Below are 55,559 nucleotides of genomic sequence, written 5' to 3' on the forward strand. Positions count from 1 at the left end.
CACCCTGGGCGGCCGACTGATCGGCCGGACCGGACGCAGCCGCGATGACGACGGCGAGTAAACGATGAGCTTCCCCGCGTCGGCCCCCGGCAGCCCGGAGGCCTACGTCCTCGGAGTCGGGATGACCCCCTTCGGGCGACATCTGGACCGCTCGCTGGCCGACCTGGCCACGGGTGCGGTCCGCGAAGCCCTCAGCGACGCCTGCGTCGGCTACGAAGCCGTCCAGGCGGTCATCGTCGGCAACGCCGTGCAGGGCGCCATGGACGGCCAGCACGGGATCCGGGGCCAGCTGATGCTCCGTGACCTGCCCCTCGGGACGGTCCCGGTCGTCAACGTCGAGAACGCGTGCGCCAGCGCCTCGTCCGCGCTCCACCTGGCGGTGGCCTACGTCGGCAGCGGCATGGCCGACGTCGTCCTGGCCGTGGGCGCGGAGAAGATGGTCTCCCTCGACCGGCAGCGGTCCCTGGATGCCTTCTCCGGCTCCTGGGACGAGTCGGGCCGGGAGGAGACGCTCGCAGGCCTCGCCGCATTCGGCCGTGCCACGCCGGTACCTGCCGGAGTCGAGGAGCTGGCCGCGCGCAGCGTCTTCATGGACATCTACGCCGCCTTCGCCCGCCAGCACATGGCGCTCTGGGGCAGCACGGTCGAGCAGTTCGCCGCGGTGAGCGCCAAGAACCACGATCACTCGGTGCACAACCCCCGGGCCCAGTACCGGCGTCCGTTCACCGTCGAGGAAGTGCTGGCCGGCAGGACCATCGCCTGGCCGCTGACCCTGCCGATGTGCTCTCCGGTCAGCGACGGTGCGGCCGCCGCGCTGATCTGCTCACCCGCCGCCGCGGACCGGCTGGGCCGCGGGCGTGCGGTTCGCATCCGTGCCAGCGTCCTGGGGCACGGCGGCGGCTGGACGGGCGCGGAGCCCGACGAGCACGTCAGCGCGCGGACCGCCCAGCGGCTGTGGGCGACCGCCGGTGTGGGGCCGGAGGACGTCGACGTCGCCGAGGTGCACGACGCCACCGCCGTCGGCGAGGTCCAGCAGATCGAGCACCTGGGACTGGTGCCGCGGGGGGACGGCGGCCCGGCGGCGGAGCGCGGTGAGACCCGGATCGGGGGTCGGATCCCGGTCAATCCCTCCGGTGGGCTCGAGTCCCGCGGGCATCCGATCGGCGCCACCGGCCTGGCCCAGGTCCACGAACTGGTGACCCAGTTGCGGGGGGAGGCCGGGCCCCGCCAGGTGGAGGGCGCGCGGCTGGCGGTCGCGGAGAACGGCGGCGGGCTGATCGGCCTGGAGGAGGCGGCGGTGGCGATGACCGTCCTCGAGGCCCCGGCCCGGCGGTGAGCGCGAACCTCGCCGGGTTGATCGACGGCCCTGCCCGGCGCCTGCGCGACCGGACGGCGGTGTTCGACGGCGACCGTCCGGTGACCACGTGGGCAGGCCTGGCCGAGGACGTCGCCCGGCGCGCGGGAGGGCTGTGGTCCGTGCACGGGATCCAGCCCGGAGCCCGGGTGGCCCTCTGGGCGCACAACAGCCCCGCCTACCTCGCCTCACTGCTCGCGGTGTGGCACGCCGGTGCGGTGGCGGTGCCGATCGCCGCCCGACTGCACCCCCGCGAAGCCGCCTCGCTGATCGCCGACTGCGCCGCCTCGCTCTGTCTCACCGACGACTCCCTGGCCGGAGGGCTGGCCCCGCACACCTCGACACCGCTGCATCCGCTCGGCGGCACGGACGACGACCTGGGCCGGGCCGAACCGCTTCCCCTCGTCCCCCGGGCGGCGACCGACGACGCCTGGCTGTTCTACACGTCGGGCACCACCGGCCGGGCCAAGGGGGCCCGGCTCAGCCACGCCAACCTGCTGGCCACGGCCTCGGCGTACTTCGCCGACGTCGCTCCCGTCGGCCCGCAGGACTGCCTGCTGCACGCCGCGGCGCTCTCGCACGCCTCCGGGCTGTTCGCGCTGTCGTTCCTCGGCCGGGGAGCCACGCAGGTGTTGCCCGCCTCCGGCGGCTTCGACGTCGACGAGGTGGTGGACCTCGTCGACGCCCACGACCGGACGACGCTGTTCGTGCCCCCCGTCCTGCTCCGCCGGCTGGTTTCCGGGGCCGGGAGTCTCGACAGCGCTCGCCTGGGCACGGTCCTGGTCGGCGCGGCACCGGTCCGCGCCGAGGACCTGCGAGCCGGGGTCGGGGCCTTCGGACCCCGGGTCTGGAACGGCTACGGCCAGGGCGAGTCACCCAACACGATCACCGCCATGTCCGCCGCCGACGTCGCCGCGAGCCTCGACCGGCCCGACCGGCTGACGTCGGTGGGGACGGCCCGCTTCGCCACCCGCGTACGCGTGGTGGACGGGGCCGGCCGACCCCTGCCGCCCGGTGAGGTCGGGGAGGTCGTGGTGTCCGGGCCGACGGTGATGGCCGGCTACCTGAACCGTCCCGACGCCACCGAGGAGACGCTGCGCGACGGCTGGCTGCACACCGGCGACCTGGGCCGCTTCGACGGCGGCGGGTACCTGACCCTGGTGGACCGGGCCAAGGACGTCGTCATCACCGGGGGCTACAACGTCTACCCCCGCGAGGTCGAGGACGTGCTGGCCGCCGACCCCGCGGTGGCCGACGTGGCCGTGATCGGGGTCCCCGACGAGGAGTGGGGGGAACGGATCGTCGCCGTGGTCGTGCCGCACGAGGGCGCGGATCTCGATCCGGCCGCACTCGACGCCCGCTGCCTGGCCGCGATCGCCCGGCACAAGCGTCCCCGCGCGTACGTCGTCCGCGCCGAGCTGCCCCGCAACCCCGCCGGCAAGGTGCTCAAGACCGTGCTGCGCGAAGCCGTCGACCCCGACCGGGAGGTCACCCCGTGACACACGTTGCGCTGCTGGACACGACCCTGCGCGACGGGCAGCAGTCGCTGTGGGGCATGCGGATGCAGGCAGGCATGGCGCTGCCCGTCGCCCACCTTCTGGACCGGACCGGCTTCCGCACGATCGACTACGCGGGCAGCTCGATGTTCGAGGTGCTGGTGAAGTACTGCCGCGAGGACCCGTGGGCCGGCCTGGACCTCCTGCGGGCCGCCATCCAGCGCACTCCGATGCGTGGCGGGATGCGCGCCAACGCCGCGGTCTCCTTCGGCGTCACCCCGGACGCCCTGATGGACACCTGGATGCGCCGGCTCAACGAGCACGGCGTGCGCTCGTTCTGGATCTACGACTGCGCCTTCGGGTGGCAGAACATGGCGCGGCTGGCCCGCGTGGCCAAGGAGTACGGCTCCGAGGTGGCCGGGACCGTGTTCTTCAGCCTCTCACCGGTGCACACCGATGAGTACTTCGCCGCCCGCACGGCGGAGATGGCCGGCGTCGCGGAGATCGACACGATCCTCTTCTACGACACCGCAGGCGTCCTCGACGTCGAGCGGATGCGCACGCTCGTCCCGACGCTGCAGGCCGCCGCACTCGGCAAGCCGCTGGAGTTCCACTCCAACAACCTGATGGGCACCTCCGGGCTCGCCTACGCCGAGGCGGTGGAGCTGGGCATCACGATCCTGCACACGGCCAGCCGTCCGATGGCCAACGGCCCGTCGGTCCCCTCCACCGAGAGCGTGCTGCGCAACCTGGAGCTGCGTGGGCACACCCACGGCCTCGACACGTCACTGCTGGCCCCCGTGGCCGACCACTTCCGGGCCGTGGGACGAGCCGCCGGCTACCCCGTGGACCAGGTCTCGGAGTACGACTTGTTCAGCGCGACGCACCAGATCCCCGGGGGGATGACCGGGACCCTGCGCAACCAGCTCGCGCAGCACAGCATGGCCGACCGGCTCGACGACGTCCTGGCCGAGACCGCGGCAGTGCGCCGGGAGCTGGGTTACCCGATCATGGCGACACCGTTCAGCCAACTGGTCGGAACCCAGGCGGTCCTCAACGTGGTCAGCGGTCGGCGATGGTCCGTCGTCCCCGACGAAGTGGTGGCCTACGCCGCGGGCCACTACGGCGCCCCGCCGGCCCCGATCGATCCCGACGTCCTGGACCGGATCATGTCCTCGAGCAGAGCGACGCTGGTGGCGGCCACCCCGCCGGAGCAGCCGTCGCTGGAGGAGCTGCGGGCGCGGCACGGCACCGGGACCGACGACGACGAACTCATCCTCCGCGCGCTCATCCCGGGGCCGGCGGTGGATGCGATGCGCGCGGCCGGTCCGGTGCGCCGGGACTACCCGCTGTCGTCACCGGAGGTGCGCCAGGTGCAGGAACTGCTGGGCCTCACCCGGACCCCTTACGTGCGGGTGGCCTCCGAGGTGATGGACGTGGAGTTGCGCAAGAACTGAGGGCGGAGTGCCGAGGGACGCGTCCGGCACTCCGCCCGGACGGTCAGCCGGACTTGGCGATCATCCCGCCGTCGATGACCAGTTCGGCACCGTTGCAGTAGGACCCCATCGACGAGCCCAGGTACAGCGCCCCGTCCGCGATCTCCCGAGGCTCGCCGGTGCGGCCCATCGGGTTCCAGACGAAGCGCTGCTCCTCGCTGTTCAGGAACGGCACGTACTCGGCGACCATCGGGGTGTCGATGTATCCGGGGCAGATCGTGTTGGTCCGGATCCCGAAGCGGGCATACGTCGTCGCCAGCGACCGGGTCAGATTGACGATCGCGCCCTTGGCGGTCGTGTACGCGTGCGCGTCGGGGTGCCCCCGGAGCCCCAGCACGCTCGCGACGTTAACGATCGAGCCGCCGCCCTGCTCTTTCATGATCGGGATGGCGCGCCTGCAGGCGTACACCACGCTGCCGAGGTTGATCCCCATGACGTGGTTCCAGTCGTCCAGCGAGGACTCGTCCAGCGGCAGCATGCTGCCCGGGCGCACCGCCCGGTAGGCGTAGCCGACACCGGCGTTGTTCACCAGGACGTCCAGCGCGCCGAACTCGGCGACGGCCGCATCGATGACCCGCCCGACCTCGTCGTCCTCGGACAGGTCGGCTGCGACCGTGTGCACGGTTCCGCCGTCGGCCCGGACCTTCTCCGCGGCCTCCTCGAGGCGCGAAGCCGTGCGCGACGCAGCGACGACGCGCGCACCCTCGCGGCAGAACGTGGACATGATCGCCCGCCCGATCCCGGTGCTGGCACCGGTGACGACGGCGACCTTCCCTTCCAGCAGGCCCACGGGTCCTCCTCCTGACCCGCGCACGGGTCTCTCCTGGGCGCCTACAGCAGGTCGCCAGACATCGGATGTCTGAGCGTGGCCCCCGTCACATCAGGCGTCAAGAGGCACGAACAAAGTCTGCTGACCGGCTTGCTCTTACAGGATTGTGTGAGCTGCGCTACTTTCGCGACATGCCTGGTGAGGCCAGGCATCCGATGTATGCCGGTCGCTCGACCTCTGTCGGGTCGCCGGCCCCGACGACCGCACAACGATGAGGAGGCCTGGTGACCGACACGTCCGCGCCACCGACGACCGAACAGGGCGTCGTCCCCGACAAGTGGGGCGGCAAGGCGATGACACCCACCGTGGAGTTCTTCCACTCCGCCGTCCGCAAGCTCGTCGCCGAGCGCTTCGCGGCCAGCGGGAAGAGCTGGGAGGAGGCCGTGGAGGACCCCGCGATGGAATTGACGCGGGAGGACTTCGAGCGCATCGAGGCCGACATGCTCGCCACCGGCTACCTGTTCGAGTACTCGGCGCAGGTTTCCTTCACCGAGGCTCCCGAGAAGCACAAGCCCGAGGCCGGCATCGGCGACTCCGGCAACCAGCCCACCGACGAGGAGGGCCGGCCGATCGTCGGCACGGGCGACAACGTGTTCAAGGCCAGGTCGGACCTGACGGGGACCGCCCGGTTCATCACCACCGTCGAGGTGGTCATGGAGATGCTGACCGAGGGAGTTCCGGAGGGGACGATCGCGGTCATCGACGACTCGGGCGGCACCCTGACCGCACCGATCCTCGAGGACTTCGCCGGTGTGGTCTGCATGGGCGGGACGATCCGCTCGCACCTCGGGATCCTGACCCGCGAGTACAACATCCCCTGCCTCATGGCCGCCGAGCTCGACGGGCTCGCCGACGGTGACACGGTGCTCGTCGAGTACTCCAAGCCCGCCGCGGACGCCTACGCCGCGCGCGACGACGCCGCCCGCGCCCGCATCATCAAGACTTCCTGAGAGGCCGCCCCGATGCCCGCGTCCCACAGCTACCGCGACCTGCTCGAGACCAACCACTGGATCCGCAAGAACAGCGACAAGTTCTACTGGCAGTGCACGACGCGCACCGTCCAGGAGTCCAAGCTCTTCCCGGTCAACCCCTACATCGCGATGAGCTACCTCAACGCCTGGTACCGGTGGCCGGAGCTCCTCCGCAAGATCGACGCCGCCATGCCCGCCGAGGAGATCGGCGACCGCGCACGCGAGGTCAGCTCGTACGTGAACGTGCTGACCGCCGGCATCATCCCGGACTTCTACCTCGGCGGCCGTCAGATCCTGATGGACATGGGGATGCTGAAGGCGACCGACGCGATCGACGACGTCATGTTCGTCCTCGACTTCGCCAAGCGGCTCAATCTCTCCTACAAGCGCGCGGACCACCACGTGCTGGCCCAGGACAACGGGGAACGGCAGCAGTTGCACCCCGAGCGGGTGACGCAGGTCTTCGAGGCCGATGCGCTGGGCACCAAGCCCGGTGACAAGCTGCACACCGCGGTGCACCGGTTCCTGGCCACGGTGTCGCAGTACGCCTTCCTCAAGGACTGCGAGTGCCGGCTGGGAATCGGCAACTCCGGCCCCTACAAGGTCGGCGACGCCGAGATGCTGGTGCGCGACTTCCACAACCTCGGCGAGGGCGACCTGCCCTGGCTGGACGGCGTGGCCGACGAGATCCCGTTCAACAACCTCACGCTGCCCGTGATCATGAAGGACACGCACTTCAACATCCTCGACGACTGGGGCAGCTTCGAGGCGACCCCTGCCTACAGCCACGACAACATGGTCGCCGTCGGCCTCTACACCTCCGACTACTTGTCCGAGGGCTATCTGCCGGTGCACATGGACAACCACGGGGAGCTGGCCGACTACCTCGACCACCTGCGGGACAAGATGTCCCACGCGACCTCCGAGCTGTGGAAGCGGATGGCGGGGTGGACCCGGGACCAGATGATCGACGCCGGCCTGCTCGTCTACTACGGCGTCGTCCGCGACATGGCGCACTTCGCCGGCGTGTACGACCAGGAGGAGTGGTTCACCGTCGAGGACCGCGCGCAGCGCTTCAAGCCGCTGTTCAACGACGAGTACGGCGGCCACCTCATCGGTGAGCTGGTCGGCTACATCTCGCTGCGCAGCCAGCAGGGCAGCGAGTACCACATGTCCCGCTTCTCCGGCGCTCCCGGCGACATGTGGAGCACGATCCCCTACTCGGTCCTGTCCGACGACGAGTGGACGTCGGGGGTGGGCCCGATCCGCGGCGGGTCGACGTCGCTGCCCCCCAAGACGGGCAAGTACACGACGACCCGGGGCAAGCTGACCCAGGACGAGGTGAACGCGGCGGTGCGTGGCTTCACGCCGGCCACCGTGGCGCCGCACCTCCGCGGACTCGACGACACGTGGGTCAAGCACCATCCCGAGGACCCGCGGGCCGACGAGCTGTACAAGGCGACCCAGCAGAACTCGATCACGCTGAAGGACGCCGGTGCAGGGCTGGTGCGCGCCGACATCGCAGCCCTGCGCGAGAAGGCCGGCCGCAACGCCTGAGCCCTCGCGCTAGCGGCGGGTGGGGAGGGCGGCCTCCCCACCCGCCGCTCAGTCGTCGGTGCGCGGAGCGGCGAGGAAGCGCATCAGCAGGACCAGCTCGGGCTGCGACGGCAGCGCGACGACCGTGGTGACCCCGGCGCGAAGGGCGGCGGCTGCACCGGTTGCGGTGTTCAGCACCGCACCTCGGGCAGCGACAGCCCCCGCGAGGGCGGCGTCCAACTCGTCGTCGGCCGGAGGACGCTCGGGGTCCAGCCCGACCCCCGCGGCGTCGAGATCGACGACGTCGGCAGCGGTGTCCCCGGTCGTCACGGTGACCGGTGCCGTGTCACGCGCCCAGGCCAGCAGCTGCACGAGGTGCGGGTCGGAGTCGACGGCCACCTCCTCGGTGCGCAGGCGGCCGGCGTAGACCCGGCCCGACGAAGCGTCGACGGTGACCTCCCGCCCCAGCCAGGCCGCCACCGTGTCCGGCCCCACGCCGACGACGCTCGGCCGCCCCAGCGCACGGGTGACGACCGCAGCGTGCGACGTCGCACCACCCAGCTCGGTGACCACCGCCCGGGCGGCGATCATCCCGGCCACGTCCTCGGGACTGGTCGTGGGGCGCACCAGCACCACGTCCTGCCCCTCCGCGGCCAGCGCGTCGGCCTCGTCCGGGTCGCTGACCGCGATGCCGCCGGCCACCCCCGGGCAGGCGGGTTCGCCGGAGGCCAGCAGCTCGGCGTCGTCCGTCGCGCCGGGCGCGAGGCACGGACGCAGCACGCTCGCGACCTGCTCGGGGGTCACCCGGCCCAGGGCCATCGTGGGGGTGATCACCCCTTCCTCCACCAGCTCCACCGCCGTGCGGACCGCTGCGGCCGGGGAGCGCTTGGCTGCCCGGGTCTGCAGCAGGTACAGCCGGCCCTGCTCCACCGTGAATTCGACGTCCTGCAGATCGCCGTGCTCGGCCTCCAGCCGCCGGCCGACGTCCACCAGCTGCTGGTGCACGTCGGGCAGGTCGCGGGCGAGGTCGGCGAGGCTAAGCACGGCGTGCGTGCCGCTCACGACGTCCTCGCCCTGACCGCCGGGCAGCCACTCGCCGTAGGGCTCGGGCGCGCCGGTCAGCGGATCCCGGGTGAACAGCACCCCTGTTCCCGAGTTCTCCCCCAGGTTGCCGAAGACCATCGCCTGCACCGTGACGGCCGTGCCCCCGAGGTCGCTGATCCCCCAGTGCTTGCGGTACGCGACGGCGCGGCGAGAGCCCCACGACTCGAACACGGCGCAGATGGCCCGCCTCAGCTGCTCCCATGGGTCGCCGGGCACGGTGTCACCACAGTCCTCCTCGACGGCGGCACGCACCTGCGCGGCTGAGGCGGCCGGAGCCGCCGGGTCGATGTCGGCGCCGAGCACGATGCGCCCGAACTGCGCGCAGAACCGGGCGTGCGTGTCGCGGGCGAAGTCCGGATCGCCGGTGGCCGCGGCGAGGGCGCGCTCGACCTCGTCGGTGATGCCGAGGTCGAGGACGGTGTCCATCATGCCGGGCATGCTCACGGCAGCCCCCGAGCGCACCGAGACCAACAGCGGGGCGGACGGGTCGCCGAACCGCTTGCCCGTGGCGCGCTCGAGCTCGGCCATCCCCTCGCGGACCGCCGCCCAGGCGCCGTCGTCGAGACATCGGCCGGCCTGGTGGTAGTGCGCGCACTCGGGCACCGGCAGGGCGAAGGCAGGGGGAACGGGCAGCCCGGCCCGGCGCATGCGGACGATGCCCCAGGCCTTGCCGCCGAGGAGATCCTTGCCCAGCTCCACCGAGCCGTCGAGGACGACCGACCGCGGAACGGACACCGCCGTGGCCGTCACTGCTCCTCCCGCGTACGGCCCAGCATGCGCAACAGGTCCTCGTGGAGCTCGAACCAGACCGTGTGGTAGCTGTCGACCCGCACGCCGCTGACGTAGTCCGTCTCACCGGCGAGCGCCTTGTCGTAGGCGTCGTCGAGGCGCTCGGTGTACCGCGACAGCCTCCCCTCGAGCGCAGCCAGCCGGGACAGCACCTTGTCCGCCCGTTCGTGCAGATCCCCCAGCCGGTCGATGACCGAGCGGTCGTAGTCGGCGTCGGTGTGGTCGTTCGGCACCCGCTCGCCCCCGGCGGGCATCGTCTGCCAGTCGGTGAAGAGCGCGAGCAGTTCGCGGTTGACCCGCTCGAACCGGTCGTAGGCGGCCGTGGCGGCCTCGTCGGACCGGAGCTGCGCGAAGACCTCCGGATACCGGTCGTCGAGCCAGGAACGGCCAGCCGCTGCCACCATGAACTTGCCCTTGGCCCCCACTGCCCGCCCGGCGGCGACATGGGCCTCCAGGGCCGAAGCGACGGCGGCCGGCTCGGCACCGAGCACGTCGGCCACGGACTCAGGGGTCCCCGCCTTCTTCACCGCCAGCCCGTGCAGCGCGAGCAGGTCGAGGTCGGTCATGCGCACCACCCATGTGAACGGGACCCCGTGGGCCCAGACATCCGATGTCTGCCCAACGCTGGAGCACCTGAAGGCGCCCGAACGTGGCGTCTCTCACACTACTTCCTCGGGCACACCGACTGGGAGCCGATCAGTGATCCGATGTCAGCCGGGTCGCCCGAGACACTCGGCGAGCAGTTCGTCACAGGTGCGGACGGTCAGCGACGCGCCCGCGTCCAGCAGTTCTGCGGGCGACGAGAACCCCCATCCCACCCCGATCGCTCGGGTCCCGGCGGCGACGGCGGCCGCCATGTCAGCCGGACTGTCCCCGACGAGGACGGCCTCGGCCGGCTGGACACCCAGCCGCCGCAGTGCGGTCACCACCGGCTCGGGATGTGGCTTGCCCTGCACGACGTCCTCCGCGCAGACGACCGTTTCCCATCCGGCGTCCAGCGCGGTCCTGGCCGCATCGAGGGCGAACCGGTCGGACGTCTTCGACGTGATCACGCCGATGCGGCACCGCGCAGCGCGCAGCCGTGCCAGCAGGTCGGCAACACCGGGAAAGGGCGTCACCATCGAGGCGTACCGCTGGTAGGCCGGCGTGAAGCCGGCGATGAGCGCGGCGACCACCGCCGGGTCGTCGGAGAGTTCGGGGAACGTCTCGGCCCCCCGGCGGCCGAAGGCCCACCGCTGCTCGTCGGCGGTGACCGGGAACCGGCGACCCAGCACCGCCTCGGTGACGTCGTGCCACGCACCCAGCAGCGCGGCCCGGGTGTCGACCAACGTCCCGTCCCAGTCGAACAGCACCACGGTAGGGCGCACGTCCATCGGCACGAGGGACATCCTTCCTCGGCGCGCCCCGTTTAGGGCAGCGAGGTGCGGACCCCGTCCGCCACTGAGCTGCAGCGAGGTCGCAGGCGAGGACCTCCTCGTCGATAGCCCGGCGGTCGATCCAGTCATCCGCGATGCACCTCTCGGGCGCCCGGACCGCCGCGGGCAACCAGGACAACGAGGTGTGGCATAGTTGTGGCATGGGTAGAACACGACTCAGCACAACGGTGGACCAGGACCTTCTGCACGCCGCTCGACGGGTCCGATCCGGCGACACCGACGCCGCCATGATCGATGAGGCGCTGCACGCCCTGGTAGCGCGCCACCGTTCAGCCGAGATCGAGGCCAGCTACACGGCCTACGACGAACACCCGCTCGACGAACCGGACGAGTGGGGTGATTTGGCGTCGTTTCGCGAAGCCGCCGGACGGTCGTGACCACGCTGCCGGCGCGCGGTGAGGTCTGGTGGTGCGAGATGGCCGAGATCGGGCGCCGCCCGGTCGTCGTCCTCTCCCGCGACGCGGTGATCCCCCGACACCGGCGTGCACTCGTAGCGCCATGCACGACCACGATCCGCGGCCTCGTCAGCGAGATCGGCCTCGAGCCCGGCGAGGACCCGGTCCCCCGGCGCTGCGTGGTCAACCTGGACTCGGTGGAGAGCATCCCCGTCGCGGTCCTCGTCGAGCGGCTCGGACGGTTGGCCGACACGCGCATGCGCCAGATCTGCGCAGCCCTCGCCGTCGCGGTCGACTGCGCAGACTGACAAGTGTCGGTGGGGGGAGCCCACCTGAAGATCGCGGGACCGTGGGCTGAGGTTGGCCCCCGCCCCGCATGACCGGCCGGTCAGCCCTGCCGGACGGGGAGGTCAACAGGGACTTGCTCCTCCGGGCCGGCGTGGGCAGCGAGGACGCCGCGAACCGCTGCACTCGACTGGGCTGCCGCTCGCCGGTCGGACGAGCGAGGGGCCGCTCGTCCGACCGACCACGTGGCGCTGAGGCACGCGGAAGGCACGGCAGGCGCACGACTCGGCGGTGACCAGCCAAGATGGCGCTCGGGGTCCCAAGCCTTCCAAGCTGACTGTGCGGGTTCGATTCCCGTCACCCGCTCCACCGCGGCGTCGTGGGAACCGTTCACAGGCTTCCCCGACCCGTTTACGTTCGGGCGCTTGCGGTGCCGCCATGACTCTCATCCTTCCGGCGAATGAAGAGCCTCCATCAGACCAGGCGCGGGACATTTCGGTTCGCCTGCTCCCGGCGACACCGCTGGGTCATTGCCTGCTGAGGGTCATTTCCCCCTCAAGTTCGAGGGCCGCTATGTGATGATCGAGATCAAGGCCGGCAAGTTCACGCCTGATCATGTTGGCCTAGGCTTCTCCATGACCGCTGTCGATGCCCAGGCCAAGGACGACATGGACGGCCCAACGATCGGCCTGCCGCTGTGCAAGACGAAAGTGGGGTCGTCGCCGAGTCCGGCCTCCGCGACAACACCCGACCATTCGGCATCGCCGAACAGCAACTCCTGGAGAGCCTGCCAGATCCCCTTCAGTCCAACCTACCGACCATCGAGCAGATCGAACGCGAGCTCGCGGGCGGTGAGCCGTGAGCCGGCCCGGCGACGTTGCCGCCCGCGGACTGCCAGCCATTCCGCCCGGGTCGACGGTTGTACCCCCCGCGGTGGATCATGAGCAATGCTCGTTTGTCGCGGCTCCTCCGGGCATCGGGACACGCTCGTGGCAGGGATGTCCGGAAGGAGGTGCTGCGGTGGGTCAGGATGAGCATCCGGCGTTGGCCGGCCGACCGGTGTATCTGGACTACAACGCCACGACTCCGATGGATCCGCGCGTCGTCGATGTCATCCAGGCAGCCCTGACGACGGACTTCGGTAACCCCTCCAGCGCCCACGCCTACGCCGAGGGGCCCCGCCGGCGGCTCACGCGGGCGCGCGAGCAGGTCGCCGCGCTGCTCCACGCGGCTCCAGCCACCGTCGTGTTCACGGCCAGCGGATCTGAAGCTGACGCGTTGGCCGTCCGCGGCGCGGTACTGGCCCGCGCCGCCACCGTCACCGGCCGACCGCACGTCATCACGCAGGTCACCGAGCATCCCGCGGTCCTGGCAGCGTGCCGACATGTGCAACGGTGGCACGACGTTGACGTCACCTATCTGCCTGTCGATCGTTATGGCCGCATCAACCCCGGCGACGTCCGGGCCGCTATCACCCCCGAGACGGTGCTGGTGACCGTCATGCACGCCAACAACGAGACCGGCACCCTGCAGCCCATTGCCGACATCGCCGAGATCACGCGGCCGCGCGGCATCCTGCTTCACACCGATGCCGCCCAAGGCGCCGGCAAGGTGGACCTCGACGTCGACAAGCTGGGGGTCGATCTACTCACGATCGTGGGTCACAAGGTGTACGCCCCGAAGGGGATCGCCGCGCTCTATGTCCGCGAGGGTGTCACGCTCGAACCGATCATCGGCGGCGGAGGGCAGGAGCGCGGCCTGCGCGCCGGCACCGAGAACGTCGCTCTCGCCGCTGCCCTCGGGGCGGCCGCCGACCTGGCTGCCCGTGGCCTCGCCGCCGGTGAGACCGGCCGCCTCGCCAGGCTGCGGGATCAACTCCAGGCCGAACTCACCGAGCGGCTACCCGGTCGCGTCCACCTCCACGGTCATCCCACCCTTCGCCTGCCAAACACCCTCAACATCGGCATCGATGACGTGATTGGCCGAGAACTGCTAGCGGCCGCGCCGGACGTCGCCGGCTCCACCGGCTCGGCCTGCCATTCCGGCGACGACCAGCCATCAGCGAGCCTGCTCGCCCTGGGCCTGACTCCCGGGCAAGCGGCATCGGCACTGCGGCTGTCGCTCGGCAGGTGGACGACTGCGCAGCAGGTAACCGCAGCCGCTGACTCCCTGACTGCCGCACTTCTGACCAGCGGTGGCTGACCGGCTACCAATCCTCAGCTCGCGACTGGCGCTTGGCTACCGCTCCACGCCCTGGCGACATCTTCATTCCGGGTGGCATCGACGCGTCCCTGCAGCCGTGGGCCGTGCCGGCTCCGACGTCATTCGAGGCGCCGTAGTGCGGGGTTGTCGACTTCTGCCGCCAAGACCCGCGCCGCTGCGCCTGCCGCGTGGTCTCCGAGGTTGCCCCGGTGGGCGTAGGCGCGCGCGACGAGTTCCCGCATCCCGGTGCGGGTCGCCAGTGCCTCCAGGTCGTCGATCCAGCGCGCGGCGTCGGCGTAGCGCTGCTCGACGGCGAGCGTGCACAGGGCGTCCAGGCAGTAGGCCTCCACCCACAGGTAGGCGTCGGGCAGGCGCACACACCGGTGGCGGGCCTCGGTGATCCAGCGAAGTGCGGTTGCGGGGTCGCCGCGGTAGGCGGCGACCAGGCCGAGGCCGCGACCGGCGCAACCCTCCCAGCATGGATCGCCCAGCTGGAGCGCCAAGGCATGCGCGTGCTCGTAAGCGATCGCGGCCGCCTCGACCCGGCCTTCGGCCAGATCGACATCCGCGAGCAATGCCTCGGGTAACGGCACGAAGGCGGTCCAGCGAACGGTGTGCGCCCACGCCAGTCCCTCGGTGAGGCACGTGCGTGCCTCCTCGAGATCCTGGCGCAGCAGATGCACCCGGCCGGTGAACGTCCACACCCAGGTCTCCACCTGGCTCAGCCCTCTCGCCTGCGCCAGAGCCAGGGCTTCGTCGAAGGCGTTCAAGGCATCGTCATAGCGGCCGACATCTGTGGAGACCACGCCCTGGACGGCCAGCGCCCAGGCTCGCTCGGTTGACTCTTCACCGGCCAGCCTCGCGGCGTTCCCGAGCCACCGTTGGGCTCGGTCATAGCGTCCTCTGAGCAGTTCGACGTAACCCAGCTCGCGATGCGCCTGGGCGGCCGACCCCGGAGCGCCGATCCGGTCAGCGACGCCGATTGCCTCGTGCAGGACACCGGCACCTTCGCCATCGCGTCCTCGGACGCCGTGGACCAGCGCCGATCCGAGCGCGACAAGGGATTGCACCCGAAGCGGACCGTCGTCCAAGTCGTGCGCGTCTGCGACCGCCTGTCGCAGGAAGCTGACCGCCGCATCGACGGCTCCTGCATCAAGTGCTCCCATGCCGGCCTCGAGCTGGGCAACCGTCGCGGCCCTGGCCGGTCGCCGGTGCGGCAACGCGTGCTCATGCTTTGGCTCCGCGGCCTGGAGAACGCCGACACCGGGGTCAGTCCCGAGCTCGCGACGGAAGAGCGCGATGCACGCATCTCGTTGGATCTCGGCTGCAGATCGGTCACCGCTCGCGACATACGCCCGGATCAGAAGTTCTTGGGCATCCTCGTCGAGCGGATTGGCGGTGACGAGCCGGCTTGCGAGCTCCGCTGCGCGAGCAGCGTCACCCGCTGACACCTTTGCTCGCGCTGCCTCCCGGAGCACGCTCTCGGCGGCTCCGGCCAGCCTCCGTCTGTTGGCCAGCAGCCACACGTCAAAGCCGGGGCAGGCCGAGAAGGTCTTGCCCTCCAACAGGTCACGACCGAGGTCCGGAACGTCGATGGCCTGCATCCAGGTGCCTGCCGTCAGAGCGTGAACGTCGACGAATGTCCCATGTGGCAGCCGGAGAACGACCGGGTCGCCGGCAATGCTCGATCCGTGGCCCAGGAGCCGACGAAGCTGGGTCAGGTTCCAGCTCAGAGTGTTGAATGGATCGTTCGCGTCGCTGAACAACAGCTGTGCCAGCCACTCGCGGCTGGGCGCCGACTCGGTGATCAGCAGGTACGCGAGCAGGGCCCAGACCTTGTGACCACGAGGGGCTGGCTGCCGACGCTCAGCCCTGACAACGCGCGGCCGCGGACCCAGCAGATGGATAGCCAGCGGTTCCGCCATGGACGAATTGTCCCCCCGCGTCCCCGGTCACAGGCCACGTCACAGAGCTCCGGCTCATGCTGCGGCACAGCACGCCCGGCCCATACATCAGGGAGGCACACCAGATGACCACGTCCGAGATCCAGGTAGACAACGGCGTCAACGTCGAAGCGTTGCTCGGCGTCCGCTCCGCCCTGGCCGAGACTCCGGAGATCGCTCAGTTCCAGTGGCGGTCGACGGTGTCGTGGGTCAAGGGCACGCACAGCCGCTCAGCCGTCGAGAGCTTCTACGGCTTCGGAGACGACCAGCAGCACCACACGACGTTCAGCTACGACGTCGACCACCCGCTGCAGTTCGCCGCACAGGACAACGGCATCACGCCGGTGGAGTACGTCCTGGTCGCCCTCGGCGGCTGCCTCACCGCAGGCGTCGCGGCCGTCGCCCAGCAGAGGTCGATCCAGCTCCGATCTGTGCGGGCCACCCTCACCGCCGAGATGGACCTGCACGGAATCCTCGGCGCCGACCCGGACGTCCGCAACGGTTTCAGTGGCGTCAACGTCAGCTACCAGATCGACGCCGACGCCACCGCCGAGGAGATCCGGGCGCTGATCGCGCAGTCGCAGAAGCGCTCCGCGGTCTACGACATGCTCACCAACCCGACACGCGTCACCGTTGACGTCTCTTGATCGACTCCAGCGAGCAGGGGGCGCAGCCGTGCCCAACACGACCACCGTGATCATCGGTGCTGGCCACTGTGGGCTGGCCATGAGTCACTGCCTCGCCACTCGCTCGATCGACCACGTGGTCCTCGAGCGCGGCGAGATCGCGAACTCATGGCGCACGCAGCGGTGGGAGTCGCTGCGCTTGCTCACCCCGAACTGGATGACCCGGCTGCCCGGCTATGTCTACCGTGGTTCCGATCCGGACGGTTACCTCGGCGCGCAGCTGGTCGCCGCACTGCTCGAGGAGTACGCGGATGTGTCCGCGGCGCCGATCTTGACCGGCACGACGGTCACGTCGGTGCGGGCAGCCGGAAGCGGCTACGTGGTAGGGACGGACCAGGGCGCCTGGCGCGCCCCGACGGTGGTGCTGGCCTGCGGGGCGGCGACGATGCCCTCGGTGCCAGCGGTGGCCTGCCGGGTGCCGCCCGGAATCACCTCTGTGACTCCGGCGGGTTACCGCAGTCCCAGCCAACTGCCACCGGGCGGCGTGCTGATCGTCGGCGCTTCGGCCAGCGGGGTCCAACTCGCCGACGAGTTACACCGCTCGGGGCGTCCGGTCACGCTCGCCGTGGGAGAGCACGTGCGCATGCCACGCACCTACCGCGGTCGGGACATCCTGTGGTGGCTGGACGCCGCAGGCGTGCTGGACGAGCGGTACGACGAGGTCGACGATCTGGTCCGGGCGCGGAATCTGCCGTCCATGCAGCTGGTCGGCTCGCCGGGCCGGACGGTCGACCTGAATGCACTGAGCTCGGCCGGGGTTCGGCTGGTTGGCCGGTTGGCCGGGATCGAGAGCGGAGTCGCTCAGTTCTCCGGCTCGCTGCCCAACGTGTGCACGCTGGCCGACCTGAAGCTCGGGCGGCTGCTGGACACGATCGACACCTGGGCGGGGGCGCGCGGTGAGCGGTTCGCACCGACGGAGCTGCCCACCGCACCGCTGACCCTGGACCTCCGGTCCGGGGAGATCGCCACGATCGTGTGGGCGACCGGATACCGGCCCGATCTGTCCTGGCTCGACGTCCCGGCGTTCGACCGCCGGCGCCGCGTCATGCACGACGGCGGCGTGACGGCCTTCGCGGGCCTGTACCTGATCGGCATGCCGTTCCTGCGCCGCCGCAAGTCGAGCCTGATCGACGGTGCGGCGACGGACGCCACGGAGTTGACCATGCACCTCGCCGCCCATCTCGACGGGCTGGCAGGCCATCAGGGAAGGAATGCGTCATGAACGAGCATCCCCAAGCGACGGCGACGGCGGTGGCGATGGCGGTGGCGGTGGCGGTGGCGGTGGCCGAGCGGGACCCCGTCCGGCTGGCCGCTGCAGTCACAGACACTGTTCGGCTGCGGGCGCTACTGCCTGGCGGACCGATCGAGGAGCACGGCCGGGAGGCTGTCGTCGCCCGTGTCGATGGCTGGTTCGCCGACATGGACACCGTCGATCTGGTGGAATCTGCGGGCGAGCCGGTGGCCGATCGACTGCTGGTCCACTACCGGCTGGACCTGGCCCAGCGTGGCACCCGCTGGGCCTGCACCCAAACCGCGATCTGCAGGATCGACGACGGCCGGCTGGCCACCATCGATCTGCTCTGCTCGGGCTTCCGCGAGATCTAGGGGTGGTCCAGATGCGCAACCCGGCCCTCGAGACGTGGGGGGACTACGACCGAGACGACCCGTACCCATTGTTCGCGCTGGTCCGCGCGGGCGGTCCGGTGCACGAGGTCACGCTGGCCGACGGCCATCGGGCGTGGCTGATCGTTCGCCACGAGGAGGCGAAGGCCGCGCTCACCCACGCCGGCCTGTCGAAAGACATGCACGCGGCGCTCGCACGCGACGGAGCAGTGGTCGCCGAAGGCCTGCCCGGTCCCGCCTTCGCCCGGCACATGCTCGGCGTCGACCCGCCTGACCACACCCGGCTGCGCCGACTCGCCTCGGCTGCGTTCAGCCGGCCGCGGATGGCGGCTCTCCGGCCACGTGTCCAGGGGATTGTCGACCGGCTGCTGGACGACCTCGAGGCGCACGGCGACGTAGTGGTCGACCTCGTCAAGGGCTTCGCCTTTCCGCTGCCGTTCACGGTCATCAGCGAGCTGCTCGGGATCCCGGAATCGGACCGAGACCACCTCGGGAGCTGGTTCACTACGCTGCTCGCGCCGTCGTCTGCGCCCGAGCCGCCGGCCGCGGCCGTCTCCGCCTCCGAGAGCATCGTGCGATACCTGGTCGAACTGCTCGCCAGCAAGCGCGACACCCCGGGCGAGGACCTAATCACCGACCTCGTGAACTCCGCCGATCGCGACGACGCGCTGTCCGAGCAGGAGGTGCTCTCCACCATTTTTCAGCTCATCGTCGCCGGGCACGACACCACAACGAGCCTGATCGGCAACGGGACGGTCGCCCTGCTGCTGCACCCCGAACAGCGCGACGCGCTCGTCGCCGACCCAGGGCTGGTGCCGCGCGCGATCGAGGAAATCCTGCGATGGGACGCGCCGGTCCAGCACTCGACGTTCAGGTACACGCAGCAGGACGTCGCCATCGGCGGGACCATCATCCCCGCGTTCGCTCAGGTGATCATCTCCCTGGCCGCCGCCAACCGAGATCCGGGCCGGTACGCCGACCCGGAGACCCTGAACATCAGCCGGGCGGATACCAGCCACCTGGCCTTCGGCCACGGAATCCACCACTGCCTGGGCGCCCGACTGGCCCGACTCGAAGCAGAGATCGCCTTTACCACCCTCCATGGCCGCTTCCCGACCATGCGGATGGCCGTCCCACGGTCGCAACTGCGCTGGAGCCACGGCGACGGACTGGTACTGCGCGGCCTGCACGAGCTGCCGGTCATCCTCGCCCCACAAGGCGGACCTCTCGCGAGTGACCACCCTGCATGAGCCGTTCTCCAGGGGACTCACCTCGCCGTGGCGCTCCACGGCGAGGCTGGCGACCCGCTGTCGTGGCATGATTGTGGCATGAGTAGAACACGACTCAGCACTACCGTCGACGACGATCTCCTGCAGGCCGCTCGACGTGTGCGATCCGGTGACACCGACGCCGCCATGATCGATGAGGCGCTCGCGCGCTGGTGGCGCGCCACCGTTCAGCCGAGATCGAGGCGAGCTACACCGCCTACGATGACCACCCCCTCGACGAACCGGACGAGTGGGATGACTTAAGGCACGTGGAAGGCACGACATGCGCCTGACTCGGCGCTGACCAGCCAAGATGGCCCTTGGAGTCGCAAGCCTTCCAAGCTGATTACGCGGGTTCGATTCCCGTCACCCGCTCCACTGCGGTGTCGCGGGACACCGTTCACAGGTGTCCCGCGACACCGTCCGGCGAGTCCGCCGCGGATCAGCAACGGCGTGGGTAGGCCGGCCGCTCGCTCCCGCTACCGTCCACACGGTGACCGCAACCGGGGACGAGACGGCGCCCCATGCGGGGCTGGTCGAGCAGCGCGCCACCAGGCGGCCACCGTGGCTCGCCTTCGTGGCCGGTGCCGCGGTCGGTCTGCTCGGCGGGCTGGTCGGCCTCGGCGGCGCGGAGTTCCGTCTGCCGCTGCTGATCGGGCTCTTCGGGTTCATCGCGCTGCAGGCGGTCATCGTCAACAAGGCGATGAGCCTGGTCGTCGTCCTCGTCGCCCTGCCCTCGCGGCTCCTGGCGGTGCCTGCCGACGTGGTGGCCGCGCATTGGTTCATCGCCGTGAGCCTGCTGCTGGGCAGTCTGCCCGGTGCGTGGGTCGGCGCGTCCTGGGCGACCCGGATGCGGGCTGCGACCCTCTACCGGGTTCTCGGCGTCCTGCTCCTCGGCATCGCCGCGGTGTTCGCCGCGTATCACCTCGGGGGGCTGCCGCAGCTGACGTTGCCGACCGCCGCACAGGCTGCCCTTGGTGTCGTCGCCGGGTTCGGCATCGGTGTGGTCGCGGCGGTGATGGGAGTGGCCGGCGGCGAGCTGCTCATCCCGACCATCACGGTGCTGTACGCGGTGGACGTCAAGCTCGCCGGCAGCCTGTCGCTGCTGGTCTCCCTGCCGACGATGCTGGTCGCCTTCTTCCGCTACAGCCGCGACCAGGCCTTCGGGGTGCTGCGGCAGCACGCCGGCTTCGTCGTCACGATGGTGGCCGGGTCGGTGGCCGGCTCCATCGCCGGGGGACTGATGCTGGGCGTCGTATCCGAGGCGGTGCTCGTTCCCCTGGTCGTCGCGCTCCTGCTCATCTCCGCCGTCAAGGTGTGGCGGCATGCGTAGTACAGCCCTCACGGTGCGGCTGCCTGGCCGCGCCGGCTCGCCGGGGGCAGCTGGGGCCGTCCCAGACTGCCCGTCCTGACGTCGGGATGGACCTGCTGCTGACCCTGCTGGCCGCCTCGGGCGCAGCGTTCGCCCTGGCACTGCTGTCGGCGGTCGCCGGTTTCGGCGGGGGTGTGCTGCTGCTACCGGTGTTCACCGCGCTGTTCGGTCTGCGGGTGGCGGTGCCGGTGCTCACGCTGACCCAGATCGTCAGCAACGGCAGCCGGGTATGGCTCAACCGCGCCGAGCTGAACCGCCGGCTGATCGGGCGCTTCGCCGCCGGAGCGGTGCCGTTCGCCGTGCTGGGTGCCCTACTGTTCGTCAGCGCCCCGCTGGAGCCGCTCAAGCGGCTGCTGGGGGTGTTCCTGCTGGCCGTGGTGGTGTGGCGGCGGGTCAATCCACATCCACGGCGACCGTCGGAGGCGGCGTTCGTCGGCGTCGGTGCGGTCTCGGGGATCGGGTCGGCGCTCCTGGGCTCGGTCGGCCCGATGACGGCCCCGTTCTTCCTGGCCTACGGGCTGACCCGGGGCGCCTACATCGGCACCGAGGCCGCCTGTGCCCTGCTCCTGCACGTGACCAAGACCGCCGCCTACGGCATCGGGGATCTGCTGACCGTGCGAGTGCTGCTGCTCGGCCTGACGCTGGTGCCGGCGACCATGCTCGGGGCGTGGGTCGGCAAGCGGCTGGTCGGACGGATCAGTGACCGGCTGTTCGTCGCATTCGTCGAGGCGTCGTTGGTCGTGGCGGGGGTGCTGTTCCTGGCCGGAATCTGACCTCGCCTCCGCCGGGGCCGGAGCGGCATGGTCGCCGCCCACATCTGACCTTGCACTCCGTACCTAGGTACGGGATTACCGTGGGCGGCATGGAGTCCCCCGTGACCACCGCCCGCCTTGGCCCTGCCGCCGCCGAGTGGGTGCCAGTGGAGACATGCACGCTGCCCACCATCGAACAGCCGCTGCGCGTGGCCGAGTTCGACTCACTGTTCGCGACAGCACTGCGCGCCGTCGAGGTTCCGGCGGGCGCCGGAACCCGGGCCCGCCTGGTGCTGGCCGGCGACCACGACTTGCCTGCGCGGGTGCAGCGGCTCGCCGACGCCGAGACCGCTTGCTGCTCGTTCTTCAGCTTCACCCTCACCCCACTGGTCACCGGCCCGCGCGGCGAAGATGCCGACACGGCGGTGGTCGCCCTCGACATCGAGGTCCCCGACGTGCGCGCCGATGTGCTCGCCGCCCTCGTGGACCGGGCCGAGCAGGCCCGCCGGGCGGCCGCGTGAGCGCCGCCCACCCGCCTGTCCTCGGAGACGGGATCGGGCTGCGCAGCGGTCAGGTCGCTGCGGCTGCCGGCGTGAATGTGGAGACGCTGCGCTACTACGAGCGCCGCGGCCTGCTCGCCGAACCGCACCGCAGCTCCGGCGGGCATCGCCTCTACGACGCAAGCAGCGTGACCACGCTGCGGGTGATCAAGGCCGCGCAGCGACTCGGGTTCACCCTCGAGGAGGTGGCCGAGCTGCTCGAGGTCGGCCGGCACCGCCACCGGCCTCGCGGCGTCCGGCCCGGCGACGCGGGCCTACAGGCGCGGGCGCGGGCGAAGCTGGCCGAGGTCGAGGAGCGCATCACCGACCTGGTCGCCATCCGCGACAACCTGCAGGCCGCGCTGGACGCGGGCTGCGATGACCTGATCGCGTGCGCCGACACCGACTGCTGCCCCATTCCGTTCGCCACGATCACCCGGCGCCCCGCCCCGGCGGCCCAGGACAGGAGCGACAGGTGAGCACCTCGCGCCCCGCGAATGCGAGCAGCGGCGGGCGACCCCGGCTTCGTGGCGGCCTGGTCGGCGCCGGCGCGGCAGCGTGCGCGATCTGCTGCGCCGCCCCGCTGATGGCGCTGATCGGCATCGGCGCCACCGGTGCCGCCGCGGCGGCGCTGACCGCCGCGTTCGCCGGCGGCGTCTTCGCTCTCGTGGTCGCGGGAGCCACCGTCGGGGCAGTCGTCGTCCGGCGGCGGCGAGGCCGGGCGGCCGCCTGCGCTACCGACGCGTCCGGCCCGGTCGCGGTCGAGCTGGGCTGGCGCCCCGATGCGGCGGACTACGCCGCACCGTGACCATGCGGCGCACCGGACCACGGCGGTGAGCGTGGAGGACAACAAGCGGGTGGTCGCCCGCGCCATCGTCGAGGTCATCAACGGCGGCGACCTGGACGCGGTCGACCAGCTGTACGCACCGGAGATCGCCGCCGCGGCGCGGGAATGGGTGGCGCCGTTCCGGGCGGCGTTTCCCGATGTGCGGATGGACACCGTCGCCCTCGTCGCGGAAGGCGACACCGTCGTCGGCCACTTCCGCTGCTCGGGCACCCACACCGGGCCGTGGATGGGCCGCCCGCCCACCGGCCGGGCCTTCCGCGACGTCCGGGAGGTGTACTGGTTCACCGTCCGCGACGGCCGCATCGCCGAATGGTGGGGGCTGGAGGACAACGACGACCGGCGCCGGCAGCTCCGCCATCCGGCGACGCCGCCCTGACTCCATGCGCGGGCTGCTGGGCAACACCGAGGCTGCTGGTGCCGAGTTATGAGGCGCGCGGGGCGTACATGATCACGGCGACGCCCGCCAGGCAGATGAGCGCGCCGACAACGTCGTAGCGGTCCGGGCGGAAGCCGTCGGCCACCATGCCCCACGCCAGGCTCCCGGCCACGAACACCCCGCCGTAGGCAGCGAGGATCCGCCCGAAGTTCGCATCGGGCTGCAGCGTGGCCACGAACCCATAGGCCCCGAGCGCGAGCACGCCAAAACCGATCCACACCCAGCCACGGTGCTCCCGCACGCCCTGCCAGATCAGCCACGCCCCGCCGATCTCGGCGACCGCGGCCAGAGCGAACAGCAGGATGGAGCGAGCAACCGTCATGCTGGGCAGCCTGCCAGTAGCTGCGACGCCTCCCCCGCCGCAGCGATGCAGCACCAACGCCGCGCAAAGGTGAGATTGCCGCTCTCGCCGCCGCCATGATTGAGGCGCTGAGGCAACCGGAAGGCACACCCTCAACCTGAAAGAGCGTTGACCAGGGGAAACACTGCCTGGGGGACGGCGAGCAGGACGGCGGTGTAAGTGCCGGTGACGGTCCGGGCCAAGCCTGCGGTCACCGGGCCGACGGTCTTGGCCGCGGTGAGCGCGATGCCGACCAGCGCGGCGAGGGTGGCGTAGTCCCGGACGCCGTAGGCGTCGGCGAGCATCGCCGGGCGCGCGATGGTGCACCCACGCGCCGACGACGCCACGCCGAACAGTGACGAACGGCTCACCACTCAACCCTGACGTCAGGGACGAGTTCCCGGCAGACTGTCGGTGACCCCAGCGAAGCCGCGCGCACCGATGAGCCCGAGTCGGCGATCCCGACCGACATCACAGCGCGACCGCGCTTTGCCCACGTCGGCGCACCGACGCGCCACCCATGACTCGGCACCGCCTCCGGTGCTGCCCGCCTGCGCCGACGACGGCGCACCGAACGAGACGGATCCATGCCCTCAGCTCTCGCTGCCCTGCCCAAGCCGCGCCTGTCCCGGCCCGCCTGGCTGTCCCCCACGGTCGCCCGCACCGAGGTGCTGGCCGGCCTCGTCGTCGCGCTCGCGCTGATCCCCGAGGCGATCAGCTTCTCCATCCTGGCCGGGGTCGATCCCCGCGTCGGCCTGTTCTCCTCCTTCGTGATGGCCGTGGTCATCGCGTTCACTGGCGGCCGCCCGGCGATGATCACCGCAGCCACCGGCGCGATCGCCCTGGTCGTGGCGCCGCTCGCGCTGGAGCACGGCGTGGAGTACCTGTTGGCCGCGGTCGTCCTCGGCGGGGTGTTCCAGGTGCTGCTGGGCCTGTCCGGCTTCGCCCGGCTGATGCGGTTCATCCCGCGCAGCGTCATGGTCGGCTTCGTCAACGCACTGGCCATCCTGATCTTCACCGCGCAACTGCCGCAGCTGATCGACGTCCCCTGGCTGGTCTACCCGATGGTCGCCGCCGGCCTGGCCATGATCTTCCTGCTGCCGAGGCTGACGAAGGCGGTCCCCGCACCACTGGTGTCCATCGTCGTGCTCACCGTGCTGACCGTGTCCGCGGGCTTCACCATCCCGAACGTGGGCGGCGAGGGCGAGCTGCCCGACGCCCTGCCGTTCTTCGGCCTGCCCGACATCCCGCTCACCTTCGAGACGCTCGGCATCATCGCCCCCTACGCCCTCGGCGTCGCCCTCGTCGGCCTGATGGAGTCGCTGATGACCGCAAAGCTCGTCGACGACATCACCGACACCCACTCGGACAAGACGCGCGAGTCCTGGGGCCAGGGCGTGGCCAACATCGCCTCCGGCTTCTTCGGTGGCATGGGCGGCTGCGCCATGATCGGCCAGACCATGATCAACGTGAAGTCCGGTGCCCGCACGCGGCTGTCGACGTTCCTGTCCGGGGCGTTCCTGCTGGTTCTCGTCGTGGCGCTGGGCGACATCGTCGCCGTGATCCCGATGGCCGCCCTGGTCGCCGTGATGATCTTCGTGTCCATCGCGACCTTCGACTGGCACAGCCTCAAGACCATCCACACGATGCCGCGCAGCGAGACGATCGTGATGCTCACGACCGTCGCCGGCACCCTGCTCACCCACAACCTGGCCATCGGGGTCGGGGCCGGCGTGCTCGCCGCCTGCGTGCTGTTCGCCCGCCGGGTCGCCCACCTGGTCGAAGTCACCAGCGTCACCGACCCCGACGGCGGCACCCGCTTCTACGCGGTGCACGGCGCGCTGTTCTTCGCCTCCAGCAACGACCTCTACACCCAGTTCGACTACGCCGGCGACCCGGCCAACATCGTGATCGACCTGTCCAACGCCCACGTGTGGGACGCCTCGACCGTGGCCGCCCTCGACGCCATCACGCACAAGTACGAGACCCGCGGCAAGAGTGTCGAGATCGTCGGCCTCACCGGTCACTCCGCCGACCGCTTCGATCGGCACACCGGCCAGCTGGCCGGCGCCCACTGATGCGCGGCGCGTCGGCGGCAGGCCACCCGGTGGCCTATGAAGGACAGGTGACCGAGACCCCGCGCAGCGAGCTGATGCAGATCGGCCAGGTCGCCGAACGCACGGGGCTGAGCCTGCGCACCATCCGCTGGTACGAGGAAGAGGGGCTGGTCGTCCCCACCGCGCGCACCGATGGCGGGTTCCGGCTCTACAGCGCCGCCGACGTCGCCCGCCTCGAGGTCATCAAGCGGATGAAGCCGCTCGGCTTCGCCCTCGAGGAGATGCGCGAACTGCTCACCCTGCTCGCCGACCTCGACGCCGGCACCGGCGACCGCGCGCAACTGCTCGACCGGCTGCGGATGTTCCACGAGGCGGCCACCGCCCGGGTCACAGCTCTGCGCGAGCAACTGACCGTCGCCGAGGGCTTCGCCGACAGCTTCGCCGGCCACCTCGACGCCCGGCGCTGACGAGTCCAGACGTCGCATATCACTCCCGCGGATCAAGCCGGTCGGCCGTCGTCGAGCTCCACCGCGTCGACGGGCCACGCGTGCCCAGGTCGGCAGCCCGTCAAGGCACGGGGGCAGGGCAAGAAACACTATGACCAGGGGAAACGACCGCAGGGAACCCTAGCCTTCGAAGCTGATTACGCGGGTTCGATTCCCGTCACCCGCTCCACTGCGATGTCGCGGGACACCGTTCACAGGTGTCCCGCGACACCGTTCGTGTCCGGGCGGTTCACGGTGACGCCATGACTCTGCTCCTTCCGGCGATTGAGAGCCTCTATCAGACCCGGCGCGGGACACTTTGGGATCCACACCCTGACCGCGGTAGCTACCACAACGTTTACAGCCTGGTGGCCTTCCAGCCAACAGACATCGGGTACCGAGAGATCTGGGACCTGCCCGGCTTTAACGCCAATGACAATTTCATGGGTCTGCGCTTCCTCGACGAGGAGAAAAGCGCCGTCGTCGCCGACGGCCTAGCAATCCAGACGGTCACGGCCGCCCGCCTTGAGGTTCAACGAGACGCGGAGCTAGTCACCAATCTGGCCGTCGGCCACCTGGTGGACGTCGAGGCCGTGCACACGGCAAGCACAACCTACGACCGCTCGAGCGGATCGGTCCTCGTCCGGAGAGCCGAAGCCCTCCTCGTCCTCGCCTACCGCGCCACGCTTCCGCCGAGCGAGGTCCAGCGGCTGCGTACTCCGTCAGGGGTCACCGACCTATACGTCCGAAGTCCGGAGCGCGTCGAGCTACTCGAGGCGAAACGTGGAGCCGATCACCGGTTCGTCCGCCAAGCACTTGGCCAATTGCTGGACTACGTGGCACACGCACCCGGAGAAGTCGACACCCTTACCGCCCTCTTCCCCGAGCGGCCCAGCGGAAGCGACGTCCAGCTCCTGCACCGGTACGGGATCGACGTGGTGCACCGCGACTCCACCGGAGCGTTTCTCCGCGTCCCTGCGCCCGCCACAGCACGGGACACCATGAGCGGCATCTGGCGCTCCGATGAGTAGAAACCCCCGCCTGGCAGTGGACCTCGGACTCCACCTGCGCGCTTGCAAGCCGACTTTTCCCGGTCGGCAGCCGGGCGGAAGGGAGTGGGTGTCGCAGGTCGGCCCGTCCCCCACACCCGGCACGGCCTTCACCGTCAGGGCCTTCATGGCGAGCACACCGGGGGCGAGTGCGAGCAGCTTGAGGAGGAGATCGGCTGCCGAAGGCCACCAGGAACCGGCACTACTCGCTGGTCAGCCAGGCCCTAGTGGTCAGAGCGTCCAGCGCTGATGGACACCGTCCGAAGTGTCCAGACACGCCTGGCAGATCGGGTCGGCCAGCCGGGTGATCGTCGCCGCATGCGCGGCCAGTCGGCGGTTGCGGGCCTGGACGAAGTCGTCGGCGGCGATCAGGTACTCGCTGTAGGCGTCGGCGGTGCGAGGCAGGCCAGATTCGCGCTGAAAGTCGTAGGGCCCCGACTCGTCGCGAGGCATCAGGAAGCGCACCTGCGGCCCGCCTGGTTCGTCGGTCACGAGGTCCTCCAGCATCCAGAACGTGACGTAGTTGTCGAAGGAGCCGAAGACGTTGAAGAACGTCCGGTAGCGGTGCAGCACGGGACCCAGCGGGTTGGTGAGGTCGTAGCCCGCCGGCAACTCGGGGGCCGAGGCCTCGGGGAGCTCGTCGTAGTAGCGCCGGATGCATTCCAAGGTCAGATCCAGCCGGTCCGCGATGGCGGGCGTCCAGCCCCTGGCTTGGTTGATCGTGTGCTGACGTCCGATCTGAAGGCCGGGGAACAGAAGGAAGCAGCCCATGTCGTACAGCCGCCAGCCGAGTTGGTGGATGCTGCCGCGACCTCGTGCTCGGACGAGCTCGTCCGTCTCAGGCTTGAGGGCTTGGACCTGGGACCAGTGCTCCCAGGCGGGCACAGCAGCGTCGCTGGTGAGGGCGATGCCGCCGTCCGTCAGGAGGACCCCCCGGCGCGGGGACGTGAGCTCGAGACCGGTGCCGTCCGCCAGCCTTCTGCTCCACAACTGCTGATGCCAGCGCTGCAGGTTCCGGCTGTCGCTGTCAGGGTCGTTGCGGAAGTAGCCGGTCGCCGCCAGCTGCGGGTCCGGGGCGGACAGGCCGTCGGCATCGGCCCAGTGGTGATGCGGGAACAGAGCTGTTGGCATGGGCCGCACGCTAGCGACGGCATGCGAACCGGGGGCAGTCCCCCGGCCCACCCGCGACGAAGGTCAGATCCCCCGCCAGGACAGCGACCGGTGCCATCGCCGCCAGGTCACTCGGGTCCACGACGTCGCCCGCGGCATGGTCGACGATCTCGAGGCCGGCCTCCGCGTAGCGAGCCCAGCCATCCGCCTCCTTGGGGACGGCACGGAGAAGGGCGTGCTCCTCCCGGGTGACCAGGCACGCAGTAGCTGTGCCGAGCACCAGCGGCGCGAGATCGGCACCCCCAGCCTCGAGGTCGCCCAGCAGCGACAGCCGCGATCGAACGTGTTCGTGCTCGACCGGAGACGGTCTGGTGGTGTCCATGACGCCCCGGGTGCGATACCGCAGCCCGTGCTTACCCGCACGGGCCTCGGTGTACTTGTACAGCGCGAGCCGGAGCATCTCCCGTCGATGCGTCGGCAGCAGATCAGGGGTCCTCAGGAGGGCTTGGACGAGACGGATGGCCGAGACTTCGCGGTCATCCGCGTCACGGCGTTCCCGGTAGGGCTGCAGAACGGCAGTCGCCGTGTTGAGAGGCACGTGCTCCTCACTGTTCGCCTGTCGCCGAGTCCGGTCGTAACCGCCTCGTGCCGAGGCGGTGAGAGTGGCGGTCGTCGTGCGAGAGCGTGCCTGCGGCATGGCGCCCCGTGCAAGGGGCGCCGTCCGCCACGTCACCACACGAGCGCGGGCTCACGCCTCTGCTGCCGCCATCTCAACCAGCCGGCACAGCGCGCTGGCCTGCCGCAACGCGCAACTGCTGGGTGGTGCGGACCGGGCAGGGTCATCTGCCTCCGGCAGGCCAACAGCACCGATCGAGCCCTGGACAGTAAGGCACGCAAAAGGCACGAGTCGAAGTCCGTAGCCGTCTGACGAGCGGAGAAGTGCCCCCAGAGCTATTGCCTTCCAAGCTGGCCATGCCGGTTCGATCCCGGTCACCCGCTCCACCTACTGACCAGCTCGTATGCCCGTCTGCCCAGCTCAGCGCGGCCTTGGCGCCGCTCCCGTGCCTTGAGGGTGCTGACCCCTCCTGACCGCTGACCACCGGCTCTGGCCGGTGCTCGAGTCGCCTCGCACTTTCGGCTGAGGCGTCACCGCTGTGGCCTCGGGGCTTGCGAGCGGATCAGGTGTGGACGCGGCGCGTCTCGTAGGCCCACATGACGATCTCGACGCGGTTGCGGGCATTGAGCTTGCGCATCAGGGCGGCGATGTGGGTCTTGACGGTGCTGAGGCTGATCGACAGCTCATCGCCGATCTCGCTGTTGGTCCTCCCGCGGGCGGCAGCGAGCAGGACCTGTTCCTCCCGAGAGGTCAGCGGCTCGACGGGCTCGGGTGGCACTGAGCGTGAGCGACTGTTGGCGAAGGAGGACAGGAGCCTCGCGGTGATGTTCGGCGCAATCAGGGCGTCGCCGCGGGCGGCGGCATGCACGGCCTGGGTGAGCAGTTCGGCGCCGGCGTCCTTGAGCAGGAACCCGCGGGCGCCTGCCTTCAGCGCGCCGTAGACGTACTCGTCGAGGTCGAAGGTGGTGATGACGACGACGGCCAGAGGATCGGCTACATCGGGTCCGGCGAGCTGTCGGGTGGCCTCGATCCCGTCGACGTCCGGCATGCGGATGTCCAGCAGGCACACATCGGGACGCAGCGAACGCGCCATGGCGATCGCCCGTCGGCCGTCAGCGGCCTCGCCCACGACAGTGATGCCTGGCTGGGCGTCCAGGATCATGCACAGCCCCGCCCTGACGATGTCCTGGTCGTCGGCGACGAGCACGCGGATGGTCATGACGCACGCACCGTGTGAGGCAGCGAGGCGTCAACGCTCCAGCCGCCGTCCGGGTCAGGTCCCGCCTGGAGGGTGCCTCCGATCAGGCTTGCCCGTTCCGCCATGCCGCGGAGCCCGAAGCCGGCCGGAGCAGATCCGGCCGTACATGCCGCGCCGTCGTCATGAACTCGCAGACGCACCTGGCCGCGGGATGCGGCGACGTCGACGGTGACCTGGGTGGCGTTGGATGCGTGCCGGGTCGCGTTGGTGACCGCCTCGGCGGCGATCAGGTAGAGGGCGGTGCTGACTGCTGGGTCTACAGCATCGACGTCACCGGAGACCTGCACGCGGACGCCCAGCACCTCACCTCCGGGGCGTGCAAGCAGCTCGATGTCCGCCAGGCCCCGGCGGGGGGCCAGATCGGCGTCGGTCCCATCGCGCAGCACGCCCACCAGCGCCCGCATCTCCCTGAGAGTCCGGGACGCCTCCTCCTCGATGGTGACCAGGGTGGCCAGCGCGCGCACAGGATCTGCGGCCGACAGCGCGCGACCTGCCTGCGCCTGGACGGCGATCGCCGAGACGCGATGCCCGACCGTGTCATGCAGCTCGCGTGCCAGCTCGTTGCGCTGGCGCAACCGCACCTGCTCGATCTCGCGGACGCGGCTGCTGGTGCGGTAGCGGACTGCCGCGCCCAGCGCGGCCGAGAACAGGAAGAAGCCGTAACCGGCGACCCTCTCCGCAGGTGAGGTCGACTCCGCTACGAGGGTGACCGGCAGCCAGATGAGGATGATGCCGAGTCCCAGGGCAGCCTCGCGGCCTGTCCCCCAGCGCAGGAGGGCGTAGGGCAGCACGAGCACCCCGGCGATGCTCGTCAGGCCGGTGGCATCGACGGCCGCGATCCTCGCGATGTCGAAGGCGAGGAGGGCTCCGAAGGCGACGGCGACCGCGGCCAGCGGGCTCGTGCGCCGCCACAGCAGGCACGCTGCGACGACCATGCTCACGCTGAGGACCAAGGGCGCCCAAGCCCTGTCGTCGCGCAGCAGCATCTCGACGAACGAGCTCGTGACGAGAACCGCCACGACAGCCCAGTCCCGCCAGACCCGCGCAGGCGGGCGATCCGGGCGCGGCTCGGCCCACAACGCAGCCAGCATGCTTCCCCCTCCCCGCCAACGTAGAGGGGCCGCCGCACGGGCGGATCAGCCGAAAGTACTGCGGATGTCCCGTCCCTACGGCCAGGACAGCTGGAGCCCGCAGGCGGATGTGTCACCGATCAACGCTCGTCATGGTGAGGACATCGACTGAGCCGACCTGGCCAGCTCGCCAGCACACAGGAGAAGTGATGACCAGAAGCAGCACAACCGCCGGCGCATTCCAGCAAGCGCAGCTCCCGGTACAAGCGAAGCTCGCAGCGGCCTGGACCAGCTTCATGTTCCTCTACATCTACGTCGACTACCTCCACCTGTACAAGCCCGGGAGCATCGACGAGATCCTGGTCGGCGTCGTCCATGAGTTCGACACCGGCCCGACCTTCGTCGCCCTTGCGCTCACGCTCATGGCCGTCCCGATCCTCATGATCGCGCTCTCCACGACACTGCCCGCCCGTGTCAACCGCGCCACCAACCTCGTCGTGGCAACGCTCTACATCCCCGTCTCGATGTACAACGTGGCCGGCGAGGAGTCCTGGACCTACTCCTACTTCTACGGCCTCTCCATCGGACTCGAGGTGCTGCTCCTGGCCTTCATCCTGCGCGCTTCATGGACCTGGCCCCGGACCACGCGAGCCACCGCCGGCCGCGACCTCGCCCAGGCCCGGGTGTGACGCTCGAGGCAGGCCCGGTGCCCGTGATCGGTGACCCCCCCACACACGGGAACTGCTGGCTCTGGGCACGCTGCGCGGAGCCCTACGGGGCTGCGTCGGAGGAGACAGTGACCACGCGGGCCGTGGCGCTCCCCTTCAGCCGCTCGAGGAGCAGGTTGGTCACGAGGAGCGACTGCTGGTGGAGGATGACTCGTGCTCGGCGGTGAGCCGCTGGCGGGACAGGTTGCGGGGTGTTGGTCACAGGCCGAGGACAAGGCGCAGCGCGGCGTCAACCTGGCGCAGTTCATCGAAGCTGAGGTGCCCGGCCGACTCACCTAAGCGCTGCGGGTCCACCGCACTCGTCTGTTCGGCCAGCACCCGGGTTGGGCGGCCGTCGATGGACACCTCAGGACGGAACGTGGCCGCTCGGGCCGAGGTGGACGTCGGCGCGACCAGCCAGGTCGAGAGGGGCAGCAGGTCGGACTGGACGACGACGGCATAGCGGGTGCCGGCCTGCTCGTGGCCCTGGGCGCCGCGGGGAGAGCGCAGGCGGTAGACCTCACCACGCACGCAGCGTCTCCATGTCCCGGAGGACCTGAGCGCTCTCGGCACGGTCGGTGTCATCGGCTGCCAGCGCAGCGGCCTCGGCGCGCAGCCTGTCCTGCGCCGCTGCCTTGGCGGCATCGATCAAGGCCGCTCGAACGGCTGTGGAGACAGAGGTGCCGTCTTGCGTCAGGACGGCCAACGCTCGGCGTGCGTCTTCGTCGGGGCGGAAGGTGATCGTCTCGGCCACTCCCGAAGTGTCTCACGGAATGTAAGACGCGGGGAAGGAGCTGTGCACCGGCAACCCGGCTGGCGGTCGATGCGCGGCGTGATCCGGCGACGCGGACGGGGGCGTTGAAGCGGATCGCCGAGCAGTTGGGCATCAACCCGGAGACGCTGCGCAACTGGGTCATCCAGGCGGAGATCGACGAGGGCCACCGGCCAGGCACGACCACCGATGACGCCACCCGGCTGGCCGAGCTGGAACGGGAGGTCCGGGAGCTGCGTCGGGCGAACGCGATCTTGAAGAGAGCGTCGGCTTTCTTCGCGGCGGAGCTCGACCGCCACTCCCGCTGATCGTCGACTACGTCGATCAGCACAAGGTCGAACACGGGGTCGAGCCGATCTGCCGCGTCCTCACCGAGGCCGGCGCGAAGATCGCCCCGAGCACCTACTACGCGCACCTGTCGCGGCCACCGTCGGCGCGGTCGGTCACCGACGCAGCAACCACCGCGGTCATCAAGAAGGTGCACGCCGACAACTACGGGGTCTGTGGCGCGCGCAAGGTGCATGCCGAAGTGCGCCGGAAGGGTCACGCCGGGCCCGCTGCACCGTCGGGCGGCTGATGCGCTCCGCCGGCCTGCGCGGCATCACGCGCGCGAAGGGCCCGCGGACCACCGTGCCCGGCGACGGCCCGGACACCCGGCGGGATCTGGTCGACCGGGTGCTCACCGCCACCGGCCCCGACCAGTTGTGGGTCGCCCACATCACCTACTGCCGCACTTTCTCCGGCTGGGTGTACGCCGCCTTCGTCATCGACGTCTACTCCCGCCGGGTGGTGGGCTGGCAGCTGTCGAAGTCCCTGCGCACCGACCTGGCCCTGGACGCCCTGGAGATGGGCATCTGGACCGGCCGTGACCTCGGCGGGCTCATTCACCACTCGGACAAGGGCGTGCAATGCCTCGCCGTGCGCTACACCCAGCGCCTCGCCGAGGCCGGCGCCGTGGCCTCGGTCGGCTCCACCGGTGACAGCTATGACAACGCCCTGGCCGAGGCGTTCAACTCCCTCTTCAATGCCGAGCTGGTCCGCAACAAGGGCCCATGGAAGGGCATCGACGACCTCGAGATCGCCGTCGCCGAGTACATCGACTCGTTCAACCACCGACGCCTGCACGGCGAGATCGGCCTGATCCCACCGGCCGAGCACGAGGACACCTTCTACCGGCACAACCCCGCGGCGACTAGCGCCGCGTCAGTTCCGAGCCTCCACCAAACCCGGGGCGGGACAAGGCGTGGTCACCGGTGCGGAGCGGACCGGCAGGGTCAGGCGGCGCGTCGAGACCCGTAGTCCCTCGATGGCGACGGGGACCAGCGACGGGACGACGACGCCGACGATGAAGACCGCGACGTGGTCGCGGACGAGCGGCACCTGGCCGAGCCAGAAGCCGAGCAAGGTGACGCCGGCGGTCCAGGCGACGCCGCCGACCACCGAGTACAGGGCGAACCGGCGGAAGTCCATCCGGGTGGCGCCGGCCATCACGGTCGCGAAGGTGCGGACGACGGGACGAAGCGGGCGAGGACGACCGTGTGGGCGCCGTTGCGGTCGAAGAACGTGCGCGTACGTCCGGCATGGCGTGTCCGTGTTACCCGCGCGCCGCGGCGTTCGAAGACCGTCTGACCCGCCACCCGGCCGATCCACCAGCCCACCAGGTTGCCGGCGACGGCGGCGATCGGGAGGGCCGCGAGCATCACCCGCAGGGGCGCCATCAGCCCGCCGGCGACCAGCAGACCGCCGGTGAACAACAACGAATCCCCGGCAGGAAGAACCAGACCAACAGCCCGCACTCGGCGAACACGATGGCCATCATCCCGAGCAGTCCGAAGGTGTTGATCAGGCGTGTGGGGTCGAGGAGGCCGGTCGCGACCGACCGTAGGAGTCCTTCGCTGAGCGGAACCTGAGCGACCCGGCGCGGGTCTCGCTGCCGTTCGGTCGACCGACTCCGATCGAGTCGCGGTCCGGTCACCCCGTCTGGTCCGTAGTGCGCTCGTGGGACAGCGGCAGCCACAACTGCAGGTGCGCGCCGCGATCGGTGTCGACCACGACCAGGTCGCCGGCATGTGCTCGGGCGATCTCCCGTGCGATCGCCAGCCCGAGACCTGCTCCGCCGGCGGCGCGCTGCCGACTGGCGTCGAGCCGGACGAACCGCTCGAAGACCCGCTCGCGGTCGCCGGGCGGGATCCCCGGCCCGTCGTCGACGACGTCGATGACAGCGTCGTCACCCCGCCGGTCGACCTTCAGTTCGACCCGGTCGGAGGCGTACCGGGTGGCGTTGTCGGTGAGGTTGCGCAGCGCCCGCGCCAGCTGGTGCGGGTCACCGTGCACCCGAGCCGGCGTCTGGCGGAACGCCACCTGCAGGCCGCTGGTGCGCCGGAGACGGCCGGCCTCGGCGGCCAGCAGGTCGTCGAGGTCGACGTCGGTGGGCTGCGGTTGCGGGCCGTGCTCGTCCCAGCGGGCGAGGAACAGCAGGTCGTCGACCAGTTGCTCCAGTCGTCCCACCTCCGAGAGGACATCGGCGTTGACCGTGGACCAGTCGGTCACACCGGGATGGACCGAGGCGATCTCGTGCGCGGCGCGGATGGTGGCCAGCGGACTGCGCAGCTCGTGGGAGGCGTCGGCGACGAACCGGCGTTGCGCGTCGGCGGCGTCGGCCAGTCGGTCGAGCATCGCGTTCATCGTCGTCGCCAGTTGGGCGAGTTCGTCGCGCGACGGCGGGACCGGCACTCGGGCGGTGCGGTCGGTGGCGGTGATGCGCGCCACCCGGCGGCGCATCTCCTCGACCGGGGCGAGGGCGAGGCCGGTCAGCCAGTAGGACGTGCCGGCGACGAGCAGCAGCAGAATCGGATAGCCCACCACCAGCAGGCGGATCAGGACGTCGGTGGCGTTCTCGGCCGTCTCCAGGCTCTGCGCGCTGATGACGATCACCGGACCGTCGGGCCCGCGGACGCCGCGCACGACGACGGCGAAGGCCTCCTCCTCGCCGATGGGCAGGCTGTCGGCGCGCCGCACGAGGGTCTCGCCCGGCGCCGGCCGGTCCGTGACCAGCGCTGGCTCGCCCACGATCGGTGGGCTGGCGGCCACCACGGTGCCGTCCGGGGTCAGCACCTGCACGAGTGCGCGCTCACCGCGCCCCGCCGGGGCCACGTCGACGCCGACGGCTCCGTCGCGCGCCACTTCGGTCACGACCGCGGCCGCCACCTGCGCGGCGACGTCGGCGAGGGTCTGCTCCAGCTGGCGGCGCTGGAGCACCACGAACGCAACCGCGGCGATCGCCAGGATGACCGCGACGACGAGCGTCGCGGCCATGGCCGCTCGCAAGCGGACCCCGCCGAGCCGCCCGAGCACGGTCGGCTGCTTGCCGAGGTGAGCGTCGTCCGTGGGGGCGGTGGCCTCAGCCACCACCGGCCGCCAGCCGGTAGCCGATGCCGCGGACCGTCTCGATGGCGTGGCGGCCGAACGGCTGGTCGATCTTGCGTCGCAGGTAGCCGACGTAGACCTCGACGACGTTCTCGTCGCCGTCGTAGTTGGCGTCCCACACCGATTCGAGGATGTCGGTCTTGGAGACGACGTCACCGCGGTGCCGGAGCAGGAAGTGCAGCAGCCCGAATTCTCGCGGGGTGAGCGTCACCTCCTGCCCGCCGCGATGGACCGTCCGGGTCGCCGGGTCCAGGGTGAGGTCCCCGGCGGCGAGAACGGTCGGGCGGGCCGGCGCGCCGCGCCGGATCAGCGCGCGCAACCGGGCGACGAGCACCAGGAAGGAGAAGGGCTTGGTCAGGTAGTCGTCGGCACCGAGGTCGAACGCGTCGGCCTGGTCGTACTCACCGTCCTTGGCGGTGAGCATCAGCACCGGCGTCCAGACGCCCGCCGCGCGCATCCGACGGCACACCTCGTACCCGTTGAGCCCCGGCAGCATGATGTCCAGGACGACCACGTCGTAGCTGTTCACCTCGGCGTTGAACAGGCCCTCGGCCCCGTCGTGCACCACGTCGACGACGAAGCCCTCGGCGGAGAGGCCTCGGCGAACGTTCTCCGCCAAACGGACCTCGTCCTCCACCACGAGCACTCGCACGGCACTCACCTCCGGTCGAGGCGAGTGTGCCCGCGCCTCGCTGAGAAGCACCTGAGAAGCGCCGCGCCCCTCGGGTGAGCGTCGTGTCGGCCCTGGTACCGGCCTTCCGGGGACGGCTGGAGGTGCTTGCCGAGGTCGTTCCGGCCGTCGCGCCGGCTGCCGCGACTGCGGGGACGGCCGCGGTCGGCGTCCTGCTGGGGGTCCTTCTCCCGCGGCCTGCGTCGGGGCAAACGACGAGCGTGGCGGCTGGAAACCGGCCTGGCCGGCGCGGTCGTCCTCCTCCACCTGGTCAAGGGATTGGACGTCGAGGAGGCAGGGCGGTCCGCGGTGGTGCTGGTCCTCCTGGTTGCCGGTCGTCGTCGTTTCGTCGCCGCTTCCGGGCCCCGCTCGCGGCGGACGACCCTCGCGGTCGCGCTCGGCGCCGCCGCTGCCGGCACCGCCCTAGGCCACCGGCTGCTCGCCACCGTCGACGGGGGCAGTCCGTCGGCACGACGGCGGCCGGCCACGACTTCCTGATCGTGCCCTGTCACCCAGCCGCGTCGTCCCAGGTCAGCGTGAAGCTGTCCACCAGGTTGCCGGCCTGGTCGATGGCCCGGCCAACGATGCGGTCCCGGTAGACCAGCAGGTCCAGGTAGTGCAGGGTGGCGCTGCTGACGGCGGTGAAGTCCGCGGAGCCGACCCGACGAGTCTGCGCGCCTGCGCCGGAGACCACGTAGGTCACGCCGTCCTGTGACGTGGACCGCTGGTAGTCGTGGTCGTGCCCGGCCAGCACCAGTGGCACGCCGGCGTCGGCGAACAGTGGTCCCCAGGCGCGCCGAACCGCCAGGTCCGACCCGTGGTGGCCCGCGGAGTAGGCCGGATGATGCATGGCGGCCACTGTCCAGATCCCCCGCGGCTGCGGGGTGGCCAGGGTGGCCCGCAGCCATCGCGTCTGCTCGGCGTCCTGCACCCGGTTGGAATCCAGCACCACGATGCGCAGGGACCCGACCTGCGCGACGTACCACGGGCGTTCCTGGCCCAGCCCGGTGAGGATGTCCTGCTGCTCGCCGCTGCCGTAGTCGTGGTTGCCGAGCACCGGCAGGAGGCGGGTGCCGCCGTCGAGCAGAGGCGCGAAGGGCGTGCGCACCGCCCGGTCGAGCAGTGCCGCATCACCCGCGTCGTAGATGAGGTCACCGAGCAGCAGCACCGCGTCGTAGGGCCACTGTTCGCCCTCGGCGACCATGCGGGCCACCGTGGCCCGCTCGGCCGCGTCCCCGGTCCCGGTGTCCCCGGCAACGGCGATCCGTGCCTCCGGTTGCCCGGTGATCGGCGGCGCGTCCTGTCCGGCGACGGCGGCCGGCCGGTCCGCGGTGAGGTAGGGGACGATGGCCGCGGGCGGACGGAGGCCGAGGTAGGCGACGCCGCCGAGCACTATCAGGCACGAGAGAGCGACCGCGCGGCGACGACTCACGCTTCGAGGCTCCGCATCGTTGCTGAGCGGACGCTGAGACACCCGATTCCGGCCCATGCACCGGCGCGGCTTCGGGCTCACATGCAGCAGGAGCGAACCGAGACAGACGCGTGTCCCGGCCGGCGGGTACCGCTCCACGGTCGGTGGCGCACCGCTGGAGTCAGCCCCCCGAGGCCGCGCCGACCACCGAGAGGGCCGTCGTGGCGGTCCGTTCGCAGAAATCGGCGACGATCACTGCGGCACCACCCGGAACGGGGGCCAACGCGACGGCAGCCAGGTGGCCGTCCACGTCCGCGGGGACGAGCCGGCCATCGCCGGGCACGACCACCACAGTCAGCGGGGTCGCCATCCCGGTGAGTGCAGGCGGCTCGGCGCCGACGTCGCCGACCCGGTGGTCGGCCGCGGCCACCACCTGCTCGAGCGCGGCCCTTGGCGCGTCCTCCTCGAACCCGTCGCGATGTCGTCCCCTGTGGCGGCCAGTAGCTGAACCGATGGCGAGAACGACGAGCCGCGGAACGCCTGCCTGTTGTCGTGGGAGATGGGTGGACCTCTCAGCCGTTCTCAGGGTCCCCACAGGCAGGAACGGCGACGCTCGCACCGACCGGGCCGCTCTCGCTGCCCGGAACGTCTGAGAGGTGGAACAACATGGCCCGAAAGCGCAACGCCCTCATCGCCGGAGCCGCAGCGGTCCTCGCGGGGCTCGGCATTGCCGGCACCGCCGCCGCGCAGGCCGGACCTTCCGACCCGACCGGCCCGACGGGGCAGTCCGACGAACAGGACCGCGAGGACCCCACGTACACCGGCAGCATCACCGCGCCGGACGACGGCGGCGACAACGGCACGGAGACCGAGGCCGATGACTCGGCCGAAGCACAGGCGCTGCAGGACCTGGCGTCCGTGACCCCCGACCAGGCCCGCGCCGCCGCGCTCGCCGCCGTCCCCGGCGACGCCGACAAGGTCGAACTGGACAATGAAAACGGCTACGTCGTCTACAGCGTCGAGATCACCGGAGCCGACGGCACCGTCACCGACGTGAAGGTCGACGCCGGCACCGCGCAGGTCCTCTCCCAGGAAGCCGACGGCGAGGAAGGATCGGAGTCGGAGTCGGCAGACGGCTGGGAGGACTCCGAGGCCCCCGGCTCCGAGCAGGCGGAGGAGCCCGAGTCGGCGCCTGTCGGCTGATCCCCGCCGACGCTCGACTCCCCGGCGGGGGCGACCGGATCCAGCCGGTCGCCCCCACTCCTCGTCAGGACCAGCCCTCCGGAGCGTCGGCCAGGCCTACGCGGATTCGCCGCGGGACCGCATCGCCACGGCTGCGATCGTCCTCGGGCACCACCTCAAGCCGGCCGGCCCTGACGCACCGCCCGGGGCCGCCGCCCACGACCAGGCGGGCGCGGCGTGGCATAATTGTGGCATGGCTAGAACACGTCTCAGCACCACGGTAGACGAGGATCTTCTGCAGGCAGCTCGCCGAGTGCGGTCAGGTGACACCGATGCGGCGATGATCGATGAGGCGCTCCGCGCGCTGGTAGAGCGCCACCGGTCGGCCGAGATCGACGCAAGCTACGCCGCGTACGACGAACATCCACTCGACGAACCCGACGAGTGGGGCGACCTGGCCACCTTCCGGGAAGCGGCCGCACGATCGTGAGCACGCTGCCCGTGCGCGGCGAGGTCTGGTGGTGCGAGATGGCCGAGATCGGGCGTCGACCGGTCGTCGTCCTCTCCCGCGATGCCGTGATCCCGCGACACCGGCGTGCCCTGGTCGCACCGTGCACCACCACGATTCGCGGGCTCGTCAGCGAAGTGAGCCTCGAGCCAGGCGAGGATCCGGTACCCCGACGCTGCGTGGTCAACCTGGACTCGGTCGAGAGCGTCTCCGTCGGGGTGCTCGTCGAGCGGCTCGGACGGCTGGCTGACACCCGCGTGCGACAGATCTGCAGAGCTCTGGCCGTCGCGGTCGACTGCACGGACTGACGCTGCCCCGCCCGAGGCAAACCCACCCGAAAAGATCTCCGGACATGGGCCATGCCGTCCGCCACCGTCCCGTCTTACCGACCCCGGCGGGTCGTCCCCGACGGGGACGACTACCGGGACTCGTCATCCGGGCCGGCGTGGGCAGCGACGCGCCGCGACCCGCAGCACTCGACTGGGCCGCGAACCGAGCGACAGCGAGGGGGGCTCCCCGGCCTGGCATCCGGCGCTGAGGCACGCAGAAGGCACGAAGCCCACCCGGCTCGACGCTGACCAGCAAAGAGACCCGCGAAGAGCCATAGCCTTCCAGGCTGGCCATGCCGGTTCGATCCCGGTCACCCGCTCTCTGCTTCAGGGTCGGCATCCGAGATCTCGAGTCGGTGCCGGTCGGCGATCCGGCGCACGACCTCCTCCAGTGGCACGCGAAGTCGTTCGGCTGCTGCCCTGCTGTAGATCACCACGGCGAAGACCGCGTACTCCCACAGCGGTGTCTGCCACCAGCCGGCGTCGCTGAGCAGGTCGGGCTGCAGGCCGCCACGCATGCAGGCGGCCGCGTGGAGCGCGTACTGGCTGTTGCGGTGCTCGACGCGACCGCGGAACCGAACCTCGGGCACGTAGCGCTCGCGCAACCCCTCGTACGCGAGCGGCACGGAACCGGGCGGGCAGGCGAGGTCGAGCGCCGTCACAGCGAGCTCCAGCAGCGCGACGTCCGGGGTGAACCAACCGGGCACGTGATCGGGCGCGGCGGCCGCCACGAGGTCCCCGACCTCGTCGTCACGAGCCAGAGCGCCGGAAGGTCTCTTCCCACTTCAACGTATAGCTCACCCCGGGGCTTGCGGCAAGACCCCGGGTGAGGCTCAGACTCGGCGGCGTTCCGCGGCGATGCCGCGCACGATGTACGAGGAGAACCCCCTGACCACTAGCGCGTTCGATCTTCCCGAGCACCTCGCCCCCAAGGCCGATCCGACGCTGATCGCCACCGATGAGCAGCACTTCGCGGCCATCGCCCACAGCCTCGAGCAGACCATCGCCGACGTACAGAACCGCCTCGACGCCGAGCGCAAGGCGCCCGGCGGCATCGGCCAGGAGGCGCTCGACCGGGACCTGGAGATCCACCGGCTGACCGCCCGCCTGCGCACCCTCCGCCGCTTCGGGCTCGACCTCTGCCTCGGACACATGGTCCCCGCGGACGGCGCCCAGCCCGTCTACGTCGGACGGCTCGGCCTCACCGACAGCACCGGCCGCCGGCTGCTCCTCGACTGGCGCTCCCCCGCCGCCGAGCCGTTCTTCGGGGCGACCCACGCCAACCCGATGGGCCTCGCGAGCCGCCGCCGGTACCGCTGGACCCGCGGCCGCATCACCGACTACTGGGACGAGGTGTTCACCGCCGACGGATTCGAGGGGCACGTCGTCTCGCTCGACGACCAGTCGGCCTTCATCGCGAGCCTAGGCAGCAACCGGTCGGCCCGCATGCGCGACGTGCTCGGCACCATCCAGGCGGACCAGGACGCCATCATCCGCGCCGGATCGGCCGGCGCCCTCGTCGTCGACGGCGGTCCCGGCACGGGCAAGACCGTCGTCGCCCTGCACCGCACCGCCTTCCTCCTCTACTCCGACCCCCACCTCGGCCATCACCGCGGCGGTGTGCTGTTCGTCGGCCCCAGCCAGCCCTACCTGTCCTACGTCGCCGACGTCCTCCCGAGCCTCGGCGAGGAGGGCGTGCAGATCTGCACCCTGCGGGACCTCGTCCCCCAGGGAGCCGCGGCCGGCATCGAGACCGACGCTGAGGTGGCCCGCCTGAAGGCGGCCCTGGACGTGGGGACGGCGATCGAGACGGCCGCCCGGTTCTACGAGGAGCCGCCGACCAAGGGCATGACCGTAGAGACCGACTCCACCGACCTCCGGCTGAGCCCCGACGACTGGGCGGAGGCCTTCGAGACGCCGGACCCCGGCACCCCGCACAACGAGGCCCGCGACCAGATCTGGGATGCGCTGGTCGAGATCCTGATGGACAAGGTCGACGACGACGAGCCCGACCTCGTCCGCAAGTCGCTGCAGGAGAACCGGGACCTGCTCGCCGCCTTCAACCGGGCCTGGCCGCTGCTCGAAGCGACCGACGTCGTCGGGGACCTGTGGTCGGTGCCCGCCTACCTGCGCCGGTGCGCCCCGGAGCTCAGCACCGACGACGTCCGGAAGCTGCAGCGACCGGAACCGCACGCCTGGACGGTGTCCGACCTGCCGTTCCTGGACGCGGCACGGCAGCGGCTCGGCGACCCGGAGACGTCCCGGCGCAGGCGCCGACAGCGGGCCGCGGCCGCCCTGGAGCGCGAGCGCATGTCCGACGTCATCGACCGGCTGATCGAGGCCGACGACTCCGAACTGCTGCTGATGACGACCCTGCGGCATCAGGACCTGCGCGACGCCCTGGTCGACGAGGGGGCGCTGCCCACCGCCGACCCCGACCTGCTCGCCGGACCGTTCGCGCACGTCGTCGTCGACGAGGCCCAGGAGCTGACCGACGCCGAGTGGCAGATGCTGCTGCTCCGCTGCCCGTCGCGGAGCTTCACCATCGTCGGCGACCGCGCCCAGGCCCGGCACGGGTTCACCGAGTCGTGGCAGGAGCGGCTGGAGCGGATCGGGCTCGGCCGGGTCACGATGGCCACGCTGACCATCAACTACCGGACGCCGGAGGAGGTCATGGCCGAGGCCGAGCCGGTCATCCGTGCCGTGCTCCCCGACGCCAACGTGCCGACCTCGATCCGCAGCAGCGGCGTCCCCGTCGTGCACGGGTCCGCATCGGAGCTGCCGGAGATCCTCGACGCCTGGCTCGCCGAGCACGCCGAGGGGGAAGGGATCGCCTGCGTGATCGGCGACCCCACGTTCCGGGGTGCGCCGCGCATCCGGTCGCTGACCCCCGAGCTGTCGAAGGGGCTGGAGTTCGACCTGGTCGTCCTCGTCGACCCGGAGACGTTCGGCGAGGGCATCGAGGGAGCGGTCGACCGCTACGTCGCGATGACCCGGGCCACCCAGCAGCTCGTCGTCCTCACGACCTGATGGCCTCGTACCGGAAGGCGAGGACGAGGGCTGCCGACGACGGCCTCGCCGGTGGGACCATCGGCGGGTGACCGGCCCGGCGCCGGACGCCCTCGAGGCGGGCCGCGCGGCAGTGCGCAGGGGCGACGCAGCAGATGCGCGCCACCGGCTGGCGCAGGGCGACGTCGACCTGAGGTCGGCCGGCGCCCTGGAGGTCTTGGCGCAGGCCGCCTATCTCGACCTGGATTTCCGCAGCGCGGCCGAGCACTGGCACCAGGCCTACGCGGCTCACCGGGCGGCTGCGGACTGCGTCGGCGCCGTGCGCGTGGCCCGCACCGTCGCCCCCATCCACCTGATGATCCTGGGAGAACCGTCCGCCGGCCGGGGCTGGCTGGCCCGTGCGCAGACGCTGCTGAGCGGCACACCTGATTCCCCGGAAGCCGGCTGGGTCGCCCTCGACCTCGGCATGTTCGAGGCCGACCGCGCGCGCAAGGAGTCCCTCTACCGCGATGCCCTCGACGTCGCGCAGCGGTTCGACGACCGCGAGCTCGAGTTCGTCACCCGTGCCTACCTCGGCGCCTCGTTCGTGCACGACGACCGCACGGACGAGGGCATGGCCATGCTCGACGAATCCCTGGCGGCGGTCGTGGGCGGGGAGGTCTCGGACTTCTGCATCCTGGAGGAGATCTTCTGCCAGCTGTTCTCCGCCTGCGAGCACGCACGCGACGTGGGGCGGGCGGACGAGTGGATCCGCGTGGGCGAGGACATCGCCACCCGCCGGCGACTGCCCGCCGTATCGGCGTTCTGCCGCACGCACTACGGCGGCGTGCTGACCACGGCCGGGCGCTGGGCGGAAGCGGAGCAGGCGCTCACCGAGGCGGTGCGACTGTGGGGCCTGGGACAGCGGTCGTCACTGCGGCTGGGCGCCATCGCCCGACTGGCGGCGCTGCGCGTGCGGCAGGGCCGGTTCGAGGAGGCCGGCCAACTGCTCACCGACGCGGCCGACGACTTCTCCCCCGATGTCGCCCCACCGCTGGCCGCCGTCCACCTCGCCCGGGGCGAGACGGACGTCGCTGCCGACGTGCTCGAACGCGCCCTCGCGCAGGTCGCATCGCACAGCACCGAGGCCGCCCCGCTCTGGGCGCTCCTGGTCGAGGCACACCTGGCGGGAGGCCGACTCGACGCCGCGCGGCGGGCCGCCGAGGAGGTGACCCGGTGCGCCGTGGAGCACCCGGTGCCGTACCTCACCGCCACCGCAGCGCTCGCGCGCGGCCTGGTCTGCCTGCACGAGGAGACCGATCCCTGCGGCTGCCTGCGCGAGGCCCTGGCCGGATTCTCACGGGCGCAGCTGCCGATGGAGGTGGCTCGATGCCGACTGGCCCTGGCCCGATCCCTGCGGGACGAGCGGCCGGAGGTCGCCCGCGCGGAAGCGCGGGCCGCGCTGCGCGACTTCCGCGGGCTCGATGCCGCCCACGAGGCGGACGCCGCGGCGGCCCTGCTCCGCGAGCTGGGGGTCCGCACCGCAGTACCCGCCCAGCGAGCCGGCGTCCTCACCCGCCGGGAGTCCGAGGTGCTCGACCTGCTGTCGCACGGGTTGTCGAACCCGGAGATCGCCGAGCGGCTGTACATCAGCCGGAAGACCACCGAGCACCACGTCGCGAACGTGCTGTCGAAACTGGGAGTACGCAGCCGCGCCGAGGCGGCGGGGTACGCCGTCCGCACGGGGGTGACGGAATCGCGGGTGCCGGATAGGTGAGCTCACCGATCCCCGCCGTCGCATCGGGGACGACCGTTCGGCCATCGTTTCCGTCTGCAGGAGGATGGCCATGTCCGCTCATTTCGATGCGATCGTCGTCGGCGCGCGCTGCGCGGGTTCCCCGACCGCCATGCTGCTGGCCCGGGCCGGGCACCGCGTTCTCCTCGTGGACCGCGCCGCGTTCCCCAGCGACACGCTGTCCACCCACGCCGTGCACGCCCCGGGTGTCGCCGCGCTGCGGCGCTGGGGTCTGCTCGATGCGGTCAGGGCCACCGGATGCCCGCCGATCTCGACGTACCGCTTCGACTTCGGCTTCTTCACGATCGAGGGGACGCCGCCGCCCTGGGACGGCGCCTCGGCAGGGTATGCACCGCGTCGGTACCTGCTCGACAGCATCCTGGTGGACGCCGCAGTCGCGGCCGGCGCCGAGCTGCGGGAGCACTTCTCCGTCCAGGAGCTGATCGTCGAGGACGGCACCGTGACCGGCATCGTGGGCTCGGGGCCGGACGGCCGACGGGTCACCGAGCGGGCCCGCGTGGTGATCGGCGCCGACGGCAGCAACTCCCGCGTCGCCCGGGCCGTGGGCGCGCAGGAGTACCTGGAGAAGCCGCGGCTCCAGTACGGCTACTACTCCTACTGGCGGGACCTGCCGCTCGACGGCTTCAACACGTTCGTGCGGCCCGATCGCGGTTGGGGAGCGTTCCCGACCAATGACGGCCTGACGCTCGTCGTCCTCGGCTGGCCCTACGCGGAAGCGCAGACGTTCAAGAGCGACGTCGAGGGCAACGTCCTCGCCACCCTCGAACTCGTCCCCGAGTTCGCCGAACGTGTGCGAGCGGCGACGCGGGTCGAGCCCTTCCTCGGCGGCGCGGTGCGGAACTTCCTGCGCAAGCCCTACGGCCCCGGCTGGGCACTGGTCGGCGACGCCGGCTACACCAAGGACCCGATCACCGCGCAGGGCATCTCCGACGCGTTCCGGGACGCCGAGCTGTGCGCCGGCGCCCTCGACGACGTCCTCCGGGGCCGGCGCTCGTTCGAGGACGCCATGTCGGGCTACCAGATGACCCGTGACGCCGCGGTGCTGCCGCTCTACGAGTTCACCACCCAGCTCGCAACGCTGGCCCCGCCGCCGCCCGAGGTCGCCCAGCTCCTGGCCGCTGCGGCGCGCGACGAGGACGCGATGGACATGTTCGCCGGCGTCGTCGCCGGGACCGTGTCCCCGGCGGAGTTCTTCAGCCCGCCGAACATCGGCCGGATCATGTCCGCGGTCGGCTGAGCCGACGAGTCGCGTCCTCCAGCAGCTACGGCCGAAACAGAGCCACCCGCCCGGGTGGAGGCTCGGGCACGGCGTCCGGGTGCAGCAGCCAGGCCAGGGCCTCGATCCCCGCCACGAGGCCCGGCCCGGGCTGGACGACGAAGCGTGCGGAGTCGATCGCGACCAGCGGGAGGTCCGGGAGGTGAGCCGCGACCGTCGCGCACTGCTCGACCGCCGCGTCGAGCCCGAAACCGCACGGCGCGACGACGACCACGTCGGCCTCGGGCAACTCGTCCCACGCCGCGACGACGCTGCGGCCGCCCTCGGACCCGCCGACCGGCTCGCCTCCGGCCCGGCGGACCAGCTCGGGCACCCAGTGGCCGGCGAGGAACGGCGGATCGGTCCACTCCAGGACCAGGACCCGCGGGCGGGGCCGGCGCGCGACCGCCCGCTCGACGGCGGCGAGGCGGCCCCGGAGCTCCTCCAGCACTGCCGCCGCCACCTGCGGCACTCCGGCCGCGGTGCCGACGGCGGCGATGGCCTGCAGCACCTCCTCGAGCGTGTGCGGGTCCAGGGACAGGACCGCCGCGTCGGTGCCGATGAGCCGGCAGGCCTCCTCGACGGTGCCCGCCGGGAGGGCGCACACCCGGCAGAGGTCCTGGGTCAGGAGGAGATCCGGAGCGAGCGCGGCCAGCGCCGTCCGGTCGAGCTCGTACATCGGCAGGCCGCCGGCGACCCGATCGCGCACCCACGCGTCGATCTCCCCCGGCGACAGATCCGGCGGGATGGCGGTGTCGACGACGACGGGGCAGCGGGCCCGGACGGTCTCGTCGCACTCGAACGTGACCGCCACCAGGCGGTCGGTCAGCCCGAGCGCACTCACGATCTCCGTCGCGGCCGGCAGCAACGACGCGATCCGCACGGCGCCACCGTAGGCGACCGGATCAGCCCCTCCCCGATCCACCCAGGCCCGTGTCCGTGATCTCCCGGAGCTGCTCGAGGGCTGCCCGCAGCGCGCGCATGCGCGCCGCCCCGAGGTGCGCGGCCCACTCCGCCTCCACCTGCGCGACGGTCGCCGCCGCGACCTCCGCCGCCGCCTCTCCCCTGCCCGCCAGCCGGACGAGCCGGGCACGGCCGTCGGTCGGGTCGGGGATGCGCTGCGCGTATTCGTGCCGCTCGAGCTGGTCGACGAGGAAGCCGGCGGTCTGCTTGGTCACGCGGGCCTGGTCGGCCAGCTCGGTCAGCCGGCTGCCGCCGGGCGCCAGCCGGGCCATCACCCGCACCTGCGCCATCGTGAGGTCGTCGAAGCCCGCGGCGACCAGCGCCTCGAGCACTCGGGTCTCCATCGCTCGGTACGGCACGAAGAGCAGCAGACCGACGTTCCACTCGTCCGGCATCGACACCACCCTTGACGGTAGTCAGAGGATCGAACTAATTTGGGCAGGCGGAACGTACCACTGGAGTGGCCATGGACCGGAACACCGCCTGGCGGACCGTCGAGCAGCAGCGGCTCGCGCTGGCCGATCTGCTGGCCGGCCTCACGCCCGAGCAGTGGGTACACCCCTCCCTCTGCGACCGCTGGCGGGTCTGCGACGTCGCCGCCCACCTCACGCTGGGCAGCCGGTTCGGGCTGCTGACCGGCGTAAGAGAGTTCGTGCGCGCCCGCGGCGACGTCAACCGGCTCATCCACGACACCGCCGTCCGCCGGGCCGACGACGTGCCGCAGGAGCAGGTCGTCACCGACCTCCGCGAGTCCGCCGCCTCCCGGCGGCACCCGCCGGGCACCTCGTACCTCGACCCGTTCGCCGACGTCCTGGTCCACGGCCAGGACATCGCCCGCCCCCTCGGCATCCGCCGCGAGATCCCGACGGATGCGGCCGTGGTCGCCGCCACCCGCTACTGGACGATGGGTTTCCCCTTCCACGCGCGCCGCCGGCTCGCCGGGCTGCGGATCACCGCGACCGACGCCGACTGGACGGTGGGCGACGGTCCCACCGTCGCCGGTCCCATCGGCTCGCTGCTGCTCCTTCTCACGGGCCGGACGGCGTCGCTGCACGAACTCGAGGGCGACGGCCTGACGAACCGGTCGTCAGGCGCCTGACGGTCGCCGGCCGAGCCCGAGGGGCGCGACGGCGTCCCGGACCGACCGCAGCATCCGCGCCGCCGTCGTCCGCCAAGCCGGTTCGGCCAGCCGCGACTCCAGCCGCGCCAGCCGGGCCTCCAGGTCGTGCACGGGTGCGGCGACCGGCCGTTCGGCGAGTTCGGTCAGCCCCTCCGTCAGCCCGGTCACCAGCGCCGCCGCCTCGGCCGGGAGCAGCCGCACGGTGCCGACGCAGATGTCGTCGCGCCAGACGCTGAGGTTGACCACGTTCTCGGAGGGGTGCGGCGAGACGCGCACGGCGCGGCGGTCACCGCGCGCGTCCCACGCCCACCGACCACGCACGGGCAGCCTGACCACCGTCGTCATCGCCCCAGGCTGGACGCCCGCGGAGCCACCGTCAACGGGTTCTGGAACCGTGTCGCTCCGGTGCAGTGGCCTCGTGCCGCAGCACCCAGATCGCACCGACGATGACGAGAACGCTGGTGAGCGGGGCGACGAGGTCCCCGGTCCCCTCGGTGGCCGACGTCAGGTTGAACGCCGTGTGCCAGGCCGCGACCAGCAGGACGCTGCGGCCGCTCCCCCGGTAGATCCAGGTGAGCACGATCGACCCGGCGACCAGACCGACCGCCCAGCCGACGGCGAGCAGCCCGAACGTCCGGAAGGACTCGTTCACCCAGAACAGCGGCAGGTGCCAGCCGCCCCACACCGCGGCGACGATCAGGGCCGTGGTCCGCAGCCCGTGCCGGTCGAGCAGCCGGTCCGCGGCGAAGCCCCGCCAGCCCGCCTCCTCGCCGACCCCGTTGACGAGGAGGGCCACGGCCGTCACCCCGAGCAGCCCGATCTCGGCGATGCCCGAGTAGCGACCGAACGCCGCGACCTCCGGCACCGGGTCGCCGAGCACGAGCGGCACCACCAGACCGAGCACGGCCAGTGCCGCGGTGCCGAGCACCAGCAGCCACCACGCCCAGCCGACGCGCCACCGCGTCCACCGCGACCAGAGGTCGCGCAGCCCTGGCCCGCCGTCGGCCAAGGCGGTGACGACGACGGCGGCGAGCGCCGGCCCCATCAGCCCGGGCAGGTGCGTGGGCCAGCCGACCCCGGGCCGCACGATCTCCCCGCGCACGATCATCGGGATCCACCAGGCCCACGAGAACGCGTAGGCCAGGACGGCATACGCCACCACCGGATGACCCCGGACCCAGGTGCGCACGCGTGCATCGTGGCGGGACCCGCGGTCACGGACGAGGGCCGTGCGCCTCGCTCAGCCCGGGCCCAACGCCCGTCGCACCGGCGGGGTCAGCAGCAGCACCAGCACCACCACGCTGATCGCCGTCCCGGGCACCAGGTACCAGAGCGTCGCGACGGCGAGCGCGAGCCCCAGCCAGCCGGCCCACCCGGCACCCAGCGCCAGCCCGACCGCGGCGACCAGCCACAAGCCGCCCAGGACGACGAAGCCCAGCTTCATCCCGGTCGACTCCGGGTCGATCCCGACGGCGCGGACGACGCCCGCCCACGGCCCCAACTGCCCGGCGTGCTCGCCCGAACCGGGGGTCAGGTAGCTGCCGACCAGCAGCGCCCGGGCGCCGTCGAAGGCCATGAACCCGCCCTGGAGGACGCAGAGCGCGACGGTCAGCCACCGCAGCCAGGCCATCAGCCGGCCCCCGGGCGGACGAGCCCCCGCTCGTAGGCGTAGACCACCGCCTGCACCCGGTCCCGGAGGCCGAGTTTGCCCAGCAGCCGCGCCACGTGGGTCTTCACCGTCGCCTCGCTGACGACGAGGGTCGCGGCGATCTCGGCGTTGGACAGCCCGCGCGCCACCTGGTGCAGGACCTCCAGCTCGCGCTCGGTGAGCCCGCGCACCTCCGGCGGGACCGGCCCCGGCGCCGGGCTGCGGGCGAACTCCTCGATCACCCGCCGGGTCACCGCCGGGTCGAGCAGCGCACCGCCGTCGGCGACCAGCCGGATCGCCTGCACCAGCTCCTCCGGCGGCGCGTTCTTCAGCAGGAACCCGCTGGCCCCGGCGCGCAGGGCGTCGTAGACGTGCGAGTCGACGTCGAACGTCGTCAGGACGACGACGCGGGTGACCGGGGGCTCCTCGCCGGCCAGCCGGCGGGTCGCCGAGATCCCGTCCAGCCGGGGCATGCGGATGTCCATCAGCGTCACGTCGGGCCGCAGCCGCCGGGCGGCGGCCACCGCCTCGACGCCGTCGGCCGCCTCGCCCACCACCGCGATGTCCGGCTCGGCGGAGAGGATCAGCCGGAAGCCGGCGCGCACCATGGTCTGGTCGTCGGCGAGCAGCACCCGGATCACCGGGCGTCCTCCGGCTCGCGCGCCGCGCTCGAGGGCACCGGCAGGACCGCCCGGACCTCGAACCCCGTCGCCGTCGGGCCCGCCTCGACGGTGCCGTCGTAGAGCGCCGCCCGCTCGCGCATGCCCACCAGCCCGTGCCCGCCGCCCGACCGGGGCACGCCCCCGCGGCCGTCGTCGGTCACCCGCAGCTCGAGCACGTGATCCCGGACCTCGACCGCGCACTCGACCCGGCGGGCGTGCGCGTGCCGCAGCACGTTGGTGAGCGCCTCCTGCACGATCCGGTAGGCGGCCAGGTCGACCCCGGGCGGCAGCTCGCCGACGTCGCCGGCGATCGTGCAGTCGACCTGCAGACCCGCGGCCCGGGCCGGATCCAGCAGCTCGGGGAGGCGCGCCAGGCCCGGGGACGGGGTGTCGGTCTCGGGCCCGCGCAGCACACCCAGCATCCGGTGCATCTCGGCGATCGACTCGCGACCGGTCCGCTCGGCGGTCTCCAGCGCCGCCCGCTCCGCGACCTGGTCGGGCCGCAGCAGCCGCCGCACGCCGCTCACGTGCAGGGTCATCACCGACAGGCTGTGCGAGACGACGTCGTGCATCTCGCGGGCGATCCGCAACCGCTCCTCCGCGACGGCGGCCGCGGCCCGCCACTGCGCCTGCTGCTCGGCCGCTGCCGCGCGCTGCTCGGAGAGCTCGGCGCGCAGCGTCCGCCCGGCCACGGTCCGCCCGCCCAGCCAGGCAGCGCCCGCCAGCATCCAGGCGAACGCGATGTCGCTGATCACCCACCCCTTCTGCAGGACGACGCTCGCCGCGAGCAGCGCGAAGGCGACGGCGAGCGCGACCACCGGCCGCCGCGCGTGGTAGCCCGCCGAGGCCATGAACGCCATCGCGGTGACGAACCAGCCGAACGCCGAGGCCGGGTCGACGCCGACGGCACCGGGGACGACGGCCAGACCGGTGAGCCCCACCGCCAGCGCGGTCTGGGGGGCGACGCGGTGCCAGGCGAACGCCACGGTGCCCACCGCGAGCGACGGGACGACGACCCCCATGGGCGAGTCGGGCGGGGACATCAGCGCGGTCTCGACCTGGGTCACCGCCGTGAGCACCGCAGCGGTCGCCAGGTCGATCGGGCGGGGCACCCACCGACGCATGGCGGTCACGGTAGGGCGCAGGCGGCTCTCGCGGAGTCCTCCGTGCGAGCGATCTGACCGGCCACCGGGGTCGTCCTCCGGAGTGACACAGGTCCAGCACCGGTGCCGACGACGACCGCGGTCCCGTCGGCCGAGGGTTCCCGGCGTCCGACCGGCGGGTGTGCGCCGGTCATCGTCGAAGGAGAGCCCGCGATGTCGACCACCAGCACCGTGACCACCACCACGCCGAGCCCCACCACAGCCCGCCGCCTGCGCCGCTACACCGCCGGCGCCGCGCTCATCCTGTTCCCCGCTCTGCTCATCCCCGAGGCGCTCGTCGACCCGGCCGAGGGGGGCACCGGCGAGGTCATGTACCGCGCCGCCACCGAGTCCGCCGGGGCGCTCACGCTCTCGGCGGTGCTGCTCATCGCCTCGGCCGTGCTGATGGCCCCCGCCGCCGGCGGGCTGCTGCACCAGGCCCGCGACCGGGGCGCCGCGATCACCAACGTCGGCGCCGTGCTCGCCCTGCTCGGGGGATTCGGGCACTTCGGGATCGCGATGTTCTACCTGGTGTCCCTCCCCCTCGCCGGTGGGGACCGGGGCCAGATGATCGACTTCATCGACCGGCTGAACGCGAGCCCGGCGCTCGGCGCGATTGCCTTCCCGCTGATCCTGTGCTTCGGCCTGTCCATTGCCGTTCTGCCGTGGGGCGCGTGGCGCGCCGGTGCCGTGCACTGGTGGGTGCCGGCGCTGGCCACGGCGGCCGTCGTCGCCGAGATGGGCCTGCCGTTCCGGACGACGCTGTCGGTCACGGCGATCCTGGTCGCGGCCACCGTCGCGTACACCGCCCTGGGGCTGCGGGTGCTGCGGATGACCGACGCGGAGTGGGACGGCGTCCGGTCGCCGGCCCGGACCGACGTTCCGGTGCCCGCCTGAGCGCTCCTCCGACGGCCGCCCCCGCTGCGGGGGCGGCCGTCGGCGCGCGCGTCACGTACGACGCGACGACCGCCTCACCTCGCCTCGGGGTCGACCGTGAGCCCGAGCACCCGGAACAGCTCGTTGTCGAGGTTGAGGAAGCTCGAGATGTGCGCGACCCGGCCGTCGGCCACCTCCAGGATGTGCAGCGCCCACGGCTCGAAGCCGCCGCCCTCCCGCGGCCGCCACTGGGCGACGGCGGGGCTGCCGTTGGCGTCGACGGCCCGCACCCGGGACCCGCGGCACCCAGCGCCCGGGCCGAGCATCCAGGCGCCGATGTCGGAGGCACCGCGCAGCCACATCTCGAACGGGGGCATGTGCTGGGTCGCGTCCTCGTGCAGCAGCCGGACGAACGCGTCGATGTCGTAGCGCTCGAAGGCGTCGAGGTAGCGGTCGAGGAGGTCGCGGTCGTCGGCGTCCAGCGGTCGCGGCTCGGGTGCGCCGCCGAGGCCGGACAGGGTGGCGCGGGCCCGCTGCAACGCGCTGTTGACCGACGCCGTCGTGGTGTCGAGCAGCTGGGCGACCTCGTCGGCCTTCCAGCGCAGCACGTCGCGCAGCAGCAGGACGGCCCGCTGGCGCGGCGGCAGGTGCTGCAACGCCGCGACGAAGGCCAGCCGGATCGACTCGCGCGCGACGGCCCGCTCGGCCGGGTCGGAATCCTCGGGCAGCACCTGCCGGTCGAGCACCGGCTCCACCCACGCCGTGCCCGGCCGGCGCGCCGCCAGCGAGTGCTCGACCGGCTGCCACGGCGAGCCCGAGAGGTCCATCGGTAGGGCCCGGCGCTGCCGCCCGGAAAGCTGGTCGAGGCAGACGTTGGTGGCGATGCGGTAGAGCCAGGAGCGCAGCGCCGACCGGCCCTCGAAGTCGGACAGCCCGCGCCAGGCGCGGACCAGCGTCTCCTGCACCGCGTCCTCCGCGTCGAAGGCCGACCCGAGCATCCGGTAGCAGTAGCCGGTGAGCTCACGGCGGTGCTCGAGCAGCCGGGGATCGAGCTGGTCGGTCGGGCCGATCGCGACGCTGGTCACGGGTCGCACTCCTCGTCGGTGGATGTGCCTCCCAGCACACCACAGGGCACCGACATCGCGGGAGTCCCCGACCGCCCGGACGGACGAGCAGGGGGCGCGGCTGCTGGACTCACGATGCCCGGGCGAGCAGCATCGCGGCCGAGATGAACGACTCCACGCAGTCGGGCCAGCCCGACCTCCGATCGGCCAGCCAGCGGGATGGGTTCCGGCGTCGCCCGGAACCAGGCTCGACGGCATGACCACCGACACCGCCGTCCTCCCGCCCATGACCACCGCCGCTCCCCCGAGGGACCGCCGCAGCCGGCTCAGCCAGCTCGGCATCGACACCGGGTACGTGCTCCTCGGGTTCCCGCTCGCCATCGCCGCGTTCGTCGTCGTCGTCACCGGCCTCGCCCTCGGCGCCGGTCTGCTGGTCGTCTGGGTCGGCGTCGCCGTCCTGGCGCTCACGCTGCTGGCCGCCCGCGGACTGGCCACGGTCGAGCGGGCCCAGCTGCCCGCCGTCCTCGAGGCGCCCGTGCCCACGCCGGCCTACCTCCCGGCCGAGGGCAGCGCGGTGCGCCGGATGCTCACCCCGATCCGCGACCCGCAGTCGTGGCTGGACGCGCTGCACGCCGTCATCCGGTTCCCCGTCGCGATCTTCTCCTTCGTCGTCACGGTGACCTTCTGGTCGATCGCGATCGGCGGGCTCTTCTACGGGGCCTGGGCCTGGGCGCTGCCCGACGACCCGAGCGACCAGGACCTGCTCGAGCTCCTCGGATTCGATCCCACCTATCTCCAGGTCACCGTCGCCTACGCCTTCGTCGGGCTCGTCGCCGCCGTGTTCCTGCCGTTCGTCACGCGGGGGGTCGCCCTGCTGCAGGCCAACCTGGGGCGCGCCCTGCTCACCTCCCGCGCAGCGACGCAGGCCGAGCTGACCCGGCTCAGCGCCGGCCGCGACGCGGCGGTCGCGGCGGAGGCCGTGGCTCTGCGCCGGCTCGAGCGCGACATCCACGACGGCCCGCAGCAGCAGTTGGTGCGGCTCAACATGGACCTGGCCCGCGCCCAGCGCCAGCTCGAGCGCGACCCCGAGGCCGCCCGGACGACGCTCGGCGAGGCCGCCGGCCTGGCCCGGGAGACGCTGGAGGAGCTGCGCGCCCTGTCCCGCGGCATCGCCCCGCCGGTGCTCGCCGACCGCGGCCTGGCCGCCGCGCTGGCCGCCGTCGCCGCCCGCTCCCCCGTCCCGGTCGACCTGGTGGTCGACCTGCCGACCGAGCGGCTGGCCCCGGTCACCGAGAACACCGCGTACTTCGTCGTCAGCGAGGCGCTGGCCAACATCGCCAAGCACAGCGGCGCGACGACCTGCCGGGTCGTCGTCGGCTGCACCGACGGCCGGCTGGTGGTCCTCGTCGAGGACGACGGCACCGGTGGGGCGGTCCAGGCACCGGGCCACGGGCTGGCCGGGCTCGCCGACCGGCTGCAGGCCGTCGACGGCCGGCTGGACGTGGACAGCCCCCGCGGCGGACCGACCCGGCTCACGGCGGACCTGCCGTGCGGGTAGTGCTGGCCGAGGACTCGGTCCTCCTCCGGGAGGGCCTGGTCCGGCTGCTCGAGGAGGCCGGCACCGAGGTCGTGGCCGCGGTCGCCGACGGTCCCTCGCTCGTCCGGGCGGTGCGCGA

General features: G+C 71.7%; 62 protein-coding genes, 1 pseudogene and 1 other annotated feature (2 of these 64 running past the window's edge). Of the genes and pseudogenes, 35 read left to right on the forward strand and 28 right to left on the reverse strand.

The features are described 5' to 3' along the window. The 4 genes in view from ABD644_RS08450 to ABD644_RS08465 are tightly spaced (at most 3 nt apart) and all read left to right on the forward strand, a layout consistent with a single transcriptional unit that may run on beyond the window. Positions 1-61, forward strand: partial view of a FadR/GntR family transcriptional regulator gene (locus ABD644_RS08450; RefSeq protein WP_344688329.1) — the 3' portion only. It extends 704 nt beyond the left edge of the window; only the last 61 of its 765 coding nucleotides appear in the window; its start codon lies off the left edge, out of view; the stop codon is at positions 59-61. A gap of 3 nt (positions 62-64) precedes the next feature. Continuing rightward, positions 65-1,336: a thiolase family protein gene (locus tag ABD644_RS08455; RefSeq protein ID WP_344688330.1), complete on the forward strand. Its 1,272-nt coding sequence runs from the start codon at positions 65-67 to the stop codon at positions 1,334-1,336. Further along, entirely contained in the window at positions 1,333-2,853 is a 1,521-nt protein-coding gene (locus tag ABD644_RS08460; RefSeq protein ID WP_344688332.1) for a class I adenylate-forming enzyme family protein, read from the forward strand. The genes ABD644_RS08455 and ABD644_RS08460 overlap by 4 nt, the downstream gene beginning before the upstream one ends. Further along, positions 2,850-4,307 (forward strand): hypothetical protein, encoded by a 1,458-nt coding sequence (locus tag ABD644_RS08465; RefSeq protein WP_344688333.1) that lies wholly within the window; start codon positions 2,850-2,852, stop codon positions 4,305-4,307. The genes ABD644_RS08460 and ABD644_RS08465 overlap by 4 nt, the downstream gene beginning before the upstream one ends. A 43-nt stretch (positions 4,308-4,350) precedes the next feature. Here ABD644_RS08465 and ABD644_RS08470 read toward each other — a convergent pair whose 3' ends face one another. After that, a complete protein-coding gene (locus ABD644_RS08470; protein ID WP_344688334.1) occupies positions 4,351-5,136 on the reverse strand; it encodes an SDR family NAD(P)-dependent oxidoreductase in 786 nt (261 codons plus the stop codon). A 263-nt stretch (positions 5,137-5,399) separates the two neighbouring features. On the opposite strand from ABD644_RS08470, the gene ABD644_RS08475 reads away from it, so the two are divergent. Together ABD644_RS08475 and ABD644_RS08480 are read left to right on the forward strand one after the other, a co-directional pair. Then, positions 5,400-6,125 (forward strand): PEP-utilizing enzyme, encoded by a 726-nt coding sequence (locus tag ABD644_RS08475; RefSeq protein ID WP_344688335.1) that lies wholly within the window; start codon positions 5,400-5,402, stop codon positions 6,123-6,125. Positions 6,126-6,137: 12 nt separating this feature from the next. Next, entirely contained in the window at positions 6,138-7,703 is a 1,566-nt protein-coding gene (locus ABD644_RS08480) for a hypothetical protein (RefSeq protein WP_344688336.1), read from the forward strand. Between the two features lie 48 nt (positions 7,704-7,751). On the opposite strand, the gene ABD644_RS08485 is transcribed toward ABD644_RS08480, so the two are convergent. The 3 genes from ABD644_RS08485 to ABD644_RS08495 form a co-directional block, all read right to left on the reverse strand. Next, on the reverse strand, positions 7,752-9,536 hold the full coding sequence (locus tag ABD644_RS08485) for a pyruvate, phosphate dikinase (RefSeq protein ID WP_344688337.1): 1,785 nt from the start codon (positions 9,534-9,536) through the stop codon (positions 7,752-7,754). Then, positions 9,533-10,141, reverse strand: a complete 609-nt coding sequence (locus ABD644_RS08490) for a hypothetical protein (protein WP_344688339.1) — start codon at positions 10,139-10,141, stop codon at positions 9,533-9,535. The genes ABD644_RS08485 and ABD644_RS08490 overlap by 4 nt, the downstream gene beginning before the upstream one ends. Before the next feature lie 144 nt (positions 10,142-10,285). Next, positions 10,286-10,948, reverse strand: coding sequence for an HAD family hydrolase (locus tag ABD644_RS08495; protein ID WP_344688340.1), 663 nt, complete (start codon positions 10,946-10,948; stop codon positions 10,286-10,288). Positions 10,949-11,238: 290 nt separating this feature from the next. Here ABD644_RS08495 and ABD644_RS08500 point away from each other — a divergent pair, with 290 nt between their 5' ends. From ABD644_RS08500 to ABD644_RS08515, 4 genes are all read left to right on the forward strand, one after another. Next, positions 11,239-11,388: a hypothetical protein gene (locus ABD644_RS08500; RefSeq protein ID WP_344688341.1), complete on the forward strand. Its 150-nt coding sequence runs from the start codon at positions 11,239-11,241 to the stop codon at positions 11,386-11,388. Next, a complete protein-coding gene (locus ABD644_RS08505; RefSeq protein ID WP_344688342.1) occupies positions 11,385-11,714 on the forward strand; it encodes a type II toxin-antitoxin system PemK/MazF family toxin in 330 nt (109 codons plus the stop codon). Before ABD644_RS08500 ends, ABD644_RS08505 begins: the two co-directional genes overlap by 4 nt. 674 nt (positions 11,715-12,388) lie before the next feature. Continuing rightward, positions 12,389-12,553 carry a hypothetical protein gene (locus tag ABD644_RS08510; protein WP_344688343.1) on the forward strand — a complete coding sequence of 55 codons (165 nt, stop codon included), beginning with the start codon at positions 12,389-12,391 and terminating at the stop codon, positions 12,551-12,553. Between the two features lie 158 nt (positions 12,554-12,711). Continuing rightward, on the forward strand, positions 12,712-13,893 hold the full coding sequence (locus ABD644_RS08515) for a cysteine desulfurase family protein (protein ID WP_344688345.1): 1,182 nt from the start codon (positions 12,712-12,714) through the stop codon (positions 13,891-13,893). A gap of 119 nt (positions 13,894-14,012) precedes the next feature. Here ABD644_RS08515 and ABD644_RS08520 read toward each other — a convergent pair whose 3' ends face one another. Next, on the reverse strand, positions 14,013-15,818 hold the full coding sequence (locus ABD644_RS08520) for an AfsR/SARP family transcriptional regulator (protein WP_344688346.1): 1,806 nt from the start codon (positions 15,816-15,818) through the stop codon (positions 14,013-14,015). A 104-nt stretch (positions 15,819-15,922) separates the two neighbouring features. Here ABD644_RS08520 and ABD644_RS08525 point away from each other — a divergent pair, with 104 nt between their 5' ends. From ABD644_RS08525 to ABD644_RS08570, 10 genes are all read left to right on the forward strand, one after another. Then, a complete protein-coding gene (locus ABD644_RS08525; RefSeq protein WP_344688347.1) occupies positions 15,923-16,483 on the forward strand; it encodes an OsmC family protein in 561 nt (186 codons plus the stop codon). A 28-nt stretch (positions 16,484-16,511) separates the two neighbouring features. After that, the gene (locus ABD644_RS08530) at positions 16,512-17,744 is read left to right on the forward strand and encodes a flavin-containing monooxygenase (RefSeq protein WP_344688348.1); all 1,233 of its coding nucleotides are present in this window, start codon (positions 16,512-16,514) and stop codon (positions 17,742-17,744) included. After that, positions 17,741-18,127 carry a nuclear transport factor 2 family protein gene (locus ABD644_RS08535; RefSeq protein ID WP_344688349.1) on the forward strand — a complete coding sequence of 129 codons (387 nt, stop codon included), beginning with the start codon at positions 17,741-17,743 and terminating at the stop codon, positions 18,125-18,127. The genes ABD644_RS08530 and ABD644_RS08535 overlap by 4 nt, the downstream gene beginning before the upstream one ends. Positions 18,128-18,138: 11 nt before the next feature. Next, entirely contained in the window at positions 18,139-19,395 is a 1,257-nt protein-coding gene (locus tag ABD644_RS08540; protein ID WP_344688350.1) for a cytochrome P450 family protein, read from the forward strand. 511 nt (positions 19,396-19,906) lie between these two features. Continuing rightward, on the forward strand, positions 19,907-20,746 hold the full coding sequence (locus ABD644_RS08545; RefSeq protein WP_344688351.1) for a TSUP family transporter: 840 nt from the start codon (positions 19,907-19,909) through the stop codon (positions 20,744-20,746). A gap of 86 nt (positions 20,747-20,832) precedes the next feature. Continuing rightward, positions 20,833-21,558 (forward strand): sulfite exporter TauE/SafE family protein, encoded by a 726-nt coding sequence (locus tag ABD644_RS08550; RefSeq protein WP_344688352.1) that lies wholly within the window; start codon positions 20,833-20,835, stop codon positions 21,556-21,558. Between the two features lie 89 nt (positions 21,559-21,647). Beyond that, positions 21,648-22,058 (forward strand): hypothetical protein, encoded by a 411-nt coding sequence (locus ABD644_RS08555; RefSeq protein ID WP_344688353.1) that lies wholly within the window; start codon positions 21,648-21,650, stop codon positions 22,056-22,058. After that, positions 22,055-22,555 carry a MerR family transcriptional regulator gene (locus ABD644_RS08560; RefSeq protein WP_344688354.1) on the forward strand — a complete coding sequence of 167 codons (501 nt, stop codon included), beginning with the start codon at positions 22,055-22,057 and terminating at the stop codon, positions 22,553-22,555. Before ABD644_RS08555 ends, ABD644_RS08560 begins: the two co-directional genes overlap by 4 nt. Beyond that, a complete protein-coding gene (locus ABD644_RS08565; protein ID WP_344688355.1) occupies positions 22,552-22,884 on the forward strand; it encodes a hypothetical protein in 333 nt (110 codons plus the stop codon). Before ABD644_RS08560 ends, ABD644_RS08565 begins: the two co-directional genes overlap by 4 nt. A 25-nt stretch (positions 22,885-22,909) precedes the next feature. Beyond that, the gene (locus tag ABD644_RS08570; RefSeq protein ID WP_344688356.1) at positions 22,910-23,299 is read left to right on the forward strand and encodes an ester cyclase; all 390 of its coding nucleotides are present in this window, start codon (positions 22,910-22,912) and stop codon (positions 23,297-23,299) included. Between the two features lie 46 nt (positions 23,300-23,345). Here the strand turns inward: ABD644_RS08570 and ABD644_RS08575 are convergent, their stop codons facing one another. Next, entirely contained in the window at positions 23,346-23,681 is a 336-nt protein-coding gene (locus tag ABD644_RS08575; protein WP_344688357.1) for a YnfA family protein, read from the reverse strand. A 131-nt stretch (positions 23,682-23,812) separates the two neighbouring features. Beyond that, positions 23,813-24,070: a hypothetical protein gene (locus tag ABD644_RS08580; RefSeq protein WP_344688358.1), complete on the reverse strand. Its 258-nt coding sequence runs from the start codon at positions 24,068-24,070 to the stop codon at positions 23,813-23,815. Between the two features lie 216 nt (positions 24,071-24,286). Here ABD644_RS08580 and ABD644_RS08585 point away from each other — a divergent pair, with 216 nt between their 5' ends. The 3 genes from ABD644_RS08585 (at position 24,287) to ABD644_RS08595 (ending at position 27,272) form a co-directional block, all read left to right on the forward strand. After that, complete coding sequence (locus ABD644_RS08585; RefSeq protein WP_344688359.1) at positions 24,287-25,777, forward strand: SulP family inorganic anion transporter; 1,491 nt, start codon at positions 24,287-24,289, stop codon at positions 25,775-25,777. A gap of 47 nt (positions 25,778-25,824) precedes the next feature. Continuing rightward, the gene (locus ABD644_RS08590) at positions 25,825-26,223 is read left to right on the forward strand and encodes a MerR family transcriptional regulator (RefSeq protein ID WP_344688360.1); all 399 of its coding nucleotides are present in this window, start codon (positions 25,825-25,827) and stop codon (positions 26,221-26,223) included. A gap of 236 nt (positions 26,224-26,459) precedes the next feature. Then, entirely contained in the window at positions 26,460-27,272 is an 813-nt protein-coding gene (locus ABD644_RS08595; protein WP_344688361.1) for a hypothetical protein, read from the forward strand. A gap of 249 nt (positions 27,273-27,521) precedes the next feature. Here the strand turns inward: ABD644_RS08595 and ABD644_RS08600 are convergent, their stop codons facing one another. The 4 genes from ABD644_RS08600 to ABD644_RS08615 all read right to left on the reverse strand — a co-directional run bounded on the left by ABD644_RS08600 (position 27,522) and on the right by ABD644_RS08615 (position 31,293). Continuing rightward, entirely contained in the window at positions 27,522-28,421 is a 900-nt protein-coding gene (locus ABD644_RS08600) for a DUF6994 family protein (RefSeq protein ID WP_344688362.1), read from the reverse strand. Between the two features lie 10 nt (positions 28,422-28,431). Beyond that, positions 28,432-28,998, reverse strand: a complete 567-nt coding sequence (locus tag ABD644_RS08605) for a hypothetical protein (RefSeq protein ID WP_344688363.1) — start codon at positions 28,996-28,998, stop codon at positions 28,432-28,434. A gap of 580 nt (positions 28,999-29,578) precedes the next feature. Next, positions 29,579-30,235 carry a response regulator gene (locus ABD644_RS08610; RefSeq protein WP_344688364.1) on the reverse strand — a complete coding sequence of 219 codons (657 nt, stop codon included), beginning with the start codon at positions 30,233-30,235 and terminating at the stop codon, positions 29,579-29,581. Further along, positions 30,232-31,293: a sensor histidine kinase gene (locus ABD644_RS08615; RefSeq protein ID WP_344688365.1), complete on the reverse strand. Its 1,062-nt coding sequence runs from the start codon at positions 31,291-31,293 to the stop codon at positions 30,232-30,234. Before ABD644_RS08615 ends, ABD644_RS08610 begins: the two co-directional genes overlap by 4 nt. A gap of 260 nt (positions 31,294-31,553) precedes the next feature. Here ABD644_RS08615 and ABD644_RS08620 point away from each other — a divergent pair, with 260 nt between their 5' ends. After that, on the forward strand, positions 31,554-32,033 hold the full coding sequence (locus tag ABD644_RS08620) for a DUF6326 family protein (protein WP_344688366.1): 480 nt from the start codon (positions 31,554-31,556) through the stop codon (positions 32,031-32,033). A 237-nt stretch (positions 32,034-32,270) separates the two neighbouring features. On the opposite strand, the gene ABD644_RS08625 is transcribed toward ABD644_RS08620, so the two are convergent. Continuing rightward, positions 32,271-32,582: a type II toxin-antitoxin system PemK/MazF family toxin gene (locus ABD644_RS08625; RefSeq protein ID WP_014375215.1), complete on the reverse strand. Its 312-nt coding sequence runs from the start codon at positions 32,580-32,582 to the stop codon at positions 32,271-32,273. Beyond that, positions 32,572-32,805, reverse strand: a complete 234-nt coding sequence (locus ABD644_RS08630; RefSeq protein ID WP_142026363.1) for a hypothetical protein — start codon at positions 32,803-32,805, stop codon at positions 32,572-32,574. Before ABD644_RS08630 ends, ABD644_RS08625 begins: the two co-directional genes overlap by 11 nt. A gap of 59 nt (positions 32,806-32,864) precedes the next feature. On the opposite strand from ABD644_RS08630, the pseudogene ABD644_RS08635 reads away from it, so the two are divergent. Beyond that, positions 32,865-34,026 (forward strand): annotated as a pseudogene (locus ABD644_RS08635) (IS3 family transposase); the annotation flags it as partial. Next, positions 33,092-33,220, forward strand: a sequence feature (AL1L pseudoknot). (Overlaps the previous pseudogene by 129 nt.) On the opposite strand, the gene ABD644_RS08640 reads toward ABD644_RS08635, so the two are convergent. The 6 genes from ABD644_RS08640 to ABD644_RS08665 all read right to left on the reverse strand — a co-directional run bounded on the left by ABD644_RS08640 (position 34,027) and on the right by ABD644_RS08665 (position 38,760). Continuing rightward, a complete protein-coding gene (locus tag ABD644_RS08640; protein ID WP_344688369.1) occupies positions 34,027-34,311 on the reverse strand; it encodes a DedA family protein in 285 nt (94 codons plus the stop codon). Continuing rightward, positions 34,311-34,577, reverse strand: coding sequence for a DedA family protein (locus tag ABD644_RS08645; protein ID WP_344688370.1), 267 nt, complete (start codon positions 34,575-34,577; stop codon positions 34,311-34,313). Before ABD644_RS08645 ends, ABD644_RS08640 begins: the two co-directional genes overlap by 1 nt. A gap of 217 nt (positions 34,578-34,794) precedes the next feature. Next, positions 34,795-36,231: an ATP-binding protein gene (locus ABD644_RS08650; protein WP_344688371.1), complete on the reverse strand. Its 1,437-nt coding sequence runs from the start codon at positions 36,229-36,231 to the stop codon at positions 34,795-34,797. Beyond that, positions 36,224-36,901: a response regulator transcription factor gene (locus ABD644_RS08655; RefSeq protein WP_344688372.1), complete on the reverse strand. Its 678-nt coding sequence runs from the start codon at positions 36,899-36,901 to the stop codon at positions 36,224-36,226. Before ABD644_RS08655 ends, ABD644_RS08650 begins: the two co-directional genes overlap by 8 nt. A gap of 526 nt (positions 36,902-37,427) precedes the next feature. After that, entirely contained in the window at positions 37,428-38,351 is a 924-nt protein-coding gene (locus tag ABD644_RS08660) for a metallophosphoesterase family protein (RefSeq protein ID WP_344688373.1), read from the reverse strand. 160 nt (positions 38,352-38,511) lie between these two features. Then, complete coding sequence (locus ABD644_RS08665) at positions 38,512-38,760, reverse strand: hypothetical protein (protein ID WP_344688374.1); 249 nt, start codon at positions 38,758-38,760, stop codon at positions 38,512-38,514. A 236-nt stretch (positions 38,761-38,996) separates the two neighbouring features. On the opposite strand from ABD644_RS08665, the gene ABD644_RS08670 reads away from it, so the two are divergent. The 3 genes from ABD644_RS08670 to ABD644_RS08680 all read left to right on the forward strand — a co-directional run bounded on the left by ABD644_RS08670 (position 38,997) and on the right by ABD644_RS08680 (position 40,328). Continuing rightward, positions 38,997-39,533 (forward strand): PepSY domain-containing protein, encoded by a 537-nt coding sequence (locus tag ABD644_RS08670; RefSeq protein ID WP_344688375.1) that lies wholly within the window; start codon positions 38,997-38,999, stop codon positions 39,531-39,533. A 232-nt stretch (positions 39,534-39,765) separates the two neighbouring features. After that, a complete protein-coding gene (locus ABD644_RS08675; RefSeq protein WP_344688376.1) occupies positions 39,766-40,002 on the forward strand; it encodes a type II toxin-antitoxin system VapB family antitoxin in 237 nt (78 codons plus the stop codon). A gap of 11 nt (positions 40,003-40,013) precedes the next feature. Continuing rightward, positions 40,014-40,328, forward strand: coding sequence for a type II toxin-antitoxin system PemK/MazF family toxin (locus ABD644_RS08680; protein WP_344688377.1), 315 nt, complete (start codon positions 40,014-40,016; stop codon positions 40,326-40,328). A gap of 332 nt (positions 40,329-40,660) precedes the next feature. Here the strand turns inward: ABD644_RS08680 and ABD644_RS08685 are convergent, their stop codons facing one another. Continuing rightward, positions 40,661-41,080, reverse strand: coding sequence for a hypothetical protein (locus ABD644_RS08685; protein ID WP_344688378.1), 420 nt, complete (start codon positions 41,078-41,080; stop codon positions 40,661-40,663). A gap of 127 nt (positions 41,081-41,207) precedes the next feature. Between ABD644_RS08685 and helR the strand changes: the two genes are divergently transcribed. The 3 genes from helR to ABD644_RS08700 all read left to right on the forward strand — a co-directional run bounded on the left by helR (position 41,208) and on the right by ABD644_RS08700 (position 46,390). Then, entirely contained in the window at positions 41,208-43,379 is a 2,172-nt protein-coding gene (helR, locus tag ABD644_RS08690; protein WP_344688379.1) for an RNA polymerase recycling motor ATPase HelR, read from the forward strand. A gap of 67 nt (positions 43,380-43,446) precedes the next feature. After that, positions 43,447-45,114: a LuxR C-terminal-related transcriptional regulator gene (locus ABD644_RS08695; RefSeq protein WP_344688380.1), complete on the forward strand. Its 1,668-nt coding sequence runs from the start codon at positions 43,447-43,449 to the stop codon at positions 45,112-45,114. Between the two features lie 70 nt (positions 45,115-45,184). Beyond that, positions 45,185-46,390 carry an NAD(P)/FAD-dependent oxidoreductase gene (locus ABD644_RS08700; RefSeq protein ID WP_344688381.1) on the forward strand — a complete coding sequence of 402 codons (1,206 nt, stop codon included), beginning with the start codon at positions 45,185-45,187 and terminating at the stop codon, positions 46,388-46,390. Positions 46,391-46,415: 25 nt separating this feature from the next. On the opposite strand, the gene ABD644_RS08705 is transcribed toward ABD644_RS08700, so the two are convergent. Both ABD644_RS08705 and ABD644_RS08710 read right to left on the reverse strand, forming a co-directional pair. Then, complete coding sequence (locus ABD644_RS08705) at positions 46,416-47,291, reverse strand: ABC transporter substrate-binding protein (RefSeq protein WP_344688382.1); 876 nt, start codon at positions 47,289-47,291, stop codon at positions 46,416-46,418. Positions 47,292-47,313: 22 nt separating this feature from the next. After that, on the reverse strand, positions 47,314-47,766 hold the full coding sequence (locus ABD644_RS08710; protein WP_344688616.1) for a MarR family winged helix-turn-helix transcriptional regulator: 453 nt from the start codon (positions 47,764-47,766) through the stop codon (positions 47,314-47,316). 71 nt (positions 47,767-47,837) lie between these two features. Here ABD644_RS08710 and ABD644_RS08715 point away from each other — a divergent pair, with 71 nt between their 5' ends. Continuing rightward, positions 47,838-48,470, forward strand: a complete 633-nt coding sequence (locus tag ABD644_RS08715; RefSeq protein ID WP_344688383.1) for a maleylpyruvate isomerase family mycothiol-dependent enzyme — start codon at positions 47,838-47,840, stop codon at positions 48,468-48,470. Here ABD644_RS08715 and ABD644_RS08720 read toward each other — a convergent pair. The 5 genes from ABD644_RS08720 to ABD644_RS08740 are packed head-to-tail and all read right to left on the reverse strand — an operon-like array spanning position 48,459 to position 51,925. Further along, positions 48,459-48,836 carry a hypothetical protein gene (locus ABD644_RS08720; RefSeq protein WP_344688384.1) on the reverse strand — a complete coding sequence of 126 codons (378 nt, stop codon included), beginning with the start codon at positions 48,834-48,836 and terminating at the stop codon, positions 48,459-48,461. The genes ABD644_RS08715 and ABD644_RS08720 overlap by 12 nt on opposite strands. A 31-nt stretch (positions 48,837-48,867) precedes the next feature. After that, positions 48,868-49,680 (reverse strand): CPBP family intramembrane glutamic endopeptidase, encoded by an 813-nt coding sequence (locus ABD644_RS08725; RefSeq protein WP_344688385.1) that lies wholly within the window; start codon positions 49,678-49,680, stop codon positions 48,868-48,870. 51 nt (positions 49,681-49,731) lie between these two features. Beyond that, complete coding sequence (locus ABD644_RS08730; protein ID WP_344688386.1) at positions 49,732-50,121, reverse strand: hypothetical protein; 390 nt, start codon at positions 50,119-50,121, stop codon at positions 49,732-49,734. Beyond that, entirely contained in the window at positions 50,121-50,780 is a 660-nt protein-coding gene (locus tag ABD644_RS08735; protein WP_344688387.1) for a response regulator, read from the reverse strand. The genes ABD644_RS08730 and ABD644_RS08735 overlap by 1 nt, the downstream gene beginning before the upstream one ends. Beyond that, on the reverse strand, positions 50,777-51,925 hold the full coding sequence (locus ABD644_RS08740) for a sensor histidine kinase (protein WP_344688388.1): 1,149 nt from the start codon (positions 51,923-51,925) through the stop codon (positions 50,777-50,779). Before ABD644_RS08740 ends, ABD644_RS08735 begins: the two co-directional genes overlap by 4 nt. 192 nt (positions 51,926-52,117) lie before the next feature. On the opposite strand from ABD644_RS08740, the gene ABD644_RS08745 reads away from it, so the two are divergent. Beyond that, positions 52,118-52,840 carry a hypothetical protein gene (locus ABD644_RS08745; RefSeq protein ID WP_344688389.1) on the forward strand — a complete coding sequence of 241 codons (723 nt, stop codon included), beginning with the start codon at positions 52,118-52,120 and terminating at the stop codon, positions 52,838-52,840. Positions 52,841-52,914: 74 nt separating this feature from the next. Here ABD644_RS08745 and ABD644_RS08750 read toward each other — a convergent pair whose 3' ends face one another. Beyond that, positions 52,915-53,904 carry a sigma-70 family RNA polymerase sigma factor gene (locus ABD644_RS08750; protein ID WP_344688390.1) on the reverse strand — a complete coding sequence of 330 codons (990 nt, stop codon included), beginning with the start codon at positions 53,902-53,904 and terminating at the stop codon, positions 52,915-52,917. Positions 53,905-54,139: 235 nt separating this feature from the next. On the opposite strand from ABD644_RS08750, the gene ABD644_RS08755 reads away from it, so the two are divergent. Continuing rightward, on the forward strand, positions 54,140-55,441 hold the full coding sequence (locus tag ABD644_RS08755; RefSeq protein WP_344688391.1) for a sensor histidine kinase: 1,302 nt from the start codon (positions 54,140-54,142) through the stop codon (positions 55,439-55,441). Then, on the forward strand, positions 55,432-55,559 hold the 5' portion of the coding sequence (locus tag ABD644_RS08760; protein WP_344688392.1) for a response regulator. Its footprint extends 517 nt past the window's final position; 128 of the gene's 645 nt are visible here — the first part of the coding sequence; the start codon lies at positions 55,432-55,434; its stop codon lies off the right edge, out of view. The genes ABD644_RS08755 and ABD644_RS08760 overlap by 10 nt, the downstream gene beginning before the upstream one ends.

Origin of the sequence: Blastococcus jejuensis (assembly GCF_039534705.1) — a bacterium.
Taxonomy (GTDB): Bacteria; Actinomycetota; Actinomycetes; order Mycobacteriales; family Geodermatophilaceae; genus Blastococcus_B; species Blastococcus_B jejuensis.

Coding starts and splice junctions, on each gene's coding strand:
- ABD644_RS08455 (WP_344688330.1), top strand. CDS start 65: ATGAGCTTCCCCGCGTCGGCCCCCGGCAGCCCGGAGGCCTACGTCCTC.
- ABD644_RS08480 (WP_344688336.1), top strand. CDS start 6,138: ATGCCCGCGTCCCACAGCTACCGCGACCTGCTCGAGACCAACCACTGG.
- ABD644_RS08490 (WP_344688339.1), bottom strand. CDS start 10,141: ATGACCGACCTCGACCTGCTCGCGCTGCACGGGCTGGCGGTGAAGAAG.
- ABD644_RS08495 (WP_344688340.1), bottom strand. CDS start 10,948: ATGGACGTGCGCCCTACCGTGGTGCTGTTCGACTGGGACGGGACGTTG.
- ABD644_RS08500 (WP_344688341.1), top strand. CDS start 11,239: ATGATCGATGAGGCGCTGCACGCCCTGGTAGCGCGCCACCGTTCAGCC.
- ABD644_RS08520 (WP_344688346.1), bottom strand. CDS start 15,818: ATGGCGGAACCGCTGGCTATCCATCTGCTGGGTCCGCGGCCGCGCGTT.
- ABD644_RS08525 (WP_344688347.1), top strand. CDS start 15,923: ATGACCACGTCCGAGATCCAGGTAGACAACGGCGTCAACGTCGAAGCG.
- ABD644_RS08535 (WP_344688349.1), top strand. CDS start 17,741: ATGAACGAGCATCCCCAAGCGACGGCGACGGCGGTGGCGATGGCGGTG.
- ABD644_RS08540 (WP_344688350.1), top strand. CDS start 18,139: ATGCGCAACCCGGCCCTCGAGACGTGGGGGGACTACGACCGAGACGAC.
- ABD644_RS08550 (WP_344688352.1), top strand. CDS start 20,833: ATGGACCTGCTGCTGACCCTGCTGGCCGCCTCGGGCGCAGCGTTCGCC.
- ABD644_RS08555 (WP_344688353.1), top strand. CDS start 21,648: ATGGAGTCCCCCGTGACCACCGCCCGCCTTGGCCCTGCCGCCGCCGAG.
- ABD644_RS08575 (WP_344688357.1), bottom strand. CDS start 23,681: ATGACGGTTGCTCGCTCCATCCTGCTGTTCGCTCTGGCCGCGGTCGCC.
- ABD644_RS08585 (WP_344688359.1), top strand. CDS start 24,287: ATGCCCTCAGCTCTCGCTGCCCTGCCCAAGCCGCGCCTGTCCCGGCCC.
- ABD644_RS08600 (WP_344688362.1), bottom strand. CDS start 28,421: ATGCCAACAGCTCTGTTCCCGCATCACCACTGGGCCGATGCCGACGGC.
- ABD644_RS08610 (WP_344688364.1), bottom strand. CDS start 30,235: ATGACCATCCGCGTGCTCGTCGCCGACGACCAGGACATCGTCAGGGCG.
- ABD644_RS08620 (WP_344688366.1), top strand. CDS start 31,554: ATGACCAGAAGCAGCACAACCGCCGGCGCATTCCAGCAAGCGCAGCTC.
- ABD644_RS08640 (WP_344688369.1), bottom strand. CDS start 34,311: ATGGCCGGCGCCACCCGGATGGACTTCCGCCGGTTCGCCCTGTACTCG.
- ABD644_RS08670 (WP_344688375.1), top strand. CDS start 38,997: ATGGCCCGAAAGCGCAACGCCCTCATCGCCGGAGCCGCAGCGGTCCTC.
- ABD644_RS08675 (WP_344688376.1), top strand. CDS start 39,766: ATGGCTAGAACACGTCTCAGCACCACGGTAGACGAGGATCTTCTGCAG.
- helR (WP_344688379.1), top strand. CDS start 41,208: ATGCCGCGCACGATGTACGAGGAGAACCCCCTGACCACTAGCGCGTTC.
- ABD644_RS08700 (WP_344688381.1), top strand. CDS start 45,185: ATGTCCGCTCATTTCGATGCGATCGTCGTCGGCGCGCGCTGCGCGGGT.
- ABD644_RS08710 (WP_344688616.1), bottom strand. CDS start 47,766: ATGCCGGACGAGTGGAACGTCGGTCTGCTGCTCTTCGTGCCGTACCGA.
- ABD644_RS08715 (WP_344688383.1), top strand. CDS start 47,838: ATGGACCGGAACACCGCCTGGCGGACCGTCGAGCAGCAGCGGCTCGCG.
- ABD644_RS08720 (WP_344688384.1), bottom strand. CDS start 48,836: ATGACGACGGTGGTCAGGCTGCCCGTGCGTGGTCGGTGGGCGTGGGAC.
- ABD644_RS08730 (WP_344688386.1), bottom strand. CDS start 50,121: ATGGCCTGGCTGCGGTGGCTGACCGTCGCGCTCTGCGTCCTCCAGGGC.
- ABD644_RS08740 (WP_344688388.1), bottom strand. CDS start 51,925: ATGCGTCGGTGGGTGCCCCGCCCGATCGACCTGGCGACCGCTGCGGTG.
- ABD644_RS08745 (WP_344688389.1), top strand. CDS start 52,118: ATGTCGACCACCAGCACCGTGACCACCACCACGCCGAGCCCCACCACA.
- ABD644_RS08755 (WP_344688391.1), top strand. CDS start 54,140: ATGACCACCGACACCGCCGTCCTCCCGCCCATGACCACCGCCGCTCCC.